Source organism: Cellulophaga sp. RHA19 (assembly GCF_002813425.1).
Classification (GTDB): domain Bacteria; phylum Bacteroidota; class Bacteroidia; order Flavobacteriales; family Flavobacteriaceae; genus Cellulophaga.
Window position 1 is genome coordinate 3,582,672 of the sequence record NZ_PHUL01000001.1, and the last position, 57,671, is coordinate 3,640,342.

The 57,671-nt window shown below is 32.3% G+C and carries 42 protein-coding genes (2 of these 42 cut by a window edge); 3 read left to right on the forward strand and 39 right to left on the reverse strand.

Annotation, left to right across the window (positions count from 1 at the left end):
- A protein-coding gene (locus AX016_RS15570; RefSeq protein WP_100896487.1) for a TonB-dependent receptor crosses the window boundary here: on the forward strand, positions 1-1,035 show its end. 1,698 nt of this gene lie to the left of the window's left edge; 1,035 of the gene's 2,733 nt are visible here — the last part of the coding sequence; its start codon lies off the left edge, out of view; it ends in the stop codon at positions 1,033-1,035.
- A 43-nt stretch (positions 1,036-1,078) separates the two neighbouring features.
- Here AX016_RS15570 and AX016_RS15575 read toward each other — a convergent pair whose 3' ends face one another.
- The 16 genes from AX016_RS15575 to AX016_RS15650 all read right to left on the reverse strand — a co-directional run bounded on the left by AX016_RS15575 (position 1,079) and on the right by AX016_RS15650 (position 21,185).
- A complete protein-coding gene (locus tag AX016_RS15575; protein WP_100896488.1) occupies positions 1,079-2,017 on the reverse strand; it encodes a sugar phosphate isomerase/epimerase family protein in 939 nt (312 codons plus the stop codon).
- A 12-nt stretch (positions 2,018-2,029) separates the two neighbouring features.
- Positions 2,030-2,947 carry a hydroxypyruvate isomerase family protein gene (locus tag AX016_RS15580; RefSeq protein ID WP_100896489.1) on the reverse strand — a complete coding sequence of 306 codons (918 nt, stop codon included), beginning with the start codon at positions 2,945-2,947 and terminating at the stop codon, positions 2,030-2,032.
- Positions 2,948-2,967: 20 nt separating this feature from the next.
- A complete protein-coding gene (locus AX016_RS15585; protein ID WP_100896490.1) occupies positions 2,968-3,528 on the reverse strand; it encodes a gluconate 2-dehydrogenase subunit 3 family protein in 561 nt (186 codons plus the stop codon).
- A complete protein-coding gene (locus AX016_RS15590) occupies positions 3,528-5,240 on the reverse strand; it encodes a GMC oxidoreductase (protein WP_100896491.1) in 1,713 nt (570 codons plus the stop codon). The genes AX016_RS15585 and AX016_RS15590 overlap by 1 nt, the downstream gene beginning before the upstream one ends.
- A gap of 47 nt (positions 5,241-5,287) precedes the next feature.
- The gene (locus tag AX016_RS15595; RefSeq protein ID WP_100896492.1) at positions 5,288-6,742 is read right to left on the reverse strand and encodes an arylsulfatase; all 1,455 of its coding nucleotides are present in this window, start codon (positions 6,740-6,742) and stop codon (positions 5,288-5,290) included.
- A 164-nt stretch (positions 6,743-6,906) separates the two neighbouring features.
- A complete protein-coding gene (locus AX016_RS15600; RefSeq protein WP_100896493.1) occupies positions 6,907-8,373 on the reverse strand; it encodes a sulfatase family protein in 1,467 nt (488 codons plus the stop codon).
- 11 nt (positions 8,374-8,384) lie between these two features.
- Positions 8,385-10,448, reverse strand: coding sequence for a glycoside hydrolase family 2 protein (locus tag AX016_RS15605; RefSeq protein WP_198519449.1), 2,064 nt, complete (start codon positions 10,446-10,448; stop codon positions 8,385-8,387).
- A 12-nt stretch (positions 10,449-10,460) separates the two neighbouring features.
- Complete coding sequence (locus AX016_RS15610; RefSeq protein WP_100896494.1) at positions 10,461-11,921, reverse strand: alpha-galactosidase; 1,461 nt, start codon at positions 11,919-11,921, stop codon at positions 10,461-10,463.
- 10 nt (positions 11,922-11,931) lie between these two features.
- A complete protein-coding gene (locus AX016_RS15615; RefSeq protein ID WP_157811143.1) occupies positions 11,932-13,443 on the reverse strand; it encodes a sulfatase in 1,512 nt (503 codons plus the stop codon).
- A gap of 94 nt (positions 13,444-13,537) precedes the next feature.
- Positions 13,538-14,953, reverse strand: coding sequence for a sulfatase (locus tag AX016_RS15620; protein WP_100896496.1), 1,416 nt, complete (start codon positions 14,951-14,953; stop codon positions 13,538-13,540).
- A 13-nt stretch (positions 14,954-14,966) separates the two neighbouring features.
- The gene (locus AX016_RS15625; RefSeq protein ID WP_100896497.1) at positions 14,967-16,373 is read right to left on the reverse strand and encodes a sulfatase; all 1,407 of its coding nucleotides are present in this window, start codon (positions 16,371-16,373) and stop codon (positions 14,967-14,969) included.
- Positions 16,374-16,384: 11 nt separating this feature from the next.
- Positions 16,385-17,989, reverse strand: a complete 1,605-nt coding sequence (locus AX016_RS15630) for a putative Ig domain-containing protein (RefSeq protein ID WP_100896498.1) — start codon at positions 17,987-17,989, stop codon at positions 16,385-16,387.
- A gap of 301 nt (positions 17,990-18,290) precedes the next feature.
- A complete protein-coding gene (locus AX016_RS15635; RefSeq protein ID WP_100896499.1) occupies positions 18,291-18,680 on the reverse strand; it encodes a RidA family protein in 390 nt (129 codons plus the stop codon).
- Positions 18,681-18,774: 94 nt separating this feature from the next.
- Positions 18,775-19,338 (reverse strand): Crp/Fnr family transcriptional regulator, encoded by a 564-nt coding sequence (locus AX016_RS15640; RefSeq protein ID WP_100896500.1) that lies wholly within the window; start codon positions 19,336-19,338, stop codon positions 18,775-18,777.
- Between the two features lie 90 nt (positions 19,339-19,428).
- Positions 19,429-20,193 (reverse strand): type I methionyl aminopeptidase, encoded by a 765-nt coding sequence (gene map, locus AX016_RS15645; protein WP_100896501.1) that lies wholly within the window; start codon positions 20,191-20,193, stop codon positions 19,429-19,431.
- 77 nt (positions 20,194-20,270) lie between these two features.
- A complete protein-coding gene (locus tag AX016_RS15650) occupies positions 20,271-21,185 on the reverse strand; it encodes a hypothetical protein (protein ID WP_100896502.1) in 915 nt (304 codons plus the stop codon).
- 251 nt (positions 21,186-21,436) lie between these two features.
- Between AX016_RS15650 and AX016_RS15655 the strand changes: the two genes are divergently transcribed.
- Positions 21,437-22,036, forward strand: a complete 600-nt coding sequence (locus AX016_RS15655; RefSeq protein WP_100896503.1) for an MCP four helix bundle domain-containing protein — start codon at positions 21,437-21,439, stop codon at positions 22,034-22,036.
- A gap of 59 nt (positions 22,037-22,095) precedes the next feature.
- On the opposite strand, the gene AX016_RS15660 is transcribed toward AX016_RS15655, so the two are convergent.
- From AX016_RS15660 to AX016_RS15725, 14 genes are all read right to left on the reverse strand, one after another.
- Positions 22,096-22,566, reverse strand: coding sequence for a DUF4952 domain-containing protein (locus tag AX016_RS15660; RefSeq protein ID WP_100896504.1), 471 nt, complete (start codon positions 22,564-22,566; stop codon positions 22,096-22,098).
- 202 nt (positions 22,567-22,768) lie between these two features.
- On the reverse strand, positions 22,769-23,035 hold the full coding sequence (locus tag AX016_RS15665; RefSeq protein ID WP_286142100.1) for a type II toxin-antitoxin system RelE/ParE family toxin: 267 nt from the start codon (positions 23,033-23,035) through the stop codon (positions 22,769-22,771).
- Between the two features lie 32 nt (positions 23,036-23,067).
- The gene (locus AX016_RS15670; RefSeq protein ID WP_100896505.1) at positions 23,068-23,310 is read right to left on the reverse strand and encodes a type II toxin-antitoxin system ParD family antitoxin; all 243 of its coding nucleotides are present in this window, start codon (positions 23,308-23,310) and stop codon (positions 23,068-23,070) included.
- A 239-nt stretch (positions 23,311-23,549) separates the two neighbouring features.
- The gene (locus AX016_RS15675; RefSeq protein ID WP_100896506.1) at positions 23,550-24,431 is read right to left on the reverse strand and encodes a TraB/GumN family protein; all 882 of its coding nucleotides are present in this window, start codon (positions 24,429-24,431) and stop codon (positions 23,550-23,552) included.
- Positions 24,432-24,692: 261 nt separating this feature from the next.
- Positions 24,693-25,490: a CPBP family intramembrane glutamic endopeptidase gene (locus AX016_RS15680; protein ID WP_100896507.1), complete on the reverse strand. Its 798-nt coding sequence runs from the start codon at positions 25,488-25,490 to the stop codon at positions 24,693-24,695.
- Between the two features lie 165 nt (positions 25,491-25,655).
- On the reverse strand, positions 25,656-27,638 hold the full coding sequence (locus tag AX016_RS15685; protein WP_100896508.1) for a tetratricopeptide repeat protein: 1,983 nt from the start codon (positions 27,636-27,638) through the stop codon (positions 25,656-25,658).
- A 249-nt stretch (positions 27,639-27,887) separates the two neighbouring features.
- Positions 27,888-28,850, reverse strand: coding sequence for a hypothetical protein (locus tag AX016_RS15690; protein WP_100896509.1), 963 nt, complete (start codon positions 28,848-28,850; stop codon positions 27,888-27,890).
- 234 nt (positions 28,851-29,084) lie between these two features.
- Positions 29,085-31,733, reverse strand: a complete 2,649-nt coding sequence (locus AX016_RS15695; RefSeq protein WP_100896510.1) for a PQQ-binding-like beta-propeller repeat protein — start codon at positions 31,731-31,733, stop codon at positions 29,085-29,087.
- Between the two features lie 137 nt (positions 31,734-31,870).
- Positions 31,871-32,335 (reverse strand): DUF5018-related domain-containing protein, encoded by a 465-nt coding sequence (locus AX016_RS15700; protein ID WP_100896511.1) that lies wholly within the window; start codon positions 32,333-32,335, stop codon positions 31,871-31,873.
- A 28-nt stretch (positions 32,336-32,363) separates the two neighbouring features.
- Positions 32,364-34,169 (reverse strand): RagB/SusD family nutrient uptake outer membrane protein, encoded by a 1,806-nt coding sequence (locus AX016_RS15705; RefSeq protein WP_100896512.1) that lies wholly within the window; start codon positions 34,167-34,169, stop codon positions 32,364-32,366.
- A 19-nt stretch (positions 34,170-34,188) separates the two neighbouring features.
- Positions 34,189-37,287 (reverse strand): SusC/RagA family TonB-linked outer membrane protein, encoded by a 3,099-nt coding sequence (locus AX016_RS15710; RefSeq protein ID WP_100896513.1) that lies wholly within the window; start codon positions 37,285-37,287, stop codon positions 34,189-34,191.
- 223 nt (positions 37,288-37,510) lie between these two features.
- A complete protein-coding gene (locus tag AX016_RS15715; protein WP_100896514.1) occupies positions 37,511-38,932 on the reverse strand; it encodes a carbon starvation CstA family protein in 1,422 nt (473 codons plus the stop codon).
- Between the two features lie 9 nt (positions 38,933-38,941).
- Positions 38,942-40,081, reverse strand: coding sequence for a hypothetical protein (locus tag AX016_RS15720; protein WP_100896515.1), 1,140 nt, complete (start codon positions 40,079-40,081; stop codon positions 38,942-38,944).
- Complete coding sequence (locus AX016_RS15725; RefSeq protein ID WP_100896516.1) at positions 40,081-42,009, reverse strand: FAD-dependent oxidoreductase; 1,929 nt, start codon at positions 42,007-42,009, stop codon at positions 40,081-40,083. The genes AX016_RS15720 and AX016_RS15725 overlap by 1 nt, the downstream gene beginning before the upstream one ends.
- 167 nt (positions 42,010-42,176) lie before the next feature.
- Between AX016_RS15725 and AX016_RS15730 the strand changes: the two genes are divergently transcribed.
- Positions 42,177-42,806 (forward strand): chloramphenicol acetyltransferase, encoded by a 630-nt coding sequence (locus AX016_RS15730; RefSeq protein ID WP_100896517.1) that lies wholly within the window; start codon positions 42,177-42,179, stop codon positions 42,804-42,806.
- Positions 42,807-42,871: 65 nt separating this feature from the next.
- Here the strand turns inward: AX016_RS15730 and AX016_RS15735 are convergent, their stop codons facing one another.
- From AX016_RS15735 to AX016_RS15775, 9 genes are all read right to left on the reverse strand, one after another.
- Complete coding sequence (locus tag AX016_RS15735) at positions 42,872-44,452, reverse strand: sulfatase (RefSeq protein ID WP_100896518.1); 1,581 nt, start codon at positions 44,450-44,452, stop codon at positions 42,872-42,874.
- Positions 44,453-44,455: 3 nt separating this feature from the next.
- On the reverse strand, positions 44,456-45,979 hold the full coding sequence (locus AX016_RS15740) for a sulfatase family protein (RefSeq protein WP_100896519.1): 1,524 nt from the start codon (positions 45,977-45,979) through the stop codon (positions 44,456-44,458).
- Positions 45,980-45,992: 13 nt separating this feature from the next.
- Positions 45,993-46,838: a sialate O-acetylesterase gene (locus AX016_RS15745; protein ID WP_157811144.1), complete on the reverse strand. Its 846-nt coding sequence runs from the start codon at positions 46,836-46,838 to the stop codon at positions 45,993-45,995.
- Positions 46,839-46,879: 41 nt separating this feature from the next.
- The gene (locus tag AX016_RS15750; RefSeq protein ID WP_100896521.1) at positions 46,880-49,165 is read right to left on the reverse strand and encodes a beta-galactosidase; all 2,286 of its coding nucleotides are present in this window, start codon (positions 49,163-49,165) and stop codon (positions 46,880-46,882) included.
- On the reverse strand, positions 49,155-50,966 hold the full coding sequence (locus tag AX016_RS15755; RefSeq protein WP_100896522.1) for a right-handed parallel beta-helix repeat-containing protein: 1,812 nt from the start codon (positions 50,964-50,966) through the stop codon (positions 49,155-49,157). The genes AX016_RS15750 and AX016_RS15755 overlap by 11 nt, the downstream gene beginning before the upstream one ends.
- An 11-nt stretch (positions 50,967-50,977) precedes the next feature.
- Entirely contained in the window at positions 50,978-52,468 is a 1,491-nt protein-coding gene (locus AX016_RS15760) for a sulfatase family protein (RefSeq protein WP_100896523.1), read from the reverse strand.
- A gap of 50 nt (positions 52,469-52,518) precedes the next feature.
- On the reverse strand, positions 52,519-52,830 hold the full coding sequence (locus AX016_RS15765; RefSeq protein ID WP_100896524.1) for a hypothetical protein: 312 nt from the start codon (positions 52,828-52,830) through the stop codon (positions 52,519-52,521).
- A 120-nt stretch (positions 52,831-52,950) separates the two neighbouring features.
- Complete coding sequence (locus tag AX016_RS15770; protein WP_100896525.1) at positions 52,951-55,770, reverse strand: outer membrane protein assembly factor BamB family protein; 2,820 nt, start codon at positions 55,768-55,770, stop codon at positions 52,951-52,953.
- A gap of 237 nt (positions 55,771-56,007) precedes the next feature.
- On the reverse strand, positions 56,008-57,671 hold the end of the coding sequence (locus AX016_RS15775; protein WP_100896526.1) for a hybrid sensor histidine kinase/response regulator transcription factor. It continues 2,473 nt past the right edge of the window; 1,664 of the gene's 4,137 nt are visible here — the last part of the coding sequence; the start codon falls outside the window, past its right edge — the gene reads right to left on this strand; its stop codon occupies positions 56,008-56,010.

Consider the following 57,671-nt stretch of genomic DNA (forward strand, 5'->3'; position numbering starts at 1 on the left):
CTTGTACATAGCTACAGTCCTGGTAAACTAAATACCTATGCTGCTATAGAATTACAAGAACTTGGCAGAACATTTGGCGTATTAACAGAAACAAACATTGTCTCTAACAAACTGTATGTTAATCCTATGGCAAATATTGTTTACAAGCCTGTTAGAGGTCAAAAATATAGACTTAATTACAAAAAATTTGTGCGCAACCCTAATAGTTTTCAAAGCTCTACGGTTATTAATGATATAAACCCATATAACATTAGAAAAGGAAACCCTGATTTAAATGCAGAAAAAACAAATGCATTTACCATAAATACTGTAGTGCATAACTTTAAATCTGACTTAAGTTTTAATACCAGGTTTGATTATCAAAATACAACAGATGCAATTATTAGAAGCGTTACCATAGATGATGATTATGTAAAAACTATTAGTTACCAAAATAGTGGTAAAAAAGAACGTTTTAGTAATAGTTTAAGCTTTGGTCAAAAACTAAAAGATATTGGACTTAGGTATACTTTTAAAAACAAAAACACCTACACCAGCGTAAATTCTATTGTTAACTTACAAACCAACAAAGTAAAGTCTACAGATATTATGCTTAGCTTACTTTTAGAAAATAGTAATAAAAGTACTTTAGACGTTAAAGCAGGTGCAACATACAGTACAAACAACACCACTTTTTCTATAGAAAACAACTTAGACCGTAAATATACTAAGCAACAATATTTTGTAATGTTTGATAAGGACTTTACTAAAAAACTAAGCTTTAATACACAGTTAGATTATCTTGTTTTTGTTGATGATAAATTTGAGTCTAACCAAAAACTACCGTTATGGAATGCCACAGTTTCTTACGCCCTAAATAAAAACAGAAGTAATTTATTAAAATTGGTTTTGATAGATTTATTAGATAAAAATATAAATATAGCAAGAAGAAGTACCATAAATTATTTTGAAGAAACAGAATCTGAAAGTCTAGGTCGTTATGTTATTTTAAGTTTTACTCATAAATTAAAAGGAACAAAAAAGAAGACTAAATAACAAGTATCTAGCCTTCATTTTAAACTTAAAACAAACAATAATCTTATAATTGTTTTGCTACTTTTAGCAGCAAATCTTTTGTTTTTTGCACACCTTCTTCTTCAGATAGTAAAGTTCCCTCATATTCTATACCAACAAAACCAGTATATCCTGACTCTTTAACAAGTTTCATTATTTTATAAAAATCTATATCAGCCTCTGCACCATCAGCAGAAAAATTTCTACTTTTAGCACTTACACCTTTTGCAAAGGGCAATAACTCTTTCATCCCTTTATACATATCATAAGACGATAAACAATTTTTATCTTTATCTTTTTCTATACAGAAATTACCAAAATCTGGTAACGTTCCGCAGTTAGCCAAACCTACTTGCTTTATTACATTAGAGAGCCATACACCGTCTGATGAAAAACCTCCGTGATTTTCTACAACCACATTTATATTAGAACCTTTGGCAAAACCTGCTAATGTTGCTAAAGAAGCTGCCGAGGCTTTTGCAGCATCACTTTTATCTGTTCCGCCCCTTAAGTCTACTCGTACCGTTTTACAACCTAAAAAATGAGCCGCATCAATCCATTTGTAATGCTTTTCTATAGATTTTAAACGCTCTTTTGTATCTAAATGAGCCAAACCACCTTCGCCACCTATCATTATTAAAACATTTTCTACACCAGCATCTGCTGCTCTAGAATTCATTTGCTTTAAGTACTCTTTATCTTTTGCTTTAGTTTTAAATAAGTTAGATACGTACTCTACACCTGTACAACCAAAACTTTGCGCTTTGGCAGCAAAATCTAAATGATCCATTTCTCCTGATTTTATAGCTCGGTGAAAAGACCATTCTGCTAAAGACAATTTAAAAAATAAGTCAGATTCTGTTTTGGTAAAAGGCATTCCTAACATAGTATTAGGCAATAAACTACCCAAGGTAAGCAAAGCTCCTGTTTGTGCAGATTTCTGTAAAAAGTTTCTTCTCTTCATTTTATTCTGTTTTTACTTAAAGCTATCTACTTTTTTGTAAGCTTCTATTACTGCTTTTTCACCTTCTTTTCCTGGTTTAGAATTACGGTGTTCCATACCTAGAATGCCGTTGTACTTTTTATCGTTTATAAACTTAAGCACATTAATGTAATTTATTTCTCCTGTAGTGGGCTCATTACGCCCAGGATTATCTCCTATTTGTATGTATGCAATCTCATCCCAACAGGCTTCCATATTAGGTATTAAATTACCTTCTTGTATTTGTTGATGATATATGTCAAACAAAATTTTACAAGACGGAGAGTCTACAGCTTTACAAATATTATATGCCTGCGGAGAATCTGTTAAAAACGCTCCTGGGTGATTATAAAAATTTAATGGCTCTAAAACCATTGTTAAATTATGAGGTTCAAAAATAGCAGACGCACGTTTTAAGGTCTCTACCACATTTGCTGTTTGGTAATCACCTCTTATTTTTTTTGCAATGTTACCAGGAACCACTGTCATCCACTTGGCATTTACTCTTTTTGCTACTTCTACAGACTCTTTACAATGTTTTAAAAAAGCTTCTTGTGCATTTTTATCTCCAGAAGCTACATTACCTTCTTTTAAAAAAACAGCTACAAAAACACCCATTTCTAAACCTCTTTTCTGCATTGTACGTGCCATTTTCTCTTGCAAAGCAACATCTCTTTTACGCATTGTATTATCTTCAAAAGCAGTAAATCCTTGGTCTGCCATAAAATTTAATTGGTCTATTGGATCTTTACCTGCACTATTTTCAAACATACCTAAGTGTGGAGCATATTTTAAATTAAAAGTAGGTTTTATAATCTTCTGCTGTTTATTTGCGGCATAAGCTACAGAACCTCCTAATGTTAGTGCACTAGCAGATAAGGCAGACTTTTGTATAAAGTTTCTTCTTTTCATATAAGTTTAATTAGCATTAGTTAAATAGACCAAGCCTTGCCTTTAGTTAATTTTTCTACACTTTCACAAGCTATATATTCTCCTGGAACAGGTAAATAGGCCAATACTTTTTCTCCTACATACTCATTGCATTTATAGCCCCAAATAGTTAATTCTCTAATTTTTTTTGCAAAAGCATTTTCCTTTCCTTTTGCTTCTAAAAACTGTCTTACAACAGGTTCCACATCTTCCTGCGTTAATTCTGCTACTTCTTTTTTATTGGACTTAGCTAGCGCACTCTGTGCCATTGCATCTAAGGTGTTTTTAAAATCGCCTTGTTGCTTTGCATCCATAACGTTGCCAGCAAAGCCATCTAAAAATACATGCACGTTTACCTCTGATGCAGAAGGAGTATCAGTTTTGGGTAAAATAGAATCTACCACATGAACCAAAGTACTACCTTGCTCAGCTGTAAAAAACGTTGGTTTCCAAGCTTCTTCTTTTTTGTCTGCGCACCCCTGTAATATGCTTACAAAAGTTGGCACGGCTACCACATAGCCTAAAGACATTCCCATTTGCATTAATGCTTTTCTTCTGTCCATTATAAGTTTCCTTTTTTAAGTTCTTGTGCTGCGTGGTTTGCTGCTCTTGCTGTAAAAGCCATATATGTTAAAGACGGATTTACACAACTTGCAGATGCCATAAAAGCCCCGTCTGTAATATATACATTTGGTACTGCGTGTATTTGGTTATGTGCATTTACTACAGATGTTTTTGGATCTTTACCCATACGAGCTGTACCCATTTCATGTATACCGTGTCCCATATTATACTTACCGTTTCTAGCTTTAATATCTTTAAAACCTGCTTTTTTCAGCATTTCTGTAGCTTGGTTTACCATATCTTCTCTCATTTTATGCTCGTTATCTCTAATTTCTGCATCAAAATTTACTGTTGGTAACCCCCATTCGTCCAATTTATCATAATCTAAAAACATACGGTTGTCTTGGTATGGTAGTATTTCTCCAAAACCACCAACACCCATTGTCCAACCTCCTGGTTTTAAAATAGCATCCTTTAATGGTGCTCCCATTGTAAGTTCTGCCACGGCATCTTTCCAGTTTTTACGACTGGCACTTCCTTGGTAACCATAACCTCTTATAAAATCTTTACTGTTAGATGTACCTCCTAAATTTTTAAATCTAGGAATGTAAATACCACCAGGACGTCTTCCTTTATAATATTTATCTTCAAAACCATCTATAGTTCCACTTGCTCCTGTTCCTAAATGATGATCCATAACGTTTCTTCCTACCTGGTCAGAATCATTTCCTAATCCGTTAGGAAAACGATCTGATTTAGATTGTAATAATATTGATGCCGATGCCATAGAGGATGCACACAAGAAAATTACTTTTGCCTTAAAAACATATTCCTCCTTGGTAAGTCTGTCTATCACTTTTACACCACTCGCCTTTTTTGTATTTGGGTCATAAACTACCTCAGACACAATAGAATCTGGTCTTAAAGTCATATTCCCAGTACGTTCTGCTGCTGGTAAAGTAGATGAGTTACTACTAAAATATCCTCCAAATGGGCAACCACGTGTACAACGATTTCTAAACTGACACTTGGTACGACCTTCAAATTTTTTATCTCCAGTAATGTGCGCTATTCTGCCGGCAGTTACCACTCTACCATCCATATTTTTACCAACACCATCTCTAAAATGTTGTTCTACACAGTTGTGTTCCATCATAGGTAAAAACTGTCCGTCTGGCAATTGTTCTAAACCTAAATTTTCTCCAGATACACCAATGTACGTTTCTACTTTATCATACCAAGGAGCAATATCTTTATAACGCACAGGCCAATCTACACCGTGACCATCTTTAGCATTTGCTTCAAAATCAATCTCACTCCACCTGTAACTATGCCTTCCCCACATTATAGATCTACCGCCAACGTGGTAACCACGTACCCAGTCAAAAGGTTTTGTCTCTGTATACGGGTGCTTTATATCATTTACAAACCAATTATTTACATCTGCGTTATTAACACGCCCTGTTCTAGTTTGCTTTAATTGCTGTGCTTTTTGTTCTCTAGTTAATTTTCCTCCGTTAGGAAAATCCCAACTATCTAAATGTGCTGTGGTATAATCGTTAATATGTTCTACCATTTTACCACGCTCTAGCACTAAAGTTTTAAGGCCATTTTCACAAAGCTCTTTTGCTGCCCATCCGCCACTAATTCCTGTGCCTACAACAATAGCATCATAAAAATCTTGTTCTTCGTTAAAATAAAATTTACTCATTACTCATTGGTTTTTTTTGGTATAGTTTGATGTATTTATAATCTGTTTTAGTTGATAGGAAAAACACTAGAATTTGTATGTGCAACTTTCATTATTTGTTGCATTTCTGCTACAATTTTTGGATGCTTACTAGCAACATTTTTACTTTCTGATGGATCTGAAGCTAAATTATAAAGCTCTGTTTCTCCACTTTTATTTACATTGTAAACAACTGCTTTCCAATCTCCTTTTCTAACAGCTTTACGTCCGTTTTTAATATTAAACTCCCAATACAAATAAGGGTGTTGTTTTTGTTTCTTTTTAGCTAACAGGGTTGGCAAAAATGATATTCCGTCTGTTGTATTTGGTTTTGGAACTGCTGCAACTTCTGCCAAGGTTGGCATTACGTCCCAAAAAGCAGAAATGTGATTGGTTACTGTTCCTTTTTTTATTTTATTTGGCCAAGAGACTATAAATGGAGCTCTTATACCACCTTCATACAAATCTCTTTTAATTCCTCTAAAACCAGCTGCGCTATTAAAAAAATCTGGATTTGCTCCACCAGCATCATGCGGACCATTATCACTTGTAAACATAATAATAGTATCTTCTTCTAACCCTAACTCCTTTACCTTGGCTACAATTTGGCCAACGTAAACATCCATCCTATCTACCATAGATGCAAAAACAGCATACGGTGTGTCTTGTGTACAATACTTATATTTTACAATATCAGGACCATAGTCTGATGAGTACTTGTCTTCTGCCGTATAAGGAACCTCTTTAAACTTACCAGTATATTTAGCTAGTATAGAGTCTTTAGGTGATATTAGCTCTGCGTGTGGTAATACAAAAGGCACATATGCAAAAAAAGGCTTATCCTTATTTTCTTCAATAAAGTTAAGTGTTGCATCTTGTATTTTATCTTGTGCATAGGTTTGTGTATTAATCCAGTTATTGCCTACTAAAAAATCTATTTCTTGATTATGATTTAAATATGGAGGGTAATAACGGTGTGCTAGTTTTTGATCATTGTAACCATAAAACTCATCAAAACCCTGATTATTTGGATCTCCTGTACCAAAACCTAAGCCCCATTTGCCAAACATACCTGTTTTATAACCTGCCTGTTGTAGCATTTCTGCAATAGTAAAAGCATTGTCTGGCAACGGAATTTGTCCTTTTTTATCATTACCAGCTTCTTTGTTACCACGTACAAATGTGTGTCCAGTATGCTGACCCGTCATTAGTGAGGATCTAGATGGTGCACACACAGCAGAACCACTATAATGCTGTGTAAATTTTATTCCATTTGCAGCAAGCGCATCTATATTGGGTGTGTTAATTTTTTGTTGTCCATAGCTACTTAAATCACCGTAACCCAAATCATCTGCCATTATGTAAATGATATTAGGCTTCTTTTTGTTTTTTTTAGACTGACTAAATCCTTCTGTACTAAAAAAGAGAAAAACACTAATAATAGGGAGTAGTAAAAATTTAAAGTTAGTTGTAAGCTGAAGCATAATCTTAATTGATTTTAATAAACTAAAATTCACTAAAAACAGTAAAAAGTGTGTGCTCCTTAATAAATAGTTTGTAGTTCTAAGTATAATTACTACTAAAGACAAAAAAGCATCAAAAAAAGAAAACTCCTTTTTTGATGCCCAACAGAAAATAAAAAACTAACTTATTTAAGTCTGTAAGCGCTTCCGCTTGTACCATTTAACCCTGGCTCTTTATATTGTATTAATTGCGCCAGTAACTCTTTTTGCATTTTATCTTTTATACTTTTATAAGCAGCATCATTATAAAAATTTATTAGTTCGTCTGGATCTTTTTCTAGATCGTATAAATATGGTTTTTCTTTTTTATCTAACACTAGTTTGTACCTATCTGTAACACCAGTAACCCACCAGCCACCGCTTTTTGCGTAATAGGTTAACCTGTCTACATCTGTAATTTCTTTTTTTCTACTTAAAAAATCTTTTGATGTGTCTTTACCATGAAAAGATGCATCTGTACTTACATTCATTAAACTTAAAATAGTAGGTGTAAAATCTACATTAGTATATGCGGTATTAATTACCTTACCTGCTTTAATTTTTTCTGGATATCTAATTACAAAAGGGATTCTTGCAGAAGCCTCATAAGGCACTCCTTTATTTCTACGGTTGTGCTCAAAAAACATATCTCCGTGGTCCGATGTAAATACAATTATTGTATTCTCTTCTAAATTGTTATCCTTTAAAAACTTTAAAATACGCCCTACACTATCATCTATATGACTCACCATACCAAAGTATTGTTTTAAGGCCTCTTTTTGTTTTTTAAACGAGGCTTTACCCGTTGCTTCATTAGTATCTTCGCTACCAATTGCCCAAGATGGTTTTATTGCTGTGTACTCTGCTGCCATTGTTCTTGGTGCTTGTATTGTTAAATCTTTATACATTGTATTGTATGGTGGTTTGGCATAATCTGGTGTATGAGGATCTGGTATAGAAAGCATTAATGCAAAAGGCTTGTTTTTATCTCTCTCTAAAATCTCTAATGTTTTGTCTGTAAAATAATCTGTTAAGTGTACAACTTCATCTTCTGGTAATTTAGCCGCTGCTTTTTCATTAATTCCTTTTAATCCGTTTGGCGTTATTTTAAAATACGGAGCATGGCCACCACGCATCATATATCTATTATCATCAAAACCAGCTTTGTATTTTATTCCAAAAGTATACTTGTCATGACCTGCCAAATGCCATTTACCTACATAAGAAGTTGCATAGCCTTTATCTTTTAAAATTGTGGCAAATGTTGGTATATCTTCACTAATATGTAACCCATTTTTAGGTGCACCTGTTGCCTGTGGATATAAACCACTTACTAACGATGCTCTAGATGGTGTGCATACAGGAGAAGAAGCATAGTAACTTGTACAAATGGCACCTTCATCTGCAATTTTATCAATATTTGGAGTAACAGAGTTATTGCCTTTACCCCAAATAAATGCTTGCTCTTTTGGCAATAGTTTTTGATAGCAACTTAGGGTTCTAAAATTATGCTCATCTGTGTGTATAATAATTAAATTAGGCTTTTTCTGCGCCATACTGTTTGCAACAAAAACCAATGTTGCTGCACTAAATAATATCTGTTTTATATTCATTTTAGGTATTTTTATTTATTTTTTAGATTCCATAGCACTTCATCTTTAAGCACTTGATTGTTATTTTTTACTTTTGCTACAATTCTATTTTTACCTTTTTCAAGTTGTACTTTACTAAATATATAATGAACACTGGTTTTACCTTGTTGCTCTGTAGTTACTTTTTTTCCGTTTACATATAACTCTATATGTTCCTGATTAGAATACACGTGTATGTCTGTCTCTGGCTTAGTTCTATTAACTAAACGCCTGTCTGATATATAAATCATTGGCTCTGGGTTCCAATTAGCTTTATACCAATAAAATACATCCTTTTTAGTTTTTCTATCAAAAGTGACTAATCCTTTATGGTTGCGTTTTGTAATACCTCCTCTGGACCATAATGGCAAGCCAAAATCGAACATATTCCATACATAACTTCCTATTAAGTAATTGTCATTTTTTATAATTCCCCACTGAGTTTCATGTAGTCTATTTGCGTAAGATTCTGGAAAAAACTGACCTTTAGGATCTATTTTTTTTGGTAATATATCTGTTTGCTGATAAATATTAGAACCTGCACCATACTCAGATAAAATAACTTTTAAATCTGGATAGTTAAGCTTTAAGTTGGCCAACCAAGACTCTAAATCTGCCGCACTTTTTCCTTGGTACCAACCAAAATATCTATTATTGCCGTGAATATCTGTATTTAAATTCACAGGATCCTCAATATCTGGCTTTCCAGAAACTCCAACAGTATAGCGGTCTGGATCTAAAGTTTTAGCTATATCAATTAAATCTCTAATTAAAACTGGCGCATAGTCTGATGTAGTTTTTGCCCAAACCTCATTATGAGTACCCCAAGTATAAATACTAGAGTGGTTAAAGTTTTGTTTAACTAATTCTGTTATTTGCATCTTGGCATTATCATACTCTTTTTTACGTGTTTTGTTCACAAACGGAATTTCTGCCCAAACTAAAAAACCTATACTGTCACATTTAGAGTAAAAATGTTCTGACTGCTGATAATGAGCTAACCGTACAGTAGTTGCACCAACTTCTTTTATTAATTTTATATCTCTATTTTCTTGCTCTTTAGTTAGTGCATTACCTTGTTTAAATAAATCTTGATGCCTATTAACACCATACATTGGATATTTTTTTCCGTTTAAAAACAATCCTTTACCTGCAATAATTTCAATAGTTCTAAAGCCTATTTTCTGTATAATTTCATCTAAAACCTCTTCCTTATTATTTAAAACAGTAACCTTAACCTTATACAAATAAGGATCTAAAATGCCTTGCCATAAATGAGGATTTTTTATTGTTAGGTTTTGATGAAATGATTGCCTGCCTTGCGGATAAACAAGTATTTGTTTTAAATCTTGGGTAACTACTTCTTTATGTGCATTGTACACCGTAGTTTTTAACGTTACATTTTGTTTATTTCTAAACGTATTCTCTAGCTTAGTTTCTACCTGTAGATCTGCTTTTAATTTGCTAACATTTTTTTGTTTTATATAAACTCCTGCTGAGGCGTAATCTGTAGTTGTTATATTTAATTTTTTGGTAATAATTAATTTAACCGGACGATATATTCCTCCATAAATTCCAAATAAATTATGATTTACAGGAATAACATCTTCTCTTGCTGTATTATCTGCTTTTACCATTAGAGTATTAGCTTCTCCAAATTTTAAAAATGGAGAAATATCAAAAACAAAAGCACTGAAAGATCCTTTGTGTTGCCCAACATGCACATCATTTACATATATATCCGTTACATGACCAACACCAGAAAATCTTATAAACACACGTTTACTTTTCCAATTTAAAGGAGCTTTTATTGTTTTTTTATACAAGCCAACACCTTCGTAAAACCCTTCGCCTTCGTGCATATCAGAACGGTTAAATGAGTGAGGTATAGCAACTGTTTCCCAACCACCTTTAACTTTTAATGTACCTTTTGGCGACTTTACAAAGCTCCAATTATCATTTATATCCAAAATACTTCTACCTGTGTCCTGCCCTTGCATTTTAATAACACATAACGTATAAAACAGAAAAAACAAAAAGTTTTTTAATAAAGCCATAGTTATATTTTTTTAATAGAAATCTGAAATAAACTTACGTTCTCCCTTATGGTAATCCCATAAATAATCTCCTGTAGCAGCTACACATTTTTTACCATAATGATGAGGCAAAACAGAAACTAAAGGATACCCCGTTTTTCCTTTATACATTTCTAAATGCTGTAAAAACTTGGCTTCTGTTATAGCTCCCGTATCATTACCGCCAATATGGTCTATATTTATTCCGCGTCCTGGCGAAGATTTATAAGTAACCTCATAATGTGTTTTTACACGTGCAGGCCAGTTGTATTTATCATTTAACCAAACATCATTAGTTCTAGTTACGTCTGTAAATTTTGTAAAAAATATATCTGGCACATGAAATTCCATTTCTATAGTTGGGTCTATTGCTTTTGCTGCGCGATACAACTCTTTATGTATATGCAACATATCTGATTTTGTGTTGTAAGACATATCTATCTTAAACTTTTTTACCCCTATTTTATAAAACCTATATATAACTTCTGATGCATATTCAAAAATATCTGCTTTAGGGTTTAACCAACGTTCTGCAGTGGTTTTATTTACTTTTCCACTAGATGACCAACTACCTAGCATATCTGGGTATTTTTTTGCAATACTACTAGCGTGATGAATTTTAGGAAACGCAATCCAAAGTCCGGGTGTAAATCCTTTTTCATTAATCATTCCCATTGTTTTTTCAAAGTCTGGAAACTTTTTTGGGTCTGGATGCCAAGTACCAAAACCAGAATTTATAGTGCCATCAGGGAACTGGCCCCAACCATGATCTAAGGTCATTTTACCTTTGGGATACCCATACTCCACTATTTTATCTAAATAGTCCTTAACAAAGTTGTGCGTTAGTAAATTAAAATGTCCGTACCTTTCTTTTGATACATATTTTTGTTCTACCCAAGTACAGTATTCAACATCACTCCAAAAACTAGGGTAATTTGTAGTTAACGGCTTAAAATTAAGACGTTTCATCATTTCTCTGTTATACGCTTTCCAAGCTGCATCACCATCACCAGATTCTTTTACAAATAACTCCTGACCTTCTGGTACGATAATGGTTAGCGTTTCTACACCATCAAAACTAAACGTACTATTTTCATAACCAAAAGTGGTCATAAAGCCCACAAACGTACCATTGGCATCTACAATAATGGGAGAACCAGACATCCCTGAAGCTGCAATGGTAAACGGATTGTGTGTAAATGCACTACTTTTATAATAATGAGCTCCGCCACCTTTTTCCTCTGGAGTAGATATACTATGGTACGGACAAAACAAAGGTGCTTCAACTTTTAAAATAACTTTTTCTATTGCACTAGATCCCTTTACTTTGCTAGCGGATAAGTAATCGTCTTCAGATTTTTCTACAGCAACTTTAGTTGTAGAAGAGCAACTTAATATACTTGCGCCAGCAACACCTAAACCTGCTTTTTTAATAAAATTTCTTCTGTTAGCCATTTCTTAAATATTAGTTTAATTGATCTAAGTTTCTGGTTGGTTTAATTGTAGGGTCTGCTGGTGCATCTACGTAATTCTTCATTTTTTTAAATCGAAGTTTACTAGACTTTTTTCTTTTTACAGGAACCCATTTTTTTAAATCGGTTACTATATGGTTGTACTTTTTGTTAGTAATTAAGTTTTTCCATTCTAACGGATCTTCATCTATATTATATAACTGTTCTGTTCCTGTAACAGTTGTCATATAATGCCATTTGCCTAGTAATACAGATGTACCATCTTGAGTAATAGTTATTCCTGGGTAGTCCCATTTTGCTTTGGGATTATTAATTAAACTAGCAAAACTATGGCCGTCTAAATTTTGCTTTTGGGGTAAACCACTTAATTCTATTAACGTAGGGTACAAATCTATTAAGCTTACGTTTTTATCTACAACAATTGCCTTTTTCATACCAGGTACACGCACAAATAATGGTGTCTTTACGGCCTCTAACCAAGTTGTATTTTTAAGGTAACGTTGTTTTTCTCCCAAGTGCCAACCGTGATCTCCCCAAACCACAACAATAGTATTGTTAGCGTACTTGCTTTCTTCTAAAGCATCTACAACAATTCCTAAGCAAGCATCTACATAAGATATGCTAGCTAAGTATGCTCTAGTTGCCTCTTTTTCTAGTCTGTGCTTTTTAACCCATTTGTATTCTTTTGTAGGCTCATACGCTTGTTTGCCTTCTGGTGTTAAAATATCATTTAAGTCGTTTTCGTTTACAACAGGTGGTACTATATCATCAAGCTTATATAAATTAAAAAACTCTTGTGGCACTATCCAAGGTAAGTGAGGTTTAATAAAACCTACTCCCATAAAAAAAGGCTTATCAAAATCTCTTTGTAATTGCGACTTTGCCCAATCTGCTACATTATAATCTACGGTTTCTTTAAAAGTATCTGTGGTTGGTCCCCAACTTAGTTTTGCATTCTTGTTTTTAAAATTTTCATCTTTTACACCATTTATAATACCTGCCTTTGAAGAAGTATACTTGCTTTTATCTACTGGGTCGTTATTATACCTACGAGCACGTGCAAACTCATTAAACGCCCAATGACCAAAATCTGTTCCGTTTGCAGTACCGTGTTTGTGAAATATTTTACCGTTTGCTAATGTGTGGTATCCGTTTTTAGAAAAGTACTCTGGCAAGGTTGCATTCTGTTTTACAATATCTGAATACAACATATTATGCGCATTACCATACACACCAGATGTACTTGGTAAAAAACCAGATAATAACGAGGATCTAGACGGTCCGCATATAGGAGCAGCACAAACAGCATTTTTAAACACCATTGCACCTTGTTTGGTAAATTTATCCATACTTGGTGTTATGGCTTGCTTATTCCCTTTTAAAGGAGAAACCCAATCATTAATATCATCTATTGCTATAAATAATATATTAGGTTGCTCCTTTTTATCTTGTGCTTTAGTATAAATACAAAAAAGTAAAAGTAAAACTGTAATTCTATTTTTCATTTTATAGGTGTTATTTAACACCACTAAATAATACATAAAAAAAGAGAATTGTGTCTGCTTTAGTTTAACAATTGTAGGTATGCGTTTAAAAGCATTATTTTAGCTTTTGCTGTAGTTGTTTTCTAAATTGAATTAGTATAGACTTACTTGCTTTGTCTTTAGCAATGTTTGTCCATTCGTTAGGATCTTTTTTATGGTTATATAATTCTTCAAAACCATCTGAATATACTGTATATCTGTAGTTATTATTACGCAAAGAGTGTATGCCTTTGGCCTTAGATGTTAAAGCTGTTTTACTCCATTTTGCATTAGGGTTTTGCAATAATTTTGCTATACTTACCCCTTCTAAATCTTTTTTCTCTGGAAGATTACAAATGTCTACTAAAGTTGGATAAACATCTAACAGAGATACAATTTTTGTACTAACACCTACATTTTTAGATCTAGGGTCTACCACTAGCAATGGTGTTTTTGCTGCACGCTCCCACAATACATTTTTAGACCAGTGTTCTTTTTCGCCTAAGTGCCATCCGTGGTCTCCCATTAAAACAATAATAGTATTATCTGCATATTTACTTTTTTGCAATGCATTTAGTACATGACCTACACAAGCATCTGCAAAAGAAATATTTGCCAAATAGGCTCTAACTGCTTGTTTCCAGTTATTAGATTCTAATACGGATTTATGCACTCCTTTTTTTGCCATATTATACCCCATTCTACCAACATCATTTAAATCGTTTTCTAAAACAGTTGGCAATTTAATATCATCTAAATTGTACAAATCAAAATACTTTTTAGGGGCGTACCAAGGCAAGTGTGGTTTAAAAATACCACAAGCAACAAAAAATGGTTTTGTATGTTCTTTACTTATAAAATTTGCACAATACTCTGCCGACTTAAAGTCGTTATTATCCTCATCTTTTACATCTGTTGCGTACCAGTCAAAAGACCTTAAAAAAGAACCTTTAACTCCGTTTTCTTTTAAATTTAAATTATGAGTATGTCTATTTTCTTCTGACGGATATACAGTACCCGCGTTGCCTATTTTTTCTTGCTGAAAAGATCCTGGATCACTACCCTCTTTTGGTTCTTTGCCACCACCTCTTGCATTATGAAAAATTTTACCTGCCGCAGCAGTTTCATACCCGTTTTCTTCAAAATATTGTGGTAATGTTACTGTGCTTTCAAAGCCTTCCATTTCTCTAAAAACTTCATTATTACCATAGACACCAGTAGTACTAGGCTGGTATCCGGTTAAAATACTGGTTCTAGAAGGGTTACACAATGGTGCAGAACAATAAGCATTTTTAAAAACCATACCCTTTGCCGCTAACGCATCTATATTTGGTGTAATGGCTTGTTGGTTTCCGCCAAAGGCTCCTACCCAATCGTTTAAATCATCTACCATTATAAATAAAACGTTGGGTTGTTTTTTGTTATTTTGGGCTGTTGCCATACCACAAATAAGTAGTAAACAGACTAGGATACTATTAATTTTTTTTCTCATTTTAAAACTTATATTATTTAACTCTTATAGCTTCTTTTGCCGGGTTGTAATTGGGGTTTTGCTTCATCATTTGTGCTCCTACTGATGCTCTCCATTTCTCTAACTTCTTTTTCATTTTACGTACCTTGACTACATTAGTACTTGCAAGGTTTGTTGTTTCGTTAGGATCTGTAGTTAAGTTGTACAACTCTAATTTTCCGTCTTCAAAAAACTCTAGCAATTTCCAATTGTTATCTAAAATAGATCCGTAAGGTTTTGTTCTGTGATAGTGTGGGTAATGCCAAAACAAACTTTTTCGTTTTAATTTACTTTTTTCACCAGTAAGTATTGGTAAAAAAGACTCGCCATCTATTTCTTTAGCATTGTAATTTGTTACACCAACCATATCTAAAATTGTAGGGTAAAAATCTATTCCCATAACCGGTACAGCAGATGTAGTGCCAGGTGCTATATTATTGGCCCATTTTACTATTAAAGGTTCTCTTACTCCGCCTTCATACCCGTAGCCCTTGTACCCTCTTAACCCGTTTGTGGTTTGGTCATAATTACCGCCATTATCTCCTGTTAAAATAACAATGGTATTATTTGCAATACCAAGCACATTTAACTTGTCTAGTATTTTACCAACACTAACATCTAACCTTTCTACCATTGCAGCCCTAGTTGCACTAACATATTCGTTTTTAGTATTTACAAAAGTGCTAGATTTTTTCTTGTATTTTTTTACCGTAGCCTTAGGTGCCATAACCGGACCGTGTATTGTGTAATATGAAAAATACAGTAAAAAGGGATCTTTTTTAGATACCGTATCTAAATACGTTATTGCTGCGTTGGTTAACTTGTCGGTTAAAAAATCGTTTTTTTTACCATTATCTAAATTAGGCATATCAAAAGGAGAAAAATATTTACCTCTACCTTTAGGTTGCCCCCATTCTCTACCACCAACGTTTATATCAAAACCGTGGTTTGTTGGGTAATGCTCATTAAAATTTTGCTTACCTGTAGGCATTAAATGCCATTTACCAAAAAAAGCAGTTGAGTAGCCTTGTTCTTTTAATACCTCTGGCAGTAATTTTTCTTTATGTTCTAATTGCTTATTCCAGTTTGGCACTGCTAGTTTAGCATATGCATAATTATGACCACCAATCCAGTCTGTTAGTTTCAATTTTGCAGGGTATTTACCTGCCAAAATTGCTGCCCTACTAGGAGAACATACGGTACTAGCTGCATAGCCGTTTACAAACAACATTCCGTCTTTACTTAGTTTATCAATATTTGGTGTTTCATTAAACGTAGCACCATAACAGCCAAAATCTCCCCAACCAACATCATCTACCAGCAAAAAAACAATATTAGGTTTATTAGATTGAGAAAATAAAAGAAAGGGCAAAAAGCAAAGTATAGATGTTATAATTTTCATATAAATTGTGGTTATTTAGCAGTTGTAACTTTTACAAAAATTACTCCGTGCCTAGGTACACTAGCAGAAAACTGATTGGTAAACTCTCCAATATCTTTTTGTCTCCAAACATCTCTAAAATTTTGAGGCCCAGAAATACCTAACAACTCCCAATTTACAGTAATAGTTTGTTCTTTATTTTTTAGATTAAAAAGGCCAATTGCTTTGCTACCGTCTGATAATTCTTTAACTACAATCTCCATAGTATCATCATAAAAAACAGTTTTTCCTGGTATTGCTACTTCATCTTGATGAATTGCTAATACCTCAGAATTGGTTACTAAATTAACCGTAAACTTATCCATAGTTTCTATAGGGCAACCAATTAATAATGGTGCTGCCCATAAAGACCAAAGTGATACGTGAGAGTATTGCTCATCTGCAGTTAGGCGAGACGGTTGCGGATTTTTACTTCTAGTGTTTACCTCACCAATAACTAACATATCTGGGTCTGGAAAATGGCCTGGAGCGCCAGCAAAACCTTTTTCTAACCAGTTTCTGTGTGCAACCCACTCATCTCTTATACTTTTATGACTTCCTTTTCCGCCCCACCTATCTTTTAAATCTCCATCTGTTCTAAAACAATTTACAATTTCGCCAAATAGTGCTGCATTTTCTATAGGAGCCGTGTTGCTTAATGAATATACAATGTCTCTATTACTCTTTATTAATGCATTAGCCATACGTATGGTACTTTCTGGCTCATTAGGGTTCCAATCATACTTTAAATAATCTATACCCCAATCTGTCCATTGTGCCACATCATTTTCATCAAAAGTATATGTAGCTACTCTGGTAAATGTTCGTTTCTTTTTTAGTTTTTTATCGTTCATTGTTTGGTCCCAATATCCGTCTTTAGTATCACTAGAACCACCAATATAGCCTGCATATGTAGTTACCCACGGAGATGAATAAATACCAACTTTTAATCCCATTTCATGAATTTTAGTTGCCATTGCCTGCATATTTGGAAACTTGACAGAATCTGCTAAAATACCATGATGTTTACCACCTCTGTGAGATTGCCAACCATCGTCTACATTTATATAGCTCCACCCATAATTTGCTAGGCCTTTGTTAACCATTGCTTGCGCAGATGCAATTACATTTTTTTGTGTAACATCTGGTCCCCAACAGTTCCAACTATTCCAGCCCATAGGCGGAGTTAAACAAATGGTTTCACCCACTACAATTGTAAAGTTCTTTTTTTGTTCTCCTTTTTTATTTTTAGCAACAAATGTTAGCGCATAATCTCTTTTTTGCAGATTTTTAATAACACCACTTATTACACCTGTTTCTGTATTTAATTTTAAACCTGCAGGCAATCCTTTTACGGCAAACTCCATTGGTCTTTTTCCTGTTACAGGTATGCTATATAAAAACTGAGATCCTGGGCGTACGCCAAACACTGTTGGTCCGTTTATATTAGGACTAGTACTTGCCTTGGGAGTTAAAATGTATTTACCTTTTGGGTTTTTAGGTTGATACACTTTTTGTTCTTCTTTAGTATTACAAGAAACAATTAGAGTAAAGCATACTAATAAACAAAGAATATTAGTGTATGACGTATTTATCATTGGTGGTTTGTTTAAAATTGGTGTTGCTAAGTAACAAATAAGAGCAGGCGTAAATGTTTCTCTTAGTCAAACTTTTGTATCCTAACGTGCATTTTTAAGGTATACAGCATAAAAAAGTGCGACTGTAATTTACTTACAGGCACACTTTATATAAATTGTACCATTTAAGATGTACAAAAATACTTAGCAATCGTCTTTGCTATTCATAAGTCATTAAACAAAATTTTGTCTGATTTTTCTAGCTGTATTGTATTTACTTCAACTTGTTTTTACTCAACTTAATGTTTAATTTATAAAAACATTACCTTACTACGGTAGCCTCTAATTCTACCTTTAATGTTTCAAAAAGACTTTGTACTTCTAATAAAGTACTTGCTTGTTTTATATTGTGTTTTGTTATCCAATTTTGAAAAATATCAAAACAAGAAAAAAATTCTTCTGTAGACGTAGTGTATATATTTAACCTAACAATATTTTTACACTCATAACCAGCATCTTTAATTACCTGTTCTAAATTTTTAATAGATGCACTTACTTGACTTTTCATATCTTCAGCACTAGATTTCCCATTAGAATCTATTGCTGTTTGCCCTGCTATGTATAAAGTTCCTTCTGCCCTAGCTACTTCAACTGCTTGTACATAACCTCTATCATTTTGCCATTGCCAAGGGTTAATTACTTGTTTTTTCATCTGTTTTTATGTTTTGTGATTACACCACAAATATTTTAAATAATACTATTGTTGGTGCGTGATAAACATCACAATTATAAAAAAGAAGAAATTTTTAAGATGATAACCTACTAAGTGTTTCTCGTGACACACCTAAATAAGAAGCTAAAAGAGTTTTAGGTACTCTTTGAAACAAAATTGGTTGTTGCTTTAACAACTGTACATAACGCTCCTTTGCATTTGAGGTTAAAAAAGATAAAATCCTGTTTTGTGAGGCTATGTGTCCTGAGTGAGATTTTTTAAGAAAAAAACGCTCTATCTTAGGCATTTTAGAAGATAATTTATAATAATTTTTAAGACTAATTGAATACACCTCAGTATCCTCTACACATTGCAATGACATTTTTGCTTTGGTTTGCTCAAAATAGGCTAAAAAATCACTTTCCCACCAGTCTTCCATTGCAAAAGATACTATATGTTGTTTACCATTTGCATCGTTAAATACTAATTTTAAGAGTCCCGAAATAACAAAATAACAATGGTTTACATCTTCGCCTTCTTGAATAAGAAACTCATTCTTTTTATATTTTTCAATATTAAAATGAGATAACACAAAACTAAACTCGTTATCAGAAAGAGGAATTAATTTTACTATGTGTTCTTTTAATTTGTTCTTCATTAGGCAATAACTTCTATTTTATAAATTAATACTGAATAAAATTATAATAGCTAAACACTAGGTTACACTTATAAAAGAACTCAGCAAAACCTAGTTCCACATACCATTAGATTCTGTTAAAATTATTGGTGTGTTATCTGTAACTAGTATTGTTTGCTCGTGCTGTGTTACGTATCCTCCTTTATTACCAACCAAAGTCCAACCATCTTTTAACTCTACAGCAACAGTAGATTTTGTAGAGATAAAAGTCTCTATTGCAACGGTAGTATTTTTTTTAAATCTCTCACGATTAGTTCTAACTCTATAATTCAAAATATTTTCAGGTTCTTCATGCAAACTTCTACCTACTCCGTGGCCTGCTAAATTTTTAATTACTTTAAAACCAGATTTCTTAGCCTCGGACTCTATTAAGTGTCCAATGTCTGCTATTTTTACTCCTCCTTTAATATTTGTAATTGCTTTGTGTAATATATTTTTAGAAGCATCTACAAGTGGTTGGTGATTATGAATATCCTCACCAATAACAAAAGAACCACCATTGTCTGACCAAAATCCGTTTAACTCCGCAGAAACATCAATATTTATTAAATCTCCTTCTTTTAGTATTTTATTTTTAGACGGAATACCGTGAGCAGCTTCTTTATTTACACTTATACAAGCGTAACCAGGAAAGCCATAAGTCTCATAAGGAGCAGATTTAGCTCCATAGCGCTTTAATATTTCTCCGCCATAAGCATCTAATTCTTTAGTAGACATACCAACTTTAGCATACTCTTTCATTAATTTTAGTGTAGTTCCAACAACTTCACTAACTTTTATCATTCCTAGTAATTCTGATTCTGTTGTTATAGACATTCTTCTTTTTTTTATGAGTTACAAGAGTTTGCTTGTTTGTTGTTGGACGTTTAGCGCTATACTTTACTGGTATTTTTTTATTCTAGCATCCAATTAATTAAATCTTTTTTATTGACTATTGCCCAGGAATGCGGATGCCTTTCTCCATTTGCTCTATACCCTCGGTTTTTTGTTTTTATCAATTCAATAGTATCTTCTCCAAATTCTATCATTAACTTTTCTGATAATTTTTGAATGTAAAAGGCATTTAAATCTTCATATTCATTTTTTGCATATTCTTTCCACCACTCTACGTCAGGTTCTGTATATAACCTAACTTTTAAATTTTTTAATCCTTTTAAATTATTAATATTTTCGGTTTTAAATGTATAGGGAGAATATTGCTCATACTTAGTTATCTGGTCTGTAGATGGATTTCCAAATTCTTCATCAAACATATTCTTAATCCAAGTAGATTCTTGAACAGATGACACAGAAAAATTAAGCTTTAAATTCTTTTCTGCAGTTGTATAAAGACCAAGAAGGTCTATTGGTGAATCTACAATAAAAGCACCTTTGGGTTTAATTTCACTTTTATGAACCACAAGGTAATTGCTAATTAGCAGACTTACATTTCCTCCGCTTGAAAACCCTCCTATGAAAATGTTTTTTTTTGATAATCCATGTTCCTTTATTATTCTTGCTAATTGGTCTGCTAGTTCTTGTTTTTCTTTTTTGTTTAAATACAAACGTTGATTTAAATTCATTGCTAAAACCGAATAGTTATTTTTTACACTTAGTTCGGCAATTTTAAATTCAGACAATGTGTTTTCTGCATCGCAAGGAAAGCAGGGAAATAAAATTAATAAGCCATCTTGCTTTTTGGCCTTAACAAGCTCAAAATAAGAAGTTTTTATAACCTCGCTTTTTACTTCTTTAGTCTTATTATCTTTTTTAGACTCGCCTTTACAAGAAGTTACAATTAAAAGTAAAATTATAATGTATTTTGTCATTTTTTTAATTGTAACTAAGGCATTTACATCTAATTATTCTTAGGTTAGTTTAATTATTTTTAATGGTTTTGTTTATATAACCTTACGCATTTTAACATCTAAAATAGTAATAAAAAGCCGATTAAAAAAGTAGTAAATACAGACACGCTAAGCTTTACAAGCAAGCCATAATTAGTAATAATTTACCGCTGGTAATTTATAGTGGTTTTTGTATATTTACAATAGATTTTACACGCTAAAAATTGCCATATATGACGTTTTACAACAAGTTAAAATGGATACTAGGAATCTTAATGATTTTTGTCTTAATAATTGCAACAAATTTAATAGACAAAAATAATTTTGTGCGTGTTCGTGATTCTGTTGTAACAATTTATGAAGACAGGTTAATTGCAAATGATCTCATTTTTGAAATGCTCCAATTAGTTCAGGAGAAAGAAATTGCAGTTGCTGTATCTGATTCTACTTTTTTTAAAGATAAAAATTTAAAAGTCAACACTAATCTGCAGTCTTTGGTTTCTAGGTTTGAGCAAACAAAACTTACAACGCAAGAAACAAAGGTGTTTGATAGTTATAAAAATAACCTTAAGACGTTAATAAAATCTGAAAGTCAATTTTTAAGTACAGGTCATAATAACAAGTCTAAAGTTGTTGCTCAACTAAAAAAAATAAAGACAAATCTTAGCGATTTATCAAAAATTCAGTTGAATGAAGGAAGTAGGCAAATGTTAATTAGTAAACGTGCTGTAGATACTGTAGAGTTGTTTACACAAATTGAAATTTATTTTCTGGTTCTTTTGGCTATCATCATACAAATAATAGTAATGTACAACCCTAAAGAAAAAGCTTAAGTGTTATTATAGCACTGTGCTAAAATAAACACTTTTGCATACTATTACTCGTAGATATTTTACGTTATAATTAATTCTACTGTTACAGTAAAATATTCAATTTTATCTCTGTCGTGTTCTAAATTAATAGTATTTTTTGATTTATCTATTTTTTCTCCAGAGGCAAACATACTAATAACGGCAGAACAATAAGGATCAATTTTCTCAAATTCTGGGTGTTCAAATTGTCCGTATACACCAGCATTGTCCCATCCACAACAAGCCCATTTTAAATTTCCCATTCCATAATTTTCTTTAAGGAAATCTTCTACTATTTTAGATTTATTTCCACGTACTCTGTAAGTAGCTCTATAAATTATTTGACTGTTTTTTACTTCTTCACATTTTACAAATTCTAACTCTTTATGTGTTATTGCATAAGCTTCTAATAAATTACACTTAAGTTCTGTTTTTGAATTAACAAACTTATTTGAGAAACCAAAAATTAGAACTGTAGAAGAAAGCAGTATATATTTTAGAATTGAATTCATTTTGTTTTTTATTAGTAGTAACAACTTTGTATATAGTTATTAACAATTTAAGTTCAATATATTCATCGACAAATTTGTTTCAATTTTATTGCTTAATCCTAACATTAAATATAACAAACGTTGTTGACCTAAAAATCTGATAAGATTTTAGTAAGTAGGCACTAACTAGCAATTAATTTAATATGGTGTTGTGTGCAGTTTTTTATTTCAGTTGTTTTTTAATATCCATTCTCTGATGTAAAATTCTAACGATTTCTACAATTTCATTTTCAACTTTTCTGTAGAATATTAGATGCGATTTAATTTTCGTTACACGATAATTTTTTCGGGTTTGTTCAGCCGATTTTCCAATCAGATAATTATCCGAAATAAAATCTATTTCAGCCATTATTAAATCGTAATACCTGTCTGCTTGTTCTTTAGTCCATTTTTTAAAAGTATAAATCCAAATGTTTTCTAAATCTTCAATCGCTTGTTAGCTTATGCGATATTTATTTTTACTCATAAGTGTTTACGATGTAATTCTTTCAAATGTTGTTTTGGGTCAAAATCTTCAACAAATCCACTATTTTCTCCAATTTCGAGAGCTTTAATAAGTTCTCCTTCTTTTTTTTCTTCACGTTCTAACAGACGTAAAGCTGAACGAATTACTTCGCTAACCGAACCATATCTATCAGAATTTACTTCTTCTCTGATAAAATCTTCAAAATAATTTCCGAGTGATATTGATGTGTTTTTTCCCATTTTGACTATAAGTTTACTCAAACATACCAAATCTTGGGAACGAAGCCAAATTGAATACAACGGTGAGTATAAAACACATAGGGCAGTTAAAGAGCACTATCGTTTCTATTCTATTTATAATTTAGCTAAATGCAAATTGTACTTTTATTTATTCTCTATAAATGCCTCCCGAAGTGTTGAGATAAAAATTTAGTGGTTTTTGTAAATAAAATCAAGCCTTTTGATTAAGTACTTTTTAGCTATGTTTTATACACCGTGTTGGCAACTGGCTTTATTTTTATCGGTTCAATTTTAAATCCTAAATTCTTTAGTTGTTCTAAAATTCCACATTTTTTTGTTAGATGAGAGTAACCAATAGCAATAAAGGTATTTTTATTCTTTAATAAATTTGGAATAATTTTCATCCAATTGTTATTTCTTTCAACTATTAATGAATTATTGTCACATTCTTTTTCAAATTCATAGTCTAAATCAAATTTTCTATATTCATTAGCAAACTGACAATTGTTCATGTTTGGTTCATTGGTTGTCATTTGGTTTATCCAAGCTCTAACAGTTTTTCTAGCTTTTTTCCAAGTTGTTTCTTTTGCCTGATTTTCAATGAGTTTTAACTGTAAACTATCTGTTTCTAATCCTCTAATTTCAATTTTATTTACGTTAGCAATATGCATTAAATAATTGTCAAAGTGGTCAAACTCATCAGTTGTTTTAGTAGTTCCACATTTAATTTTTTGAAATTCTTGTCTTAATTTCCATTCAACTTCTATTGGCTTTAGCTTATATAAATCAACTTTCCATTCTTTTGAAATATTTTTTAGCTTTTCAAAATCTTTTCTTCTTAATCGCTTTTCAATTTCAAAAGACTTTTTCCTTTTCTGAATTATTTTTCTTGTGTTTTCGACTCTGTCTATAGATTCAAAAATAGCAATTTCAGAATTTAATAGTGACTTTTGAATTTCAGGAATAGAATCAACAAATGAATTTCCAAATTGATGAAAAGTTCCTACAATAAAAGATTTTTTATTATTTATGGTATCAGTAACTTTCCATAGAATTGTATTTTGGCTCACTACAAAATTCGTAATTGTCAAAAAGATAATTAAACTTATATTATTTTTCATTTTCAGAGTTCAGTTTAGTGCTTGTTGCCAACGGCTAGCTATGCGTAGTACGGAGGCAAGTAAACTTTTCATTTCTGTCTGCCGAAGCAGCCATCTCGACGCTTCGGGATTTATATTGTTTTATATTTTTTGTCCAAAGCTACCCCGAAGCATCGGGATTTATTTTGTTTTATCTTTTTGCTATAAAGCCAAATCATAAGATTTAGCGACCCTATAAATATACGCAGACCTTTTGGTTTTGCACAAAAGTCTGCATTACATTTAGGTATTGTTAGCTGTAGTTATTTTTTTAGCACCCAATATGGTTATCAAAATACCGAAAACAAACAACGTCCAGTAAAAAACATCATATTTTAGACCGTCTAACCAATTAAAAAATAGTTCGCCATAACTAGTGTTAATTAAGGTTACTAGAAGGTTATTGATGAAGTGTAATAAAATGGAATAACTAATTTTCTTTGTTTTAAAGAATATTAGGCAGCTGGTTATACCAAATAAAAATGACGGTATAAGATTACCAGGAGTTTCAAAATGTATTGCAGAGAAGCAAAGACTCGATATAAATATTGCGAGATATAATTGATACTTTTCTAGAAGTTTTGAAAATAAAAACTTTCTATAAAACAATTCCTCAAATATTGGAGCTATGATTAACGTACTAAGCATAGTATAACCATATTCAAAATATAATTCCCCATAACTTCTAGTGATTGGTTCAAAACTACTATTTTGAAAATATTCAATTAATCGATTATAATCCCAAAATGGTTGTCCAACAAAACCGAGTCCAATTGCACTTATTATCAAGTAGGGAATTAGATTATAGTTTAGTCCATTTATTTCTAAAATATGAGAATAATGCGGTTTGGGTTTCCAAAACAGATAAAAAACAAACAGATAAGCCATAACAGCGGATAAACTCAAAACAATGTCGAACATTGGGTTAAATAGGTTTATATCCCAATTTGTGTATTTTACAAGTAATGCTAAAATTACTTGTGGAATATAATAGACTACTGTTACCAATAAGGTTAATAAAATGGCTTTGGTTATTTTCAATTAAATGTTTTTATAATTACCGCTAACAATTTTGTGCATGTTTAATGGCGTAGTTTAGCACTTAACTTTGTAAGTACAGGCAAAACTATAAATCTATTAGGATTTTTAGAAGTAGGCGAGAATAAGTAATTACTTACATCCATTGTTAGCGTTTCGTTGTTTATTTCAATCTTCTTTTAATAGTTTTAATTTTCTATTCATCTCAATTAGACTCTGCTCATAAAGTTTTCCTAACCATTCTTCAGATAATTCTGTTTCAGTTGCTGGTTTATCAATTCCTAATAAACCTGAAATCATTCCAGCTTGAGCCCCAAATTCACGAATTATAATAGTAGGAAATTCAGCACAAACATGAGCTATTATGTTTATTGCTTCCTCTTGTGGAAAAGCTTTCTCAGAAAAAATTATTTTAATAGCCTTTGTAGCATTTCTTAATTCATTTAATATAGTCTGTACTATTATAGCAGAATCCTTACTTTTAAAATATTGAGTTATCGCATTACTAAAGCTTTTTGCAAAAATAAAATCCAGAATTTCCCAGAATTCTGTTGAAATAACGAATAACTCAGAAATCAAATGATCTGAGTATCTATAAATTGAATGACTATTTCGGAAATCAAGATATCTATCATAGTGTAGCAAAAAAACAATGCTCTTACTAAGGTCTATTTCACAATCTTTTATTGATTCAAAATTACTTTCTCTGAAAACTGAAGTATGCTTTTTTGTTAAATTAAAAATTTGTTTTTCATCCTTTAATTGCTTAATTAAAAGTATTGAATACAAACTTTTATGATCATTTTCTAATTCAAGGCGAAATTCAAAAAAGCGTAAAGCTGCGTCTATTAACCATTCATTATCTTTCCAATTTTCAATTAATAAATTTGATTTAAAATTTAAATACACTATATCTTCTGAATAATGGTCAAGCCCTTTATTAATCCAACTTAAAGCCTCTTTAATATTTCCAATTTTTTCATAGGCATAAGCAATTCCAAAATAGGTATATTGATATTCAAGAAGCATATCTTCATCATTACCAACTGCTTTCAACATAAGGGACAAACCTTCTTCTGCCTTATTGAAAATTCTTGAAAGTGTAACACCTTTACTGAAAAGAGCTTGAGGTAAAGAAGGGTTTATTCTTAAAGCCTTATCATAACAACTTAACTCTTTTTCATGTTCTTCAATATCATAGTAAACTTGCCCAAGATTTTTCCATGCTTGTTCAAAATTCGGATTTAACTTTAAGCACAATTCAAAATGAGTAATTGCTTCTTCATTTAAGCCTAATCGACTTAGAGTATTTGCATAATTGTAATGATAAATAAATTGAGTGTTATCCAGATTTAAGAACTCCTTAAATATGTTTTTCGCTTCAATAATTTTCCCTTTGATTCCATTCTGCATACCATCCTCTGCCAAGATGCAAGCCTTTGTCAAATATTGATTAGATGTACCAGAAAGCACAATAGCCTTATTGATATTATTGATAGCTTCTTTGTAATGAAATGTATTATATTGACTTTGTGCCAAACCTTCTAAGATTGCGATATCATTTGGATTATCTAGTAAAAGATTTTTGAAATAGAAAATTGACTTTTCATAATCGCGTGAAAAATAATATTTCCACGCAAAAATCTGTGAATTAGAAATCTCTTCATATTCAAGAGATTTAATGCCATCTACAAGCATTTTGACACTAAAAATATCCTGAATATATTTAGAGATTGAGTCCCAATCAATTCGGCTAAGTTTATTTGCTTTCGGAATATTTATAGTATAAGTTTTTTGCGAAGATGTTAAATCAATTTCTAATTCATTATACCAACACCAATATGCTTCTTTTTCCTCTTGCACGTATGCAACAAGCAATACAGGTTCTAATTTTGTATTAAATAGTCCTAGAGTTGAATGCTTTAATGAAATTGAAGTGAAATCACCATTCTTTTCTTTTATTTTACTTTTCAATTGTACAGAAAAACTTAGTCCAGTTACTTCATTATTAGTGACAATATTAACAACATAGTCAATGCCATAATCGTGTTCTGGCTTATCGATATACCATTCATTTGAAACTTGGAAACTAAAAAACTTGTTTGATTCCGTTTCTAAAATATGATTGTTATGTCTATTAGGTTTATCCAAGTTCTCTATAGTTTTTCTTTATTGTAATCTGGTTTGCACTGGTGTTCTCTATGAACGCTAACTGTATTGTGTATGAAACGTAGCGTACAAAAAGACACTAACTTTTCGGATTAACACAGAGCCGAATTTTTATATTTTGTTTTTAATTTTTCACTTTTTAAAAGCCAAATTAAAAAGGTTTGGCGGACTTGGTTAAAAAGTACTAAACTTAATTTTAAGCACCTAAACCCATATTAATTATAGCCGTTGTTACAAAACGTTTTTTGTTCTTTCGTCTATTAGTTTTAAATATCTTTCTCTATTTTTTTTACTCAGAACCTTTTCAGCCATTTTTCTTTTGTCTTGTGTAGTTTTATAATAATTCTCGAAAGTTTTAGACTGAATATTCATATTGTAATTAACATAACGTTCTGTAAACTTGTAATATTCAAGACTTTTAGAATTCCATTTATGTTTATTATACTCTTTGAAAACATCTGAATAAAAGTTGTCAGATTCAGGATTTTTAATTGAACTTTCCACTTTTTCAGGGTAGTACTTCTCAAACCAGTTTAAATATTTGTTTAAATGCCCGAGGTAAATTTCAGAGTATAAAAAGTTATCGAAGCTGTTTTCAATTTTAATGTTGTTCAAGTCAATTACTTTTAAATCAAATTCTTTCTCTATTAGCATTTGTTCCCAATTGGTTTTGTAATCTGATTTTTGGTCATAATCTAACTTGCTCTTGTCAATCTTATTTGAATTTAAATAAAATTCTCGCAGTTTTATTTGTTGAATACCAGTATTGTTTGGACTGTTTATAGAATCTATACTTTGTGTTTCAATCCAATTTATATTAATCGACTTCTCATTTGTAATATAGAAAGTAGGTATTGAGGTGAAAAATTTTTCGCAATTCCCGAAAAAGTATGTTTGTGGTGCCGAACTATATATTTGGTATGTAAATGGTTTAAACTTTTTAGTTGCAATTGAAACTAATTTTGAATTTAGGTTATGTTTTTTGAATTTGAACTCTCCATTTTTTGAAATAGATGTTGAATCAATTGTATAATTCTCGTTCAAATTGTCAAAATGATTAATTTCATTAAGGTAAACCATTCCAGAGTCAGTTGAATAAATTTTTCCATTAATTATTGTCCCAACGTTTTCATTGCCTCTATTACAGGATAGAATTGCTAAAACTAAAATTGTTATTAAGTAAAAGTTTTTCATCAAATGTTTTACAACTAGTTAGTAAACGCAACTACAAATTTAACGCGCTTAATTTTCTTACAATATAAAAACATTTTTTGTGGTACAATTACGGATATGTGTAATTGTATAAAAATAATTTATAAATGGTAGTAATTGGGTGTTTGTTTACTATTTAGTATCAAAAAAAATTCTCCTTTTACACTAGTTTGTAGACGCTAGTATAAAAGGAGAAAATAAATAATTGTTAAGTACTTAATACGCTACGTCTATAAAACGCATAGCTCCTGCTGGTACTGTTATTTCTATTTTATTGTTGGTTGCTGTTAACTCTTCTTTAGATAAAATATCTACTATTTGTTTGGGTGTTTTGTGAGTAAAGGTTACGGTAACTTTTGTGTTTTGTGGGTTTATATAGTTTGGGTCTATTAAAATTAAGCGTGTGTGGTTTTCATCTAATTGTATAGCGCTCCATGATGCTCCAGAGACTACAATTGGCAACTGCTTTGCTCCTTCTGCTACTTTTGCTTTTATAACTGCACCAAACTCTTTTGCGGGTACTTTGGCTCCGTTTTTAATACCTACTTTGGCTGTAGATACAAAATAAGGTTTTCCTTGTTTTTCAATTAGTGTTTTTGCCTCTAAAGGTGCCACAGGTACCATACCGTTTGGTAGTACTGGCATATAGTTTAACCACCTATATTTTACACCCAATGCAGCGTTAGAAAAATCGTGCTCTGGTATGTTTACGCCTGCCCAATGCATTTGTGCATAAGAAAATACGGCAGCATCATCTGTTGTGCTGTATTGTTTTAAATCATGGTGTGTATCTACGGTGTGTATTAGTTTTTCATCTACGTTTTGTATTAAATGCCATGCACTAATAGACTGCATGTCTTTTGGTGCTACTACAGGCAACACGCCAGATTTCATTAACGCAAATAAAATATTTAAGCCTGGTTCTTCTGTAAATGGGTTGTTTGCCACTACACCATACCTTGCGCCATAGGCTGCCATTAAAGTACCTTGTCTTAAATAAGGAGATATAGAGCGCTGCCCACCTGGAGAAAGTGGTCGCCAACTTGTTGGGTTGTCGTCTATTAAACGCATTGCAAAATCGTTTACATAACCGCTAGACTGCATACCTACACGGCCTGCTAAATTAAGGTCTTGAGTTCTGTTGCTTGTATCCTCGGAGGCTGGTACTAAAATATCGTTATACTTTTTAGAAAAGAACATCTCTTTCCATAAAGGTAAGTGAGACGTTGCTGCCCAAAACATATTTTTGTACCTAAAATACAATTTGGCTCTATTATTTTTTCTGATTGCTTTTGCCAATCTAGGCATATACTCTCTTACAAAATACTGTACTCTTGGGTCTTCTACATTAGCCATTTCTGCGTACACAAAGCCATAACAGGTGGTTGGTGCTACTTCTAATATTTTCTCTAAGGTTTCTATTTGTATGTAAAAAGGATCGTTACCGTGGCCTGCCCAAAAAGTAAATGGTTGTCCTTTAGCCTCAAAATCTCTTGCCATTTGTACAATGTCTTCTCTAGAGTCTTGGTATTTACCACGCTTGTCTTTTTTAAGTGCTTCTTTGCCTATAATTTTAACCATACCAGAACGCTCTGTGCTTTCTTTTGGTGATCTTTGTATTACAAACGTTACGTTGTTTCCGTTTAAGTTTGCAACCTCATCATCTATTTTTTTAGAGGTAATCATTACCCAATCTTTATCAGATTTTTGTTGGTATGCTGGTAGCTTAAAATTTAATGTTTGTTGGTATAGTTTGGCTAAATTTTCTTCAACCTCCAACATTCTACCTTGTTTTTTTTGGGTTGTGTTCCACCAGTTATTTTTAGCAACATTAAAAGTATATACTGCATTACCGCCATCTACCTCACCTGCCGCAAATAAATTGTTTTTACTTGGTATGTACGTAATATCACTATACACTTTGCCTTTGTATTTTTCGCCTGCTGTAGCAACCACCTTACCTTTGGTATCTAACACATAAATTATGCTCCCATGCTGAAACATTATTTGTTTGTTTTTTGTCAAATATGCTCCTTTGCTGTGTGCATACCTCTGTGTTCCTTTTTTACCACCACTACTATATTCTATTAACTGATTAAAGTTAGCGTCTAATGCAGTAAAGAATGGTTTAAAAGAAGTATCTCCAAAAATTAAAAGATCGTCTAAAGCATCATTATTAATATCTGCTACAACAAAATCTGTAAGCATAGATTTACTTAATAGTTTATGCTTTTTGTTTTTATAGTCTAAGCGCCTAACAACCTCTTTAGTATCTGGATTTAAAAAACCAAAAAAGTCCCATCTAAATTTATCGTGCACATAGGTCATTACAAAAAGACTCTGCTTGTCTTTTTCTATAAAATTACCAGACATTAGTTTACGTACTACGCCATCTATTTTTGTGGTAGAAACTAAACTGCCTTTAGCATTTAGCTCATACAATTTATAGTTATTACCACCTGCAAATATTTGTGGTTTTCCGTTGTTTACAACAGCAACCTCACTAAACCTAACTTTATCCTTTGGAGTAAACGTCCAAAGAACTTTTCCTGTACTGTTGTAGCAGTAAATAGAGCCGTTTGCACTTGCCGCTATAAGCTCATCTTTACCATTATTTGTAATATCTGCAGCTACTATTTTAAATAACACAGCAGGGTTTTTAGTTGGTTGACTCCATAATTTTTTTCCAGAGAGTGTGTATGCAGCTACGGCACCATCTAACTCTGACACATATAAAATTTGGTCTTTATTTACGTTAGCTACAATAGCGTTACGTATGCCGTTGCCTTCTGTTATAAAGTTTTGTGCGTAAACACTACCTAGCATTAACATAAATGCTAGTATATATATAAGTTGGTTTTTCATTTTTAATAGTTTTGGTTAAAAAAAAGAGCAATGATTTTTTCTTAAAAAGTAGTACTATTTAAGAACATCATTACTCTTAATACAAGATAACAAACATACGTTTAGCTCCTATTTCTAAACATAATACATTCTAATTTTTACTTTATAAATTCAGAAATTACTAAGGTCCAAACTTTACTAGAGTCATCTGCGGCTGTAACTTTATACTGCATTGTATCTGCACTAAAGTCTGCCACCTTACCAAGTGTTGGTGCACTACCTACCGGTGCTATGGTAGCCGCCGTAGAAATATCTGTATACCCTACAATTGTGCTTAATGTAACATTATCCCTAACTGCCGCAGAAAAATCTGCATTGGCAGCTGGCACAGTTATAATACAGTTAATTATAGCGTCTTCTGTATTAATCATTGTTTCTGTAGGTAGTTGTATTACCTGTAGTTTGTTATTGTCTGTAGTGTCATCAATCCACCTATACTCAAACTTAAAACTTGTAATTTCTGCATCACTAAAGGCAGGCAAATCATCTAAACCAGATTTTAAACAAGAAGTACTTAGTATACAAAGTAACAGTACCAATATATGTGTTATAATTTTTTTCATAAGAAATATACTTTAATATGTTAGTAGATTACCAACCCGGATTCTGGTCTAGTAAATCGTTTAAAATTCTTTCGTTTTGCGGTACTGGAAACAAGTAACGCTTAGGACTAAATCTTTTCTTTTGGTTTCCTACTTTTAGTATTACTGGTTTTCTCTCAAAAGATTTTCCGTCTTCAGAAATTTCAAAATAAGTGTATTGCTTATCATTTAATTCTGATATTACACCACCACCATCTTCTTTACCCCAACGTAAAAGAGACCAATATCTATCATTTTCAAAAAACAATTCTACTCTACGTTCTATCTTATACATATCCCAAGCTTGCGTGCTTGTAATACCAGTAGATAGTGCAGGTAATTTACCGTGTACAGTTCTTGTTTTGTTTATATACTCTACCGCAGTAGATACATCATTTAAGCGTAATAAAACCTCAGCATAGTTTAAATAAGCTCTACCCAAACGCATTGCTACTTGGTGGTGATTTGTAAAAACAACGGCTTTATACCCTTCAATATCTTCATAAATACCTTTGCGTAAAAAATAACCAGAAATTGTAGATGCCTCTGTACCTTTTGTACTTTGAGCGTAATGCATATTACCACCTACTCTAGTAGTTACTGTGTTAGAAAAGAATTTAGAAGAATCTTGCACTATTGATGCATAAAAACGTGCATCTCTGTGTTCATTATAAATAGCTTCTGACAAAAAACCGCCAGTATTTAAATAGTCTTGATAGTAACTAGTTTGGTCCCACTTTTTGGCAACACCATCTGTATCTGCAACCAAATAATCATCTACTAAATCTGCAGAAGGCATACAGGTTGTCCACCCTAAAAACGATTCTTTTAACTGTGGTGTGCCTGTTGTTTTTGCAACCTCCATATTAGGCATTGTACGTTGCATAGGTGTTAATACACACAAAGTAGCATCTATATTAGAATACAGTCCTAAAATAATACCAGATGAATTTAAGCCAGTATCATAACTATTAAAAATAGCCCCATAATCATCATCTAAAGCATAGCCTAAACCAAGTAAATCTTCACTAGCTTTTTTAGCTATTTTGTAATAATCGTCTTTACCAGTTTCTACATACGCTGCACCGTGCAAAGCTACTTCTGCTAAATATGCATATGCAGCACCTTTAGTTAAGCTACCTGGTTCTGCATTATTAGCCAATGGCAAATCTTCCGCTGCCTCTTGCAAATCTTTTATAATAAAATCATACGTTTCTTTAATGGTTTTAGAACGTGGTAACTTTAAATTGTCTTCTTCTGTTAACACCTTATCTACAATAACATACTTACCAAATAACCTTGCTTTAGAAAAGTACATTAAAGCACGTAGCATTTTACCTTGTGCAATTAAACCTGGTTTAGCAGATTCTTGTATTCCTTCTGATGCTGCTACTTTTTCTATAATTAAATTACAGTCTCTAATAACCTCAAAAGAATTTTGTTTTATAGGTGCTTTTTTACCCAGTGGTGCATTACCATAAAAGTAATACGAGTTATTTTTTGCCCAACCAGCATCATAAAACTGATCTATAAGATCTAATGCTATTTTGTTGTTTTTAACTAAAACCATATTGTCTGTAAAATCGTCTACACCAGCGCCTCCACCTTTTGGGTCTGGATCTAATGGATTTACCATTAGTTCTGGTATTACAGATGCGTAGGTATTATAAACAAAGCCTTGCGCTAAGTTATAATCGCTCCAAACATCTAGTTCTGTATACTTATCTAGCGGTTTAGTTTCTAAAAGATCATCATCACATGAAAAATTAGTAAAACCTAGTATAGCTATTATTATATATGTTGATATTTTCTTCATTGCTTACTTTTTTACGTTATTAAAATCCAACAGTTAAACCCAATGAGTATGTACGTTGTACTGGGTAACCGTAACCTACAATACCTGCATTGCCTTGTACTTGTTCTGGATCAAAAAAATCTTTTACTGGAGATACAGTAAACAAATTGGTTCCGTTAATAAACATTCTAAATGTTGATAAGCCTTTTGCATCTGCTAACAATGTCTTTTTAAAATCGTACCCAAGCTGAAGGTTTTTAAGTCTAAAGTATTTTGCATTTTTTAAGAAATAGTCTGATGGGTTACTAATAATATCATTATTACCACCATTAACACCAACACTAGTTGTTGGTCTAGGATACAATGCATTTGGGTTATCTGGCGTCCAATAATCTAACTGGTACACATACGTTAACCTTTTGGCCTCTGCTGCTATAAAACGATCAAAACCAATGTACCTATCTCCTGTTCCTTGGAACAAACCAGACATAGACCAACCTTTGTATTTAAGTTTAAAATCTATACCGTAAGTTCCGTGTGGTATAGAAGATTTACCTAGCAACCTTTTATCTTGCTCATCTACTTTACCATCTCCGTTAGAGTCTACATAACGTATATCTCCGCCTTGTGTTTGTGTAGAACCCAATAACCTAGGATTATTTATAAGGTCTTGACCACCTTGGTATAAACCATCTGTTTGGTAAACTGCACCACCTTGCCAGTAATCTGTACGGTGTGTTTGTCTTGTGTAAGGGTTGTATAAAGTAGCCTGGTCTTCTGTATCTAACTGTTCCCATAACTGATCAAAATACGAGTAATTGGCACCAACTTCATACTGAAAATCTGTTCCTTTACCACCTTTGTACCTTAAACCAAGCTCAAAACCTGCTCTACGCTGTGCAGAGTTAGACCTTACCTGTGGTAAATCTTTACCTAATGGCTGAGAATACACATTTTTTGGACTTACTAAAAAGCCAGTAGTTTTGTAATTAAAATATTCTATAGTACCGCTTAACTTATCACCCATTGATGAAAAATCTAAACCATAGTTAAAAGATTCTCTTGTATACCAAGTAAGCTCGTCTGGTTTTACCAAGTTACCTTCAGAATAACCATTTACTAGAGCATCACCAATAGTATAAGCACTAGCTTCTAAATTATAAACAGGAATATAACCAAACCTATTTACACCTTGTGTTACCCCTGTTTTACCGTAAGATGATCTTAGTTTTAAAGAATTTATTATGTTTTTTTCTTTAAGTGATTGCATAAAATCTTCCTCTGTAACATTCCACGCAAATGAAAATGCCGGAAAAAATCCCCAACGTTTCTTTTCTGAAAAATTATCGTTACCATCATAACGACCACTTAATTCTAAAATGTACTTATAATCATAATCGTACTTTAATCTAAAAACATAACCTGCATTGGCACCTTCTCTTTCACTACCATCATTATCTTTACCAATTGCTGGCCCTGCAAATAATTGGTCTACTGCTCCAGAAATATAATCTCTACGGGATGCTGCTAAGTTTGCTGCAAAATTACTAGCTCTGTTGTATACAAAAGTTGCATCTATACCGTGTACGCCAAAAGTACGACCGTAAGATATGCTTGTTTCTAAATAAGTACTGGTGTTGTAATATGAAGATTGACTTAATGCTGGTGCTTTTTGTGGTGCTATAGAACCGTCTTGCATATAAAGCGGTACATTGTACTCCCATAATTTACCCCAACCATCACCATCTCTGTAGTTGGCCATTGCTCCAAGTTTTAAACCTTCTACACCAGGTACTTGCCACTTAAGACTTAACTGTGTGTTTATAAATTTATCTCTTGTTCTATTATAACCTGCATCCGGATCTATTAATGCCAATGGGTTGTCTCCGTTACCACCACCTGCAAGTGTACCGTCTAAATTATAACCTCTGTACAATGCACTTGTATTTTGGTTTACAGCGCGCCAAATACTAAACATTCCTGGGTAAGGCTCTTGGTATTTTTCTAAACTTGCATTTACATTTAAGCCTACTTCTAAACCTAGCTTTTCAAAATTAGAGGTTAGGTTACTTCTAATATTAAAACGCTCGTAGTTTACAACATCTTCTTTTAAAATTCCTCCTTGGTCTACATATCCTAAAGAAACAAAATAGTTTGCCTTTTCATTACCTCCATTTAAAGATAAATTATGGCGTTGCTCTGGTGCAAAATTCTTTAATGTTAAGTCTAACCAATTATTATCTGGGTAAGTATCTAAATCTGCATGCGTACGTATTGTTTCTAATTGTGCATCAGAATATGGTACCGGTAAACCTTCATAAGCACTTGCTCTATTTTGCACTTGTGCGTACTGGTAAGAGTTCATTTGCTCTGGTAAAATTGTAGGTTCACTAATTTGGTAGTTGTATGAGTAGTTGATATTCATTTTACCATCCTTACCTCTTTTTGTTGTAACCAGCACAATACCATTACCTGCTCTAGAACCGTAAACGGCAGTTGCAGAAGCATCTTTTAAGAAACTAATAGATTCTATATCGTTTGAGTTAATGGCGTTAAAATCTTGTTCTCCTAAAATAACACCATCTATTACGTATAGTGGACTGCCACCACCACGAATAGATACAGACGGTGAAGCTCCTGGGCCACCTCCATTATTTTGTACAATAAGACCTGCAACTTGCCCTTGCAATGCCTCACCAACATTCATATACGGAGTTTGCTCTAACTTTTCTGTATCTAAGGTAGATACAGCGCCTACCATTTTTCTTTTGGTAGATGTACCGTAACCAATAATTACAACCTCATCTAACTGAGCAGCATCTAATTCTAATGACACATTTATAGCTGTTTGCCCGTTAATTGCAACCTCCTTAGTTTTAAAACCAATATAAGAGAATACTAAAGTAGTAGCGTCACTAGGCGCGCTAATACTATAGTTACCATCAAAATCTGATACAACACCTATGGTTGTACCCTTTACTAACACATTAGCCCCTAACAATGGCATACCATCATCTGTAGAACTAATAACACCTGTTATGGTAGTTTTTTGCCCATAAGCACTAATACCAACCAACAACAGCAACACATAAAGTGGCAGCTTCCACTTTGTAGCGTTTTTGAGTTTGTTTTTTTTCATTTTTAAGTTTTAGTTGTTTTAAAAATTAAACATCTATTAACACGTATTGTTAATTTGATGTTATTTCTAATATCGAAGGTATTGACTTTCTATTTTTTTTTGTATTCAATGGTAAATAATATGTGCGTATTAGTACAAAAGACTGTTTACTAGACAATTAAAACAAAAATCTAATTATAAATACGGTATTATTAGCTATAAGAAAGTGAGTATAAAAAGAGTACTATGTACTGCGTATTATTGTTTTTTTGGTATAAAATAAAACGGTTACTCCTATAGATACCAGTATACCTATACTATATGACAAGATGTAGTTTAACATAAAACCTTCTGGTGCTACCAATATGTATGTAGTTACTACGGCAGACATAAATGCGGCAGGTAAAATTATAAACCACGTTTTTTTACCCTTATTTTTCATATATACTGCTGCTGCCCATAAAACTATAGTTGCCATTACCTGATTAGACCAACCAAAATAACGCCAAATAATAGCAAAATCTACCTTAGTAAGTACCACAGCAATAACAAAAAGCGGAATGGTAACTAACAATCTTTTAGACAGTTTAGATTGATTTATTTTAAATGAATCTGCAATTGTTAAGCGTGCACTTCTAAAGGCTGTATCACCAGATGTAATTGGTGCTGCTACTACTCCAAATACAGCTAAAATACCACCTACTTTACCCAGCATAGTATTGCATATTATATTTACCACCCAAGCAGCATTATGGCCATCTTGTGTCATTGTCTCTCCCAACTGGCTAACACCACCAAAAAAGGACATTGCCACTGCTGCCCAAATTAAGGCTATAATACCCTCTGTAACCATTGCACCAGCAAATACCTTTTTTCCATCTACTTCATTAGAAATACAACGTGCCATTAAAGGCGATTGTGTTGCATGAAAACCAGATATTGCTCCGCACGCAATAGTAACAAACACTAACGGAAATACAGGAAATATATCTGGATCTGAGTGCATATTTTGTAAAGTGGCAAAACTAATTTCTGGAATAGTAAAATCTTGAAAAATTAATGCTCCAAATAAACCAAAAGCCATAAGCAATAAAGATAATCCAAACAATGGGTATACTTTACCAATAAGCTTGTCTATAGGTATCATAGTTGCTAAAATGTAGTATAAAAATATAATTATAACCATTGTAGATGCGCTAATACCTGTAAGCTCTTGCAATATACTTGCTGGTCCTTTTACAAAAACAACACCTACTAAAACTAGCAGTACCACGGCAAAAATTCTCATAAAATGTTTAACGCCATTGCCCAAATACTTGCCTACTATTTCTGGTATACTTTGTCCGCCATGACGTATAGACAACATTCCGGAAAAGTAATCATGTACTACGCCTCCAAAAATACACCCAAAGGTAATCCACAAAAAAGCTACTGGTCCCCAAAGTGCACCAGATATAGCACCAAAAATAGGTCCTAAACCTGCTATATTTAAAAACTGAATTAAAAATATTTTACCTAGTTTTAGCGGTACAAAATCTACACCATCTTCTTTTGTTATTGCTGGCGTTTTACGGTTTACATCTATGCCAAATTGTTTTTCTACATAGCTACCATATATAAAATAACCAAGTACTAGAATTACTACACAAATTACAAAAGAGATCATACTGGTTTTTTAAAGTTGATTTTTATGTTTTTTGGCAAAGCTGGCAAGTATATTTTTTTGTGATGCAGTTAAGTTCTTATCTTGTAAAAACCAATAAACATTTCTAGATATTAGAATATCTTTTTGCAATAATGGCATTAATTTGTTTAAGACTTGCTTACTTACAGCAGCATTGTTTTTTTGCAATAAACGTAAAAATAAAGACATTTCTTGGTACGTTACCTTTGATGATAAAATTAAGCTTACATCTGCTAAATATGTGCTACTTAACTCTAAATTAGAATGCAATATAGAGTTTAGCACTGCAATTTTAAGCTTAGAGTTGCCTTTTGTTATAAATGTTTTTAATGTAGATAAGTATACTGAAGAATTGTTTTTTTCTAGATATTGAACAGAAGAACGAATTAACTGATCATTAACTAATGTTTGTTTTTTTACAGCTTCTACTATGCTTTTAGTATAGATTTTCTGATTCTCTAGCTGAGTTATAGCAAACAATTGTTTTTGAAGGTTACCACTATTTAAATAAGCAACATATTCCTTGCTTGAAAAATTAGAAGCTGTTACCTCTTTTATTTTTTCTACTACTGCGCCATGTGCCCAATGCCAAAGCGTATAACACGTTAAAGAAGCACCATCTACCGTGTCTTCTTTATTTAGCTCTAACAAAGTTTCACCAGCAACAGCATCTACAATATCATGAGATTTTACAGTGGTTAAAATTTCATCAATTCTAATACTCTTAAAAGGAGAGTCAATATCTAAAAGTATTTTTTGCGTTTTAATATAATCCTCTTCTGTGTATGGCTCTCCTTCATACTTTTCTAAGGCTACACCTTTTGCTAATTCATATTTTTGATACTCGCCAATGGTGTTCCAAATAATACGCACAGGAACAATTTTACACAGATTCTCATAACAAATTACAGATTCTACATCCATATAATAAGATACTGCTAAGTTATTTTTGCCTTTTACTTCTACAAGCACTGCATCTTCAATATTATTTTGTCCTTTACCAGGGTGGTGAACTTTTATATGGTGTTTTATTTCGTTTTTAGACTGTACTAAGTGCCTTTTAGCACTTTTATCAGTAAATAAAAGTGCTAAAAAAACAACTGTAATTATGTAGGTATATCTTATAAACATTAATAACAACGAACTTCAAAAAGTTTAATATTAGGATCACCATACGTATCATTAAAAGTAACACGTATTGCATTGGTTTTTAATGTACTAAAGTTAACTTTTACCAAGCGTGTTCTGTTGTCATTAACTTCTGCTATGGTTTTCCAACTCCCTTTTTCTCTTGCTTCAATTTTAAAAGATTTTACCAATTCTGGTGGTACACCAATAACCTGACCTTTATTCTTTGCCGGATTTTTGTGCATCATCATTTTACGTTGCAAATTGGTATCAAACTTAAACTCTACGCTAGACAATTCTATATTCTTTTTCCACTCTAACTGCAATTCTGCTTGTAAACCGTCTGCTTGCCAATGGTGTATTTTTTCTACCTCATCTCTACCAACACCATCTACTAAGTTTTTTACATCACCAGAAATTGTAGAAGAACCAAAAATTGCACTTGCCAGTTTAGCCTTATCGTTTTTATCATTTGCTGGTCTATTTGGCAGGTAAGAGTCGTCTCTTAACAACTGTTCTTGCAAGTCGTTTATGTACTTTTTACCTATTTCTCTAGGTGTAACTTTATGTTGTACACACAATGCAGAGGCCGTACCTACTGCTTGCCCCATTAATGCACAAGTAGCAATAATACGTGATGATGATAACGCCATATGTGATACACTTACATTACGACCAGCCATCATTAAATTACTCACATTTTTAGAGTATAAACAACGAAAAGGAATCTCATAAACTTGCTTAAACCTAGAATGAAAATAACTAGCTGGCTCGGTTAAATTCTCTATTCCTCCAGGGCAATGCTCATCTAAAGACCAGCCACCATAGGCAACAGTATCATTAAAGTGGCGGTATTCTTCCATATCTGGTTGCGTTAAAATATAATCTCCCATAAACCTGCGAGATTCTCTACGCCCTGGCACAGAACCTATCCAATCTAAAGCTATATTTTCTGCTTCAGGAAAATTACCCGAATTTTTTATATGATCCCAAACACCATAAAAACGTGCTAGCAGTTTGTGTTTTATTTCTTCTCTTTCTCCAATAATATCATTATTACTACCAATTTCTACCCACCAAAAGCCTTCTTTAACTTGTTTAATTTTACGGTGCTTGTCTTTAAAAGCAGTCTCGGCATCAAAAGGAATTGCATATGCTGGCGGATTAAATTTTATAGGTCTACCCATATCCTTAGTCACCATCATAATACAATCTCCCATTACCCAATTATCTGGCACATCTGGGGCAAAAGATTCTCCAAATTCCTCTTTGCCTTCTCTACCAATTCTGTACTCTGCACCTGCCATAGCAGCCATTAAACCATCACCAGAAGAATCTATAAATACATCTGCATTAAATGTATATGCCATTTCTGTTGTGGTTTGTCTAGCAAAAACAGATTTTATTTTATCGCCATCTTTAACTACATCATAAGCTTGTGTATTTAAAAACAACTCTAAATTCTTTTCTCTTTTAACAAAGTCATAAAGTACATGATCCCAAACAGGGTAAGATTCTTGTTCGTTAAAGTACCAGTTTTCAATAAGCATTTCTTCTAAAACACCCGTTTCTCTTTCTACAATATGTTTATTTTTTAAGCTCTGTACACCGTTTACAGTTACTCTAATTTCACTAGAAGCATTACCACCAAGTACTGGCCTGTCTTGTATTAAAACTGTTTTATTACCCATTCTAGCAGAAGATACTGCTGCACAAATACCTGCCATACCTGCACCTACTATAACCACATCTGCTGTAATTGTTTTTTTTCTATTTAAATGAAATTGTTGTCCGTTTGCATCTGTATTCCAATTAGGAGCAGCTACATCTTCTGTGTTTGATGTTTGCGCTGTTAGTTCTCCTACTATTGGTAACATACTAGCTGCTAATACTCCTTTTGTACTTGTTTTAAAAAACTTTCTTCTTTCCATTATATAATGCTAAAATGTTGGTCTGTATTATTTACAGGAACAAATTACTAGTTCTTATAAAAAGAAATGTTTTGGTGCGTAATTATAATGTAGTTATGCGTACCAATTGTTAATATACAAGCGCTAATTACCATTTATCTTTATTATTTTTACCTAAATTTTTTAGTATGACAAAGACATTGGTTGCCATTAATGAGTGGAATAGAAAAGATCATTATAATTTTTTTTCTAAGTTTGATGAGCCTTTTTTTGGCATTACTGTTACCATAGATTGTACTGTAGCATACAAAAAAGCAAAAGAACAAAACACGTCTTTTTTTCTTTATTATTTATACCGTGCATTAGAAGCTGCAAACCAAATTGAAAATTTTAAATATAGAATTATAGATGATAAGGTGTATTTATTTGATACTATAAACGCATCACCAACCATAAGTAGACCAGACAATACTTTTGGTTTTTCTTTTGTAAATTATAATGAAAATGAAATTACTTTTAGAAATAACGCTTTAAAAGTGATAAAGAAGGTACAAGAATCTACAAGCTTATTTCCTGGTGAAGATGACAAAATTAACGTAATACATTTTTCTGCTTTACCTTGGTTAAACTTTAGCAGTATGTCTCATGCAAGAAACTACAAATATCCAGACAGTTGCCCTAAAATATCTTTTGGAAAAATAATAACTACAGACAATACAAAAACAATGTCTGTCTCTATACACGCGCATCATGGCCTAGTAGATGGCTACCACGTTGGTCTTTTTGTAGATAAGTTTCAGGCTTTATTAAACAAATAAAAATCCTTGTTATCACATTTTACTGCGCTAACAAGGATGTATTACTTATTTGTATGTAAAATATTTTAAAACTCTAAAACCGAATTTGGAGGTAATGGCACCTTATTTTGTTTACGCCATTGTACCAATTCTGCTAACATTGTATTGGCAGTATCTTTATTAGAATCTACTAAGTTAGTAGACTCAGACGGGTCATCATTTAAGTTGTACAACTCTAACTTACCATCTGCTAAAAACTGAATTAACTTGTAGTTGTTTTTTCTGATTACAGAACAAGTACCGTGTTTCCATTGGCTAGCCAAATGCCAAAATAAAGGACGATTTGTAAATTGCTCATCATCTTTAGTAAAAATTGGAGTAATAGAATTACCATCTAACTCACCGCTATAATTTTTTATACCAGCGACATCTAAAAACGTAGGAAAAAAATCTAACGCAGTTATGGCTTCTTTACTTCTTCTTGCCTGTACTTTACCTGGCCAGTTTACTAAAGCAGGTACTTTTATTCCGCCTTCATAAATATAACCTTTAGCACCACGTAGTAAATCGTTTTTACTTTGTCCGCCATTATACCCGTTATCTGATGTTAGAATTATCATTGTATTTTCTCTAAGGCCATTATCATCCAAGTACTTTACAATTCTGGCAACGTTATCGTCTACAGATTCTACCATAGATGCATAACCAGCATAATGTTCTTTTCTTTTTACTTTAGCTGCAATACCTTGCCCTGTAACAGAATCTACCTCTTTATTTAAGTATTTTTGATACAACTCTTCATTACGTTTTCTAACAGGTGCGTGCACTGCATAATAATCTAAATTTATAAAGAAAGGCTCATTTTTATGATCTCCAATAAACTCAATAGCTTCATCTGTTAACCTGTCTGTAAGCCATTCATCTGTTGGCTTTTGTTCTATAAACGGATTGCTAAATGGGGCTATATAACCACCACCTACGCTTTTATATCCGCCAGGTTCCAAGGCAGGATCTCCACGGTAAGTACCCGCTACATTTTTTATAAAACCACGACCTTCTGGGTAATACTGCTGTATTTCTGGTGTTTTATGTTTTGCCACCCAACTATAATCTCCCGGATCTGGTTGAGTAAGTTTCTGTTGTATAGGAAACGTCATTGCTCTTTCCTTTTCTGGATAAGGACCAACAATATGCCATTTACCAATGTGTATTGCCTTGTAACCAGCATCTGCTAATGGTTCTGCAAAAATGGTATGCTCCTTACCAACTGTCCACCTAGAAAAAATATTTTCTTCTGCAGTACCTTTTTCTAAAACTGGTACAGTGTAAACACCAGTTCTAAAAGACTGTTTACCTGTAAAAATTGCAGTTCTAGATGGTGAGCACGTTGGGTACATATAGGCATTATCTAACACCAAACTTTCTTTTGCCAAGGCATCTAAATTTGGAGTTTCATAATAGTTAGACCCGTTAAAACCAACATCTGCATACCCTAGATCATCAACCAAAATAAAAACAATATTTGGCTTTTTACTTTCTGTTTGTTGTGCTACCTCTTTGCCTTTAGTTTCTGGTTTTTCTTTACAAGAAAAAGCTAAAAAAGCAATAAAAAAGCAGGCTACAATGGGATGTCTAAAAACATTTTTTTTTAAATGTATCTCTATCATATATTATTTTAATTTAAATTGATCGTATTCAGGATTTACTTTAGCATCTTTAAACCTTGGTCTATCCTTCCATAAATCATAGGTTGCTTTTAACTGTTTAACATCTTCTGGGTATTGCCCTTTATCGTCTGTATTTTGTATCCAATTTTCTAATTCAGTTCTGTGTTCTGCAAGAACAGCTGCGTATTCTAATTTTTCAGCTAAATTATTCATCTGGTGCGGATCCTGTTTTAAATTATACAACTCTTCCTTTGGGCGTATACCAAACCAATGTTCTTCTTGATATGGGGTTAATTTACCTTCTTTATGTAATTTTTTAAAATCTTTTACTATTGGTTTATTATCTCTATAACCCGCTTGTAACATTGGTCTTTCTGGGAAATAATTACGAATATATCTAAAGTCTTTAGATACTACGGTTCTTATCCTATCTATAGTATAATCACATCTATCTCTTGCTCCAATAACATATTCTGGGGCACTGTAATCTTTTGCTAATAAATCTTGCCCATCTAAATATTTTGGCAAAGAAACTCCTCCCATAGCAAGGGTAGTTGCAGATACATCTAAAAGTGAAACTAAATCATTACTAACTGTACCAGCATGTATTGCAGGATGATTACCTTTAATCATTAATGGTACTAGCATTCCTCCTTCGTAACAAAATTGTTTATGACGTAAAGAAGAATTACTTCCGTGATCGGAAAAGAAAAATATAATTGTATTCTCTAATTCTCCATCTTTTTCCAACTGTTTTAAAATCTTTTCTACAGTAACATCAGATCCCCTATTGGCATTATAATGTTCTGTCCAAGCTTTTCTCTGCGATAGAATATCTGGAAAATAAGGCGGTAGAGGTACATCATTATCTGCCAGCTTTTCACCATCGCGCACATATTTAGCATCTTTTTTTCCTCCCATTATTTGTACCTGTCCAAACCATGGTTGGTTTTTATCTTTTCTTGCACTCCAAACTCCATCGGTAACAGACATATAATTAACTGCTTTGTTTCCTTGCCAGCCGTTCATTCCTGGTTTATAATCCTTTTCATTACCTACTGCATACAAGGCTTTACGATTGTAATGAAAATTATAATCGTCTTTACCAGAATTAAAAACAAAATATCCAGCATCTTTCATTAACTCCGGAATAGTCTTCATTCCTTCTGGTAAATTAATTCTAAGTTCTTCTGGCACAACTTCTCCATCGGTAGTTCTGCTAGATCTATGGTTATGTGTTCCTGTAGTTGTTTGCATAACACCAGTAATTAAGGCAGATCTACTTGCAGAACATACTGGAGCTGTGGCATATGCACGAGTAAATAATACTCCGTCTTTTGCAAATTTATCTATTACAGGTGTATGTCCAACATTAATAGAATCGCCATAACACCCCATAAATGGAGACAAGTCTTCTGCAACTATCCAAAGTATATTTGGTTTTTTTACAGCAATCTGCTCTTTAGATTTGCATCCAAATAAACATATAAACCCTAATAAATAAAGTGATAAAATTATTTTTTTCATTTTTTCTATTTTCTTATTTATTTAATTTTATAATTTTTTTGCCAAAAGCAATGCCTAAACGTTTTTGCCCTTCTGTGTTATAATGTACATTATCTGCGTGTTTAGGGTAGTCTTTCCATTTTCTGTTTGTGGTTGTTTTTAAAAGAACAGCATTATTATTTTCTTTACAAAAATCTATCATTGCTTGTCTAACCATTTCTGGACCTTCTTTAAATCTTCCATAGGTAGAGTTAATTTGTCCTATAACAAATGGCAATTTTTCTACGTTTAAATCTTTTTTATAAGCATTGTGTAACTCTTTTAAGTTTGCTTTATAACTTCTTGCAGCAACCTCTTTAGCAGCATCATTCTCACCTTGCATCCAACACAAACCTAGGATCTTGTATGCTTTACCTTCATTTTTAAGTAGACTAATGTTTTCTTTAATATCTTGTATATGGGCACTGTATAATTTTAGATGATGCTTCTTTTCTCCTTTTTCTACAGCTTCAGATTTTTGCAGGGTCCAGTTAGGACTCCAAGCACCATACAGTGCAGTGCCGCCCATAGACCTTTTTACTAATAAAAATTCTTGATCTGGATACTTTTCTGCTAAGGTTACTCCTAGTAGTAACTCTGGTCCAAATCGGTTTTTAAAATTATATTTTTCACTAGGTGTATTATTGTAATAAGATAGTGGTTTTGCCTCCTCACCATTAAAACTTAAGCGTACCGTATTAGATGCAACTTCTATTTGTTTTTTAATTTTAGGACTTAATTCATCATAATTACCAGCACCTGCCATATTAGATTGTCCTGCTAATAAAACAATATTTACTTTATTTTGGGCAGATACGGCACTAATGCACAAAATGCACATTACTAGCAACTTAAAATTATTTTTTACTCTAAACATATAATTTATTTTACTTCTGAGACTTGAACATAAAAAACTTCGTAAGGCTTTAAAACAGGAGCAGAACTAACTGGTATTCCCTTTAACAAATCTTTACAAACAACGCCTTTTTTAGTACCCTTAAAATCAATTTTTAAAGTTGCATCTGTTTTACCTAGGTTTACCACAGATAGGATATATACTCCTTTTTTGTTCTTTATTACTTTCCAAACACAACCTTTAACTCCCAATTTATTAGTTTCTGTAACCAATACTTTTGGCAACAAATCTTTATTGTTTAAAAAATTCATTGCAGAGGAGTTAATATCATTTAAAGAATTGCAAAGTATTAAAGTACCGTTACTCTTTTTTAATTTAGGAATAGCGTTACCATACTCATCTTTGTTTAAACTAACTTTATCTGTAATTATAACACCACCATTATCTAAATAGTTTTGTAATGCTTTTTGCTCTTCTAGAGTGATAAATTGTGTTTTACTTACCAAAATTGCATCCCAGTTAGCTGCATTTTGTTTTTTAAGAATGTCTTTTGTTGCAAAGCCAAGTGGCGTACCATTAAAATGAAGCGACTCGTAAAGCTCAAAAACATCATCCATATGATGCTCTTTATTTATTGCTGAAGATTTAGAATAAAAAATACGCAACGGCTTTCTTTGGCGTTGCATGCCCATAATATAATCTGAGTACGCATTTAAATCTATTAAAGTAGTTGCAACCTCATTTGTTATTCTTGGTTGTTGATTATTGCTACCCGCGTAGCCTTTGTCATTTGTTGCTTTTTTTGATATGGCACCATTTGCTTCTCTAGGCCAATACCATATTTGACTAGCCGTCATCCCATAGGTATGCGCTAACCAAAAAGTAGCTCTAGCATATTTAGGATCCTGGTATAAGTTTCTTGACTTTGTAGTAGACAAATAATGTAATTCTGAATTAAAATTTAGTTTAGACGGACTCACAGATTTCATAAAATCAAACCCCATACAAAGCTCTCTCCAGTTAAGCGCATAATGGTCTTCCCATTCTTCTTTTGGTCCCCACATATAATTATTTTCCGCTCCAGAATCGTTACCAATAATTCCGCTTAAATCTGTTAACGCTTCTAAGTCTATACCATGAACTCTTTTATTATCTGTCCATAAATTGGGCATAATTTTTAAATGGACTTTTGCTGCTACATCATACTTTAAAATTTCTTCTTTTAAAAAAGTATACCATTCTGTAACCCTATGCATATTAAACAAAGACCAATCATACCACATAGGTGTTCCACGTAAACTAGTATCTATTGGTATTTTTATGGTAACAGCATTAAAATCTTTAAAATTAGTTTGCCATAAGTTGTTTAATTTTTCAATAGAAATATGTTTTTTTTGCAACCATACTCTAAACTTATCTATTGTATAAGAAGAAACTGGTCCCGAAGCCCAAGCTAGTTTATCTCCTGTTTTTTGGGTAAAAAAATGAGGTTCATTACACAACATATACCCTAAACCAGAGTAGTTTTTACCTGCTGTAATTGGGACAATACCACTTAATAATTTTTGCTGTATTTCTTTAGCCCCTGGGTTATCTATATCATATGCCGTATATGTATTGGTACGCATTACAAAATCTTCTCCGTATTTTGTTTTAGCCCAATTAGGTGTGGTTTTATGATTTAAAAATATAAAACCTAAACTACCAGTTGGTTTAGCAGCCAACTCTTTCATTTTTGGTAAGCTTATTGTACCATCTTCTTTAGTTACATAAGACGGAGTTATAAAAAAACCGTCTTGGTTTCCGTGGTATTCATTTAGTTCTGCTGTATTTGGTTTCCAAGTATAGTCCGCTAAAAAAATAGGTTTATTATTAAAAAGCAATTCATCTTTACCCACTTTTACATTAGACCAATCTACTTTTGGGCTAGCAGTCCTAAACACTTTTTTATCTAAAAGTAACTTTATATAACTTATAGATTCGTCTAGCATTTTAATAACATCATTACGCTCAAAATTTGGTAAATCTTCTGCCATTTCTTCGGCTTTGTCTGCGTAAATTTTAACTAGTGAAAATGCTTTTTCATTTGCCTTTATATGTTGCTCATCCCAATTGGCATATTTTAAAAATATTTCTGCTGTTCTTATGGTAGTATCTTCTTTTAAAACATCTATACCTTTCTTTTTTGCTTTATTACGCAACTTTTTAAGGGTTGCTATTTTAGTTTTTGCAACCTCTTCTAAGCTTTGCGCTTGTAGTAAAAAAGAAAACAAGCAAAAAAACACTATTAATATGCTATTTCTATTTTTCATATTTAAAGCCTTTATTTTTCTTTACTTTTAATGTTTTTTGTGATGTTTTATCTGCCTGTATCCCATTAGTTACAGTACCATTGTATGTATTATTATCAATTTCTACATTGTTACAGTTTATCAGATCAAACAAATAAGCATTAGGAAATTGTGGTTTAAAAGTAGTTGTTTGCTTTATGGTATTTTTAGATATTTTTAAACCATCTACACGGTCTGCCCAAATAATACGATTACCAAACGTCTCTATAGTATTGTTTTCAAAAACAATGTTTCTATCATATAAATTAGTGGCACTAAATGTTTTTCCTAATCTTGGTGAAACTTTTAAAATTGCGTGTTCAGATCCTGCATAAGCACAGTCTACAAAGTGATTATTTCTAATAATTACGTCCTCTACATTACCAGACTCAAACCAATAAAAAGTTTCTCCACGTAGCATAATAGAAGACATCATAGATGATAAATTGTTATTTTCTATTACTATTTTTTTAGGAGTTTTAATAATTATATTTCTTGCTCTATGGTCTTGTATAGTATTACCACGCATTGTAAAACTAGGATTCCAGGTCTTGTTTTCTAAAATATCGCCAATTTTAAGATCTGTAGCTATATCATTTTTAAAAGTAAGGTCTGTGTAATGGTTGTTAATTACCTTAACTGCAGTAACTGTATTTATTTCTTTTCTAGCAGGACTTGGTGCTTTTATAAACCATATCTCATCTCCTAATCCTGCAAATTTAAATCCGTATTGCTGGTTGTGTTTTAATGCTACACGTACTGTTTTTGTATCTAATATTTTATTTACCTCTACATACGTTCCGTGTACATTTGTACCATCATCATACATACCTTCAAAACGGCAATTTTCAATAAGTATATCTCCTTTACAATTTGCAAAATGAGTAGCATCTGCAACAATAGACATAACACGGTCAGAGTCTTCTTCTATATAAATACCACTGTTTATTATTTTGATATTTTCTGATCTCTCAAACAAAAAACCCATTCCTAAAGCGTGATGAATTACAACATTATCAAAAACAATATCTTTAGAATTACGAGCTAAAAATGCAGGTGCATAACGGTTGTTTTTTTTATCCCCTTTAGATTGAAGAACACTACCTACTCTTGGAAATTTCTTTAAATTATATTGATAAAAACGAAGCACTCCGTCTGCTTTCTCTTCAACAAAATTAGATTTTAATGATGAATCCCAAGCTCCGTAAGCTACAGCTTTTGTTTTTTTATTGTGAGGCAAAGAACTTCCTAATGATGAGAAATTAAAATTATTAATACCAGGAAACTCAATTCTTCCTTTAACCAGTTTCCAAGAAAAACCTTTAGTATATGGCTTAAGCTCGTACCAATGTTCCTCTTTATTAACGGCAACAACATCACCCTGAAAACTAAAAGGAATGTCCCAATCTAATGTTACATTTTTAACTTCTATTTTTTTGCATCCTTCAAAAACAAAAGGAGCTGTTTGACCACGAAATACAAATTTAGAATTGTTGCCGTTTATAACAACAGAATTAAAGCCTTCAAAATTGAAAATTATTTTTTTAAATCCGTTTCCGTGATTGGTTACATAAAGGTATTTACCTACGGCATAATCTGTTAAAAAAGTATAATCCCCTTTTTCAAAAATCAACTCAATGTCTTTTTCTTTTGCATTCTCTATAGCCTGCCTTAAAGTGTAAGTCATATCTTGGTTAGAGTACTTAATATGTATAGTCTCTACAGCATAAATGTTGCTAAAAGCTAAAAGAAATACAAGTAGTAATTTTGATATTTTATTCATCTACAATTTAATTATAAGTTTACACCAGTTCCTTGTAAGGATGCATCATGGTTCCACATAATTTTCCAAGGATCTGATGTTTTTGTCTGAAAACTTTTAAGCTTACTTTTTAAGTTTTCTAATGTGTTTTTATAAGCTTCTTTACCTGCTAAATTGTTTAACTCATTAGGGTCTTTATCTAAATCATAAAGCTCAAACTCCGGTCTAAACAAAAAGTCTTGTACTTTTTTAGGCCCAAAGTACTCTTGGTGCGTTCTGTACACACTTTGCCACGTAGAAGATGCCCAAAGATCTGATGCAAAAGGATACTCTAAACGGTAAGCTATGTTCCAAATAAGTTTATAATTGTTACTCCTAACCACACGCATTGGGTAGTACATTGTAATTTCATGAAATGTATGAGAAGCATAAATCTCATTAAAATCTTTTGCTTCCTTTTTACCAATTGTAGATTTAAAAGAAGAACCGTGAAATTTGTTTTTATTGTTGTTTACCTTAGCCATATCTAAAATAGTTGGCGTTAAGTCTACCCATGAAACCATTGCACTACTTGTAACATTTGTTTTTTTAACAGTTGGGTCTTTTATAATACAAGGCAATTTTATTCCTGGTTCATGTACTGATGTTTTTGCTCCTGGAAACGCCATACCGTTATCTGAAATATAAATAACAATTGTATTTTTTTCTTTACCTTCTGCTTTTAACATAGCCATAAGCTTACCAAAACCCTGATCTATTCTAGAAATACTTTGGTAGTATTGCGCAATTTCTTCTCTTGTCTGTTTTGTATCTGGCAAAAAAGATGGCACCAAAACATCATTTGGATTATAGGTTACAGTTTCTACATCTTTATACCCTTCTTTTTTGTTTCCAAAACTGTTAGGAACATCCCATTCTTCTGGAGTAAAAGGTTGTCCACGGTGTGGATCATCTGTACAGAAATACAGAAAAAATGGTTTATCAGATTTTAACACGCTTGCACATTTATCTGCCATTTCTACAGTATTTCTAGGGTTAGCCTCTAAAACCGTATTAAAATGATATACTTTTTCTGGTGCAACGTGGTACTTGCCAATACGAGCTGTAGTGTAGCCTGCTTTATTTAACAAAACAGGTAACGATGTAATAGAATCATACGTACTAAAATGATGGTAATCATGTACGTGCCCATAAGAGCCCGTTGCGTGTCCAAACTTACCTGTTAATATCACAGATCTACTTGCTGCACAACTAGCACTTGTACAATATGCATTTGTGTACTTTGTACCTTCTGTAGCTAGTTTATCTAAATTTGGCGTTTTTATAACAGTATTACCGTAAGTACCTAAAGCATCTATACCATGATCATCTGCTACAAACAAAATTATATTTGGTGATGCTGGGTTAGCAACTACATTTGTTACTTTATTATCTGTTATTTTATTGTTCTTTTTTGAGTTGCAACTAACAAATAGTAAAACACTAAAAGCTATAAAAGTCACCCTTTTTAATACACGCTTCATTTGATAAGGATATAAATTGATATTACTATTTTTTACTGAAGATATTACGACTACTTATTATTAGCTTTTCTTTTTTCCTTTGCTGCTTTCCAGTTTACTTTTTGACCAAGCTCTTTTAGGGTAATGCTATTATTTGCGTCTGCGTCTAAGCCCAAAAACAGTAATTCGGCATCAATTTTATTCCCTTTTTTATTTGTCTTGTCTTTGTAAAATGCAATCATTTCTGCTAAATCTATTGCATTATCCTTATTGGTATCTATCCAACCAAATTTCTTTTTAGTTTTAGCTTCTTTATCCTGCGCAACTGCTGTAGTTATAAAACACAAAGCACATAGTAGTAACATGAATTTTACAATTCTCATAATTAAATTTTTTAAGGTTTAGCTTAACGTAAACTTAATTATGAGACTAACTTTTGTTGTACTTGTAAATAAATAAAATGTAGCTCTAAATAATAAACACAATATTATCTTAAGCAAATCTTATTTTAACTCTTTAGTAAGCTCTACATCTATAAAACGAAATAAACCTAAAGGAATATTAATTGTTGTTGAGGCATTTACAGCTTTAACCTTAAAAGTTTCTTTGTTTAAAACGTCTGTTATTTTTACTGGAGTAACTGTATTAAATTTTACTGTAGCTTGCTTATTACTTGGGTTTAAATACCCACTATCTATAAGTGTTATCCTAAGTGTTTTTGGTGCAATTTGTGCAACTACCCATGCAACATCTCCTGTTACAGTAATAGGTAAAAGCTTAGCGCTTTCTTTTATAGATTTTTCTACTGTTTTATAGTATGTATCTGCTGAGTATACTTGCTTGCCATCTTTAGAAAAGTAAGACTTACCATCTGTTATATACTCTTTAGTTATATTTTTATACAAAGGGTGTAAATAAGATTCTAATGAACCTCTATCTACATTTTTAGCAGCAAAAACACCTTGTTGTGGTGGTGTAATTAAAACTAGACCATTATTATAAGGCGCTAAAAAGTTTAACCTACGCTCATTTACACCTGCTGCATAGTTAGAAAAATCCCATTCTGTTACGGGAGCACCAGGCCAAGAACCATTCATTCTACTAAAAACAAAAGGGTTGTTTTTTTCAAATTCTTCATTGTATTTTATAGTCCATTTTACATTAGAACCATCATCTAAAAAATGCTCGTCAGGAGATTTCATACTTAAATGCACAGGAGAAAAACTTACTATTTCTTCTCTTTTAGGAACAAATAAAACCCCTTTAGCTATTAACTCCCAGTACACACTTACATACTCTTGGTCTACTGCAAAGTTATTTATGTATTGCGCACCGTTTGCTGTGTGAAAAATTAGCATTCTTAAAAAATGATTTGGTAATTGCTGAGAACCATACTGCCTAGACCTATCAAAAGCAGTATTGTCTGGTACAGCACGTGTACCCCAAGAGTTTACAGCACCACTTGCCCACATACCAGTTCTACCAGCTAAACTAAGTTCCATAGTTTTATCTGTAGTTTCTTCCATAGCAGGTACAAAAACATCTGCATAAGTACCAGACATTAAGCCAGACCAAGCATCTAAGTAATTAGACCCCAACCAAAATACGTTTTTAGAACGTAAAAATATATTAGCATTTTTATCTTTAGCGTAGGTTGCCAGCGGATACAATAAATTGTTAACCATAAAATTAAGATCCTCAGAGTGGTCTTCCATCTCTGGGTAAATAAGAACCGTTTTTTTACCATTAGCAGCATCTAAAACTTTTTTAGTGGTAGCTAAACTAAACATATACGGATCGTTGCCATGACCAGCCCAATATGCCAAACCCGGAGCATTGTTATACTCTTTAGTAATTAAGTCTACTGCTTGTTGTTGACTTAAAACATACTTTTTTCTACGATCTCGTTTTTTTCTAAATTTTTCATTTGTTAAACTAGATCTATCCCAATTTTCTACCTCTGGTAAATGTTTAGAATTTAAAAACACAGGAGTTGGGTATTTTTTCTCTATTTCAGTTTTAAGAGGCTCCAATGTAGAAGGTACCTTCTCTGTCATTAAATACACTGGTAATTGTTTTCTTTTTGTTTTTACTGGCGTGTATTTTTGTAAATCTGCTCTTGTTGCCTTTGTATTTGCTATTATTGATTCTATTTTTCCTGGAGGTGTTAACTTTTCAAAGTCTTTTTTCCAAGACTTACTTTTTGTATTTATAATATGAATACTACTACCTCCACTCTGGGCACTAGCTAAAATAACATAACCAGTTTTGGGATCTTTCCACAGGTCATTATACGCATATTTACCTATAATACGCTCTACCTTTTTTTCATTTAAATTAAGGTCTAATAACCTAATTTGATTTCTAACACGTGTTAAAAAGAGCGTCTTATTGTTTTCTTTAATAGTTACAGTATGTGTAACATCATACCCAAAAGGTATTTTAGTATTTTTATGATATGTTACTTTACCCGTTTGCGGATTGTATAATAAAATAGCACTATCATTAGAATGTGCAGAGGTACCTAATATAACCATTTGCTCTCCTTTAGTAGCGTAATCTTCTACTGTAAAAGAACCTATAACACGTACTCTTTTACCTTTTATGGCTATTTTGTCTTTTCTAAAAGGCAGGTTTTCCAACGCATTAAATAAATACATTGTTCCTGGTACATTCATATGATTATTAGTACCTAAAACAGCTAAAACATCATCACCATTTTTTTGAGGTATTGGCCTTAAAAAATTAGCTGTAGACACATTACTTTCTGGCAAGTCTTTTTTAAACTTTGCCCAAGGCTTTTCTATAGAATAGGTTGATGATTTTATCTCTTTAACCATTTCTCCGGTTGATGATATGTAATAAATACTTTTATCAAAACCACCAGCAACAACATATGCTTTACCCTCTTTTTTAATAACACATACAGCATACATTGGAGCAGAATTCTTTTTAAACTTCCAAAGTAATTTACCTTTGCTATTTAAACAATAAATAGTGCCATCTGCATTAGCTGTTACTATTTCATCTACGCCATCACCATTTATATCTTTACTCCATATATCATGGTTCATAAAACCAGATAATTTATTTTTCCAAAGCACTTTACCATCATAAGCAACACCTAAAACAGCACCTTCAAAAGTAGTAGCTACTACATAGCTTTTATTTTTATTTATAGCAGTACGTACCTTAGTAATAGTATATCCGGTTTCTAAACTAACGATACCTTTATTTTTAAAATTTGTTTTTTCTAATTGAGCCTGCATCATAAAAATACCTGCAAACAATACATATATTAAAAACAGCTTTACTTTTTTCATTTTAATTGGTCTAAAGTGGTTATTTACAAAATTGAGTTAATAACAGTTTACTCTAAAAAAAACAAAAAGGTGCAAAACACCTTTTCATTTTTAATATTAACTCAAAATAAAAACTAATTTATAAGTCTCCTAACATATGACTTACACTGTAAATAAAGCTCAGTTTTTACTTTTTAATGTACTTACACATACATATGATGTAGTTTTCAGTAAAAAACCCTTAAAAACCTTATTTTTTTATTCAGATGAATATTTCTTATTAATTTCTGCTGCATACTTCCCAGGAGAAATATTATACCTCTCTTTAAAGATTTTAGCAAAATGCGTTCTACTTTTAAATCCTGTCATAATATACACCTCGTTTACAGCTAATCCTTTTTGACTAAGTAGTTCTGCTGCTTTTTTTAGACGATATATTTTTAAAAGCTCAAACGGTGTTTGGTTGGTAAGTACTTTTACTTTTTGATAAAAATGCGTTCTGTTTAAATACAGCTCTTTAGCAAGGCTATTTAAATCAAACTCTTGATTGTCTAAGTTTTCTTCAATTAAACTATAGAGTTTTTCTAAAAAAGCATTATCGTTTCTATTATTTTTATTGTTCTCTTTAGTTAAAGGTATGCCAATTTGGTAACGCTCTCTAAGCTGTTTACGTGTAGATAGCAAAGCCTCTGTATTTGTAATTAAACGCTGTACATTAAATGGTTTTTTAATGTAGGCATCTGCACCATCTCTAATACCTTGTAAATGATCTTCTATATTACTTAAAGCAGTTAGTAAAATTACAGGAATATGACTTGTTTTTAAATCTGATTTTATACGTAAACACAGATCCAAACCATTCATTTCTGGCATTTGCACATCACTAATTACAATGTCTGGCCACTCATCTTCCATTGCCTCTAAACACTCTTTTCCGTTTCTAAAGGTTTTTACTTTAAAAAACTTAGACAATAATTTAGATACAAAATTTCTCATTTCTAAATTATCTTCTGCATAAAAAATTAAAGAATCAGAAAAATCTCCTGTAGCAATAATTTTTGCTGGCGAGTTTTCTTGTATTAACTTATTATTTACAGTTACTTCTTTTTCCTTAGGAAGGTCTAAATCATCTGGAACCTCTTTATCTGTTGGTAAATTATTTTTTACAATTGGTAGCCTTACCGTAATCTCTGTTCCTTTACCAACTTCACTATCTGCCTTTATAAAACCATAGTGCATTTCTACCAAACGCTTAGAAAAAGCTAAACCTATACCAGACCCGCTAATATGAGCATTGTCTTCTTTTTGAGATTGATAAAAACGCTCAAAAATATGTTCAAGATCTACACTATCTATACCTCTACCAGTATCCTTTACAGTAACAATTAAATCTTTATCTACACTTTTGTATGATATTGTTATAACATCATCAGAGCTTGTATATTTAAAAGCATTATTTAATAAATTATTAAATACTTTTTCTAGTTTATCTTTATCTGCAGCTACTGTTATACTACAGTCTTCTTTTTCTACAACAAGCTTTTTAGAATCGTTTTCTGCTAAAAAATTAAAATCTATAATTAGGTCTTTTACAAAACCATCAAAACTAAATCTAGAGTAATTCATTTTTAAGAGGTTGGCATCTGCTCTTCTAAAATCTAATACCTGCTCTATTAATTGTTGTATTTTTTTAGACTGCCTCATAACAAGATTCAGTTTTTCACTAGCATCTTCATTATTTTTAAAACGCTCTGATAATATATCTAATGGTCTAGAAATAAGTGTAAGTGGTGTTTTTATTTCATGAGATATATTTGCAAAAAACCGAAGTTTAGCCTCATTAACCTCGTTAACATTTCTCTTTTCTATTTTTTCTATTTCTACCTTGTGGTTTAAAGACTGTATTTTTAAAATAATACGCA

Bases quoted from the DNA above. Each gene is read 5' to 3' on its own strand.
- AX016_RS15575 (WP_100896488.1), bottom strand. From the start codon at position 2,017: ATGAAGAGAAGAAACTTTTTACAGAAATCTGCACAAACAGGAGCTTTG.
- AX016_RS15580 (WP_100896489.1), bottom strand. From the start codon at position 2,947: ATGAAAAGAAGAAACTTTATACAAAAGTCTGCCTTATCTGCTAGTGCA.
- AX016_RS15585 (WP_100896490.1), bottom strand. From the start codon at position 3,528: ATGGACAGAAGAAAAGCATTAATGCAAATGGGAATGTCTTTAGGCTAT.
- AX016_RS15590 (WP_100896491.1), bottom strand. From the start codon at position 5,240: ATGAGTAAATTTTATTTTAACGAAGAACAAGATTTTTATGATGCTATT.
- AX016_RS15595 (WP_100896492.1), bottom strand. From the start codon at position 6,742: ATGCTTCAGCTTACAACTAACTTTAAATTTTTACTACTCCCTATTATT.
- AX016_RS15600 (WP_100896493.1), bottom strand. From the start codon at position 8,373: ATGAATATAAAACAGATATTATTTAGTGCAGCAACATTGGTTTTTGTT.
- AX016_RS15605 (WP_198519449.1), bottom strand. From the start codon at position 10,448: ATGGCTTTATTAAAAAACTTTTTGTTTTTTCTGTTTTATACGTTATGT.
- AX016_RS15610 (WP_100896494.1), bottom strand. From the start codon at position 11,921: ATGGCTAACAGAAGAAATTTTATTAAAAAAGCAGGTTTAGGTGTTGCT.
- AX016_RS15615 (WP_157811143.1), bottom strand. From the start codon at position 13,443: ATGAAAAATAGAATTACAGTTTTACTTTTACTTTTTTGTATTTATACT.
- AX016_RS15620 (WP_100896496.1), bottom strand. From the start codon at position 14,953: ATGAGAAAAAAAATTAATAGTATCCTAGTCTGTTTACTACTTATTTGT.
- AX016_RS15625 (WP_100896497.1), bottom strand. From the start codon at position 16,373: ATGAAAATTATAACATCTATACTTTGCTTTTTGCCCTTTCTTTTATTT.
- AX016_RS15630 (WP_100896498.1), bottom strand. From the start codon at position 17,989: ATGATAAATACGTCATACACTAATATTCTTTGTTTATTAGTATGCTTT.
- AX016_RS15635 (WP_100896499.1), bottom strand. From the start codon at position 18,680: ATGAAAAAACAAGTAATTAACCCTTGGCAATGGCAAAATGATAGAGGT.
- AX016_RS15640 (WP_100896500.1), bottom strand. From the start codon at position 19,338: ATGAAGAACAAATTAAAAGAACACATAGTAAAATTAATTCCTCTTTCT.
- map (WP_100896501.1), bottom strand. From the start codon at position 20,193: ATGTCTATAACAACAGAATCAGAATTACTAGGAATGATAAAAGTTAGT.
- AX016_RS15650 (WP_100896502.1), bottom strand. From the start codon at position 21,185: ATGACAAAATACATTATAATTTTACTTTTAATTGTAACTTCTTGTAAA.
- AX016_RS15655 (WP_100896503.1), top strand. From the start codon at position 21,437: ATGACGTTTTACAACAAGTTAAAATGGATACTAGGAATCTTAATGATT.
- AX016_RS15660 (WP_100896504.1), bottom strand. From the start codon at position 22,566: ATGAATTCAATTCTAAAATATATACTGCTTTCTTCTACAGTTCTAATT.
- AX016_RS15670 (WP_100896505.1), bottom strand. From the start codon at position 23,310: ATGGGAAAAAACACATCAATATCACTCGGAAATTATTTTGAAGATTTT.
- AX016_RS15675 (WP_100896506.1), bottom strand. From the start codon at position 24,431: ATGAAAAATAATATAAGTTTAATTATCTTTTTGACAATTACGAATTTT.
- AX016_RS15690 (WP_100896509.1), bottom strand. From the start codon at position 28,850: ATGAAAAACTTTTACTTAATAACAATTTTAGTTTTAGCAATTCTATCC.
- AX016_RS15695 (WP_100896510.1), bottom strand. From the start codon at position 31,733: ATGAAAAACCAACTTATATATATACTAGCATTTATGTTAATGCTAGGT.
- AX016_RS15700 (WP_100896511.1), bottom strand. From the start codon at position 32,335: ATGAAAAAAATTATAACACATATATTGGTACTGTTACTTTGTATACTA.
- AX016_RS15705 (WP_100896512.1), bottom strand. From the start codon at position 34,169: ATGAAGAAAATATCAACATATATAATAATAGCTATACTAGGTTTTACT.
- AX016_RS15710 (WP_100896513.1), bottom strand. From the start codon at position 37,287: ATGAAAAAAAACAAACTCAAAAACGCTACAAAGTGGAAGCTGCCACTT.
- AX016_RS15715 (WP_100896514.1), bottom strand. From the start codon at position 38,932: ATGATCTCTTTTGTAATTTGTGTAGTAATTCTAGTACTTGGTTATTTT.
- AX016_RS15720 (WP_100896515.1), bottom strand. From the start codon at position 40,081: ATGTTTATAAGATATACCTACATAATTACAGTTGTTTTTTTAGCACTT.
- AX016_RS15725 (WP_100896516.1), bottom strand. From the start codon at position 42,009: ATGGAAAGAAGAAAGTTTTTTAAAACAAGTACAAAAGGAGTATTAGCA.
- AX016_RS15730 (WP_100896517.1), top strand. From the start codon at position 42,177: ATGACAAAGACATTGGTTGCCATTAATGAGTGGAATAGAAAAGATCAT.
- AX016_RS15735 (WP_100896518.1), bottom strand. From the start codon at position 44,452: ATGATAGAGATACATTTAAAAAAAAATGTTTTTAGACATCCCATTGTA.
- AX016_RS15740 (WP_100896519.1), bottom strand. From the start codon at position 45,979: ATGAAAAAAATAATTTTATCACTTTATTTATTAGGGTTTATATGTTTA.
- AX016_RS15745 (WP_157811144.1), bottom strand. From the start codon at position 46,838: ATGTGCATTTTGTGCATTAGTGCCGTATCTGCCCAAAATAAAGTAAAT.
- AX016_RS15750 (WP_100896521.1), bottom strand. From the start codon at position 49,165: ATGAAAAATAGAAATAGCATATTAATAGTGTTTTTTTGCTTGTTTTCT.
- AX016_RS15755 (WP_100896522.1), bottom strand. From the start codon at position 50,966: ATGAATAAAATATCAAAATTACTACTTGTATTTCTTTTAGCTTTTAGC.
- AX016_RS15760 (WP_100896523.1), bottom strand. From the start codon at position 52,468: ATGAAGCGTGTATTAAAAAGGGTGACTTTTATAGCTTTTAGTGTTTTA.
- AX016_RS15765 (WP_100896524.1), bottom strand. From the start codon at position 52,830: ATGAGAATTGTAAAATTCATGTTACTACTATGTGCTTTGTGTTTTATA.
- AX016_RS15770 (WP_100896525.1), bottom strand. From the start codon at position 55,770: ATGAAAAAAGTAAAGCTGTTTTTAATATATGTATTGTTTGCAGGTATT.